45 protein-coding genes and 1 pseudogene (2 of these 46 running past the window's edge) are annotated in these 57,671 nt (G+C 46.6%); 9 read left to right on the top strand and 37 right to left on the bottom strand.

Annotation, left to right across the window (positions count from 1 at the left end; translation table 11 throughout):
- The 6 genes from HP552_RS19305 to HP552_RS19330 form a co-directional block, all read right to left on the bottom strand.
- Positions 1-1,172, bottom strand: the 5' portion of a protein-coding gene (locus HP552_RS19305) for a WXG100 family type VII secretion target (protein ID WP_175397014.1). It extends 94 nt beyond the left edge of the window; 1,172 of the gene's 1,266 nt are visible here — the first part of the coding sequence; it begins with the start codon at positions 1,170-1,172; the stop codon falls past the left edge of the window.
- Positions 1,173-1,450: 278 nt separating this feature from the next.
- Complete coding sequence (locus tag HP552_RS19310; RefSeq protein ID WP_175397015.1) at positions 1,451-3,148, bottom strand: GGDEF domain-containing protein; 1,698 nt, start codon at positions 3,146-3,148, stop codon at positions 1,451-1,453.
- Positions 3,149-3,444: 296 nt separating this feature from the next.
- On the bottom strand, positions 3,445-4,209 hold the full coding sequence (locus HP552_RS19315; protein WP_175397016.1) for an AAC(3) family N-acetyltransferase: 765 nt from the start codon (positions 4,207-4,209) through the stop codon (positions 3,445-3,447).
- 204 nt (positions 4,210-4,413) lie between these two features.
- On the bottom strand, positions 4,414-5,832 hold the full coding sequence (araA, locus tag HP552_RS19320; protein WP_175397017.1) for an L-arabinose isomerase: 1,419 nt from the start codon (positions 5,830-5,832) through the stop codon (positions 4,414-4,416).
- Between the two features lie 260 nt (positions 5,833-6,092).
- A complete protein-coding gene (locus HP552_RS19325; protein ID WP_036611813.1) occupies positions 6,093-6,788 on the bottom strand; it encodes an L-ribulose-5-phosphate 4-epimerase in 696 nt (231 codons plus the stop codon).
- Between the two features lies 1 nt (position 6,789).
- A complete protein-coding gene (locus HP552_RS19330; protein ID WP_175397018.1) occupies positions 6,790-8,406 on the bottom strand; it encodes a xylulokinase in 1,617 nt (538 codons plus the stop codon).
- 460 nt (positions 8,407-8,866) lie between these two features.
- On the opposite strand from HP552_RS19330, the gene HP552_RS19335 reads away from it, so the two are divergent.
- On the top strand, positions 8,867-9,958 hold the full coding sequence (locus HP552_RS19335) for a GntR family transcriptional regulator (protein ID WP_175397019.1): 1,092 nt from the start codon (positions 8,867-8,869) through the stop codon (positions 9,956-9,958).
- A 151-nt stretch (positions 9,959-10,109) separates the two neighbouring features.
- Here the strand turns inward: HP552_RS19335 and HP552_RS19340 are convergent, their stop codons facing one another.
- Positions 10,110-10,871 carry a leucine-rich repeat domain-containing protein gene (locus HP552_RS19340; RefSeq protein ID WP_175397020.1) on the bottom strand — a complete coding sequence of 254 codons (762 nt, stop codon included), beginning with the start codon at positions 10,869-10,871 and terminating at the stop codon, positions 10,110-10,112.
- A gap of 395 nt (positions 10,872-11,266) precedes the next feature.
- Positions 11,267-12,406, bottom strand: a complete 1,140-nt coding sequence (locus HP552_RS19345) for a 5-methyltetrahydropteroyltriglutamate--homocysteine S-methyltransferase (RefSeq protein WP_175397021.1) — start codon at positions 12,404-12,406, stop codon at positions 11,267-11,269.
- Between the two features lie 258 nt (positions 12,407-12,664).
- Between HP552_RS19345 and HP552_RS19350 the strand changes: the two genes are divergently transcribed.
- Positions 12,665-13,057: a MerR family transcriptional regulator gene (locus HP552_RS19350; protein WP_175397022.1), complete on the top strand. Its 393-nt coding sequence runs from the start codon at positions 12,665-12,667 to the stop codon at positions 13,055-13,057.
- Position 13,058: 1 nt separating this feature from the next.
- On the top strand, positions 13,059-13,820 hold the full coding sequence (locus tag HP552_RS19355) for an SDR family oxidoreductase (protein ID WP_175397023.1): 762 nt from the start codon (positions 13,059-13,061) through the stop codon (positions 13,818-13,820).
- 123 nt (positions 13,821-13,943) lie between these two features.
- Here HP552_RS19355 and HP552_RS19360 read toward each other — a convergent pair whose 3' ends face one another.
- The 4 genes from HP552_RS19360 to HP552_RS19375 all read right to left on the bottom strand — a co-directional run bounded on the left by HP552_RS19360 (position 13,944) and on the right by HP552_RS19375 (position 25,081).
- Positions 13,944-15,263 carry an SMI1/KNR4 family protein gene (locus HP552_RS19360; RefSeq protein ID WP_246310957.1) on the bottom strand — a complete coding sequence of 440 codons (1,320 nt, stop codon included), beginning with the start codon at positions 15,261-15,263 and terminating at the stop codon, positions 13,944-13,946.
- Positions 15,264-15,593: 330 nt separating this feature from the next.
- Positions 15,594-16,370 carry a class B sortase gene (gene srtB, locus HP552_RS19365; RefSeq protein ID WP_175397024.1) on the bottom strand — a complete coding sequence of 259 codons (777 nt, stop codon included), beginning with the start codon at positions 16,368-16,370 and terminating at the stop codon, positions 15,594-15,596.
- A 19-nt stretch (positions 16,371-16,389) separates the two neighbouring features.
- Complete coding sequence (locus tag HP552_RS35435) at positions 16,390-22,386, bottom strand: DUF7601 domain-containing protein (protein WP_175397025.1); 5,997 nt, start codon at positions 22,384-22,386, stop codon at positions 16,390-16,392.
- A 571-nt stretch (positions 22,387-22,957) separates the two neighbouring features.
- A complete protein-coding gene (locus HP552_RS19375; RefSeq protein WP_175397026.1) occupies positions 22,958-25,081 on the bottom strand; it encodes a bifunctional metallophosphatase/5'-nucleotidase in 2,124 nt (707 codons plus the stop codon).
- 612 nt (positions 25,082-25,693) lie between these two features.
- Between HP552_RS19375 and HP552_RS19380 the strand changes: the two genes are divergently transcribed.
- Both HP552_RS19380 and HP552_RS19385 read left to right on the top strand, forming a co-directional pair.
- Complete coding sequence (locus tag HP552_RS19380) at positions 25,694-26,665, top strand: YndJ family transporter (RefSeq protein ID WP_175397027.1); 972 nt, start codon at positions 25,694-25,696, stop codon at positions 26,663-26,665.
- 125 nt (positions 26,666-26,790) lie between these two features.
- A complete protein-coding gene (locus HP552_RS19385) occupies positions 26,791-27,243 on the top strand; it encodes a HEAT repeat domain-containing protein (RefSeq protein WP_175397028.1) in 453 nt (150 codons plus the stop codon).
- Between the two features lie 115 nt (positions 27,244-27,358).
- On the opposite strand, the pseudogene HP552_RS19390 reads toward HP552_RS19385, so the two are convergent.
- Positions 27,359-27,451, bottom strand: a pseudogene (locus HP552_RS19390) (aldehyde dehydrogenase family protein); the annotation flags it as partial.
- 167 nt (positions 27,452-27,618) lie between these two features.
- Entirely contained in the window at positions 27,619-28,356 is a 738-nt protein-coding gene (pyrH, locus tag HP552_RS19395; RefSeq protein WP_175397029.1) for a UMP kinase, read from the bottom strand.
- 352 nt (positions 28,357-28,708) lie between these two features.
- Here pyrH and HP552_RS19400 point away from each other — a divergent pair, with 352 nt between their 5' ends.
- The 3 genes from HP552_RS19400 to HP552_RS19410 all read left to right on the top strand — a co-directional run bounded on the left by HP552_RS19400 (position 28,709) and on the right by HP552_RS19410 (position 31,068).
- Entirely contained in the window at positions 28,709-28,933 is a 225-nt protein-coding gene (locus HP552_RS19400; protein ID WP_175397030.1) for a recombinase family protein, read from the top strand.
- 302 nt (positions 28,934-29,235) lie between these two features.
- Positions 29,236-30,099, top strand: coding sequence for a helix-turn-helix transcriptional regulator (locus tag HP552_RS19405; protein WP_312884314.1), 864 nt, complete (start codon positions 29,236-29,238; stop codon positions 30,097-30,099).
- A 96-nt stretch (positions 30,100-30,195) separates the two neighbouring features.
- Positions 30,196-31,068, top strand: a complete 873-nt coding sequence (locus HP552_RS19410) for an SDR family oxidoreductase (protein WP_175397032.1) — start codon at positions 30,196-30,198, stop codon at positions 31,066-31,068.
- Between the two features lie 385 nt (positions 31,069-31,453).
- Here HP552_RS19410 and HP552_RS19415 read toward each other — a convergent pair whose 3' ends face one another.
- The 6 genes from HP552_RS19415 to HP552_RS19435 form a co-directional block, all read right to left on the bottom strand.
- Positions 31,454-32,671 (bottom strand): Abi family protein, encoded by a 1,218-nt coding sequence (locus HP552_RS19415; RefSeq protein ID WP_175397033.1) that lies wholly within the window; start codon positions 32,669-32,671, stop codon positions 31,454-31,456.
- 79 nt (positions 32,672-32,750) lie between these two features.
- Positions 32,751-33,230 (bottom strand): 23S rRNA (pseudouridine(1915)-N(3))-methyltransferase RlmH, encoded by a 480-nt coding sequence (rlmH, locus tag HP552_RS19420; protein WP_095362209.1) that lies wholly within the window; start codon positions 33,228-33,230, stop codon positions 32,751-32,753.
- Between the two features lie 317 nt (positions 33,231-33,547).
- Complete coding sequence (locus HP552_RS35440) at positions 33,548-33,676, bottom strand: hypothetical protein (RefSeq protein WP_281366111.1); 129 nt, start codon at positions 33,674-33,676, stop codon at positions 33,548-33,550.
- A 36-nt stretch (positions 33,677-33,712) separates the two neighbouring features.
- A complete protein-coding gene (locus HP552_RS19425; RefSeq protein ID WP_063870633.1) occupies positions 33,713-33,880 on the bottom strand; it encodes a CxxH/CxxC protein in 168 nt (55 codons plus the stop codon).
- Positions 33,881-34,161: 281 nt separating this feature from the next.
- Positions 34,162-34,683, bottom strand: coding sequence for a hypothetical protein (locus HP552_RS34700; RefSeq protein ID WP_217506479.1), 522 nt, complete (start codon positions 34,681-34,683; stop codon positions 34,162-34,164).
- Positions 34,684-34,957: 274 nt separating this feature from the next.
- The gene (locus HP552_RS19435) at positions 34,958-36,229 is read right to left on the bottom strand and encodes a S1C family serine protease (protein WP_175397034.1); all 1,272 of its coding nucleotides are present in this window, start codon (positions 36,227-36,229) and stop codon (positions 34,958-34,960) included.
- Positions 36,230-36,993: 764 nt separating this feature from the next.
- Between HP552_RS19435 and HP552_RS19440 the strand changes: the two genes are divergently transcribed.
- A complete protein-coding gene (locus tag HP552_RS19440; protein ID WP_095290595.1) occupies positions 36,994-37,206 on the top strand; it encodes a hypothetical protein in 213 nt (70 codons plus the stop codon).
- Here the strand turns inward: HP552_RS19440 and HP552_RS19445 are convergent.
- The 17 genes from HP552_RS19445 to HP552_RS19525 form a co-directional block, all read right to left on the bottom strand.
- On the bottom strand, positions 37,175-37,981 hold the full coding sequence (locus HP552_RS19445; RefSeq protein ID WP_175397035.1) for an MBL fold metallo-hydrolase: 807 nt from the start codon (positions 37,979-37,981) through the stop codon (positions 37,175-37,177). The two genes, HP552_RS19440 and HP552_RS19445, sit on opposite strands and share 32 nt — an antisense overlap.
- Positions 37,982-37,987: 6 nt before the next feature.
- A complete protein-coding gene (gene yycI, locus HP552_RS19450) occupies positions 37,988-38,731 on the bottom strand; it encodes a two-component system regulatory protein YycI (RefSeq protein WP_175397036.1) in 744 nt (247 codons plus the stop codon).
- Positions 38,732-39,135: 404 nt separating this feature from the next.
- The gene (locus tag HP552_RS19455) at positions 39,136-40,416 is read right to left on the bottom strand and encodes a YycH family regulatory protein (RefSeq protein ID WP_175397037.1); all 1,281 of its coding nucleotides are present in this window, start codon (positions 40,414-40,416) and stop codon (positions 39,136-39,138) included.
- Positions 40,400-42,250 (bottom strand): cell wall metabolism sensor histidine kinase WalK, encoded by a 1,851-nt coding sequence (gene walK / locus HP552_RS19460; protein ID WP_175397038.1) that lies wholly within the window; start codon positions 42,248-42,250, stop codon positions 40,400-40,402. Before walK ends, HP552_RS19455 begins: the two co-directional genes overlap by 17 nt.
- Positions 42,250-42,972 (bottom strand): response regulator YycF, encoded by a 723-nt coding sequence (gene yycF, locus HP552_RS19465; protein ID WP_175397039.1) that lies wholly within the window; start codon positions 42,970-42,972, stop codon positions 42,250-42,252. The genes walK and yycF overlap by 1 nt, the downstream gene beginning before the upstream one ends.
- 247 nt (positions 42,973-43,219) lie before the next feature.
- Positions 43,220-44,752, bottom strand: a complete 1,533-nt coding sequence (locus tag HP552_RS19470; RefSeq protein WP_175397040.1) for a peptidoglycan DD-metalloendopeptidase family protein — start codon at positions 44,750-44,752, stop codon at positions 43,220-43,222.
- Positions 44,753-45,268: 516 nt separating this feature from the next.
- The gene (locus HP552_RS19475) at positions 45,269-46,030 is read right to left on the bottom strand and encodes a hypothetical protein (RefSeq protein ID WP_175397041.1); all 762 of its coding nucleotides are present in this window, start codon (positions 46,028-46,030) and stop codon (positions 45,269-45,271) included.
- A gap of 170 nt (positions 46,031-46,200) precedes the next feature.
- The gene (locus tag HP552_RS19480; protein ID WP_175397042.1) at positions 46,201-47,487 is read right to left on the bottom strand and encodes an adenylosuccinate synthase; all 1,287 of its coding nucleotides are present in this window, start codon (positions 47,485-47,487) and stop codon (positions 46,201-46,203) included.
- Between the two features lie 442 nt (positions 47,488-47,929).
- Positions 47,930-49,291: a replicative DNA helicase gene (gene dnaB, locus HP552_RS19485; RefSeq protein ID WP_175397043.1), complete on the bottom strand. Its 1,362-nt coding sequence runs from the start codon at positions 49,289-49,291 to the stop codon at positions 47,930-47,932.
- Between the two features lies 1 nt (position 49,292).
- Complete coding sequence (gene rplI, locus HP552_RS19490) at positions 49,293-49,736, bottom strand: 50S ribosomal protein L9 (RefSeq protein ID WP_175397044.1); 444 nt, start codon at positions 49,734-49,736, stop codon at positions 49,293-49,295.
- Positions 49,733-51,721, bottom strand: coding sequence for a DHH family phosphoesterase (locus HP552_RS19495; RefSeq protein ID WP_175397045.1), 1,989 nt, complete (start codon positions 51,719-51,721; stop codon positions 49,733-49,735). Before HP552_RS19495 ends, rplI begins: the two co-directional genes overlap by 4 nt.
- Positions 51,722-51,733: 12 nt before the next feature.
- Positions 51,734-52,645 carry a DUF2232 domain-containing protein gene (locus HP552_RS19500; RefSeq protein ID WP_175397046.1) on the bottom strand — a complete coding sequence of 304 codons (912 nt, stop codon included), beginning with the start codon at positions 52,643-52,645 and terminating at the stop codon, positions 51,734-51,736.
- Between the two features lie 5 nt (positions 52,646-52,650).
- Positions 52,651-52,953: a MazG-like family protein gene (locus tag HP552_RS19505; RefSeq protein ID WP_175397097.1), complete on the bottom strand. Its 303-nt coding sequence runs from the start codon at positions 52,951-52,953 to the stop codon at positions 52,651-52,653.
- A gap of 185 nt (positions 52,954-53,138) precedes the next feature.
- Positions 53,139-53,564: a CBS domain-containing protein gene (locus HP552_RS19510; RefSeq protein ID WP_153980486.1), complete on the bottom strand. Its 426-nt coding sequence runs from the start codon at positions 53,562-53,564 to the stop codon at positions 53,139-53,141.
- Positions 53,565-53,744: 180 nt separating this feature from the next.
- Positions 53,745-54,779 (bottom strand): LCP family protein, encoded by a 1,035-nt coding sequence (locus HP552_RS19515; protein ID WP_175397047.1) that lies wholly within the window; start codon positions 54,777-54,779, stop codon positions 53,745-53,747.
- A gap of 256 nt (positions 54,780-55,035) precedes the next feature.
- Positions 55,036-56,628, bottom strand: a complete 1,593-nt coding sequence (locus HP552_RS19520) for an MFS transporter (RefSeq protein WP_175397048.1) — start codon at positions 56,626-56,628, stop codon at positions 55,036-55,038.
- Positions 56,629-56,891: 263 nt separating this feature from the next.
- Positions 56,892-57,671 carry the end of a S9 family peptidase gene (locus tag HP552_RS19525; RefSeq protein ID WP_175397049.1) on the bottom strand. The gene runs 1,650 nt beyond the window's last position, so only the last 780 of its 2,430 coding nucleotides appear in the window; its start codon lies off the right edge, out of view; its stop codon occupies positions 56,892-56,894.

The raw sequence follows: 57,671 nt of genomic DNA on the forward strand, positions 1-57,671 counted from the left end.
AAGATTTTTTGACTCACTTCTGCTACTCTTGCATCTGTGAAACCATCTAAATTTAAGATAACCCTGTCTGCCTGATCTTTAGTCTTACGCTTAATCTCTTCAGCTATTCCATTGGCGCTTTTAGTATTAATAGGTGCATAATGGTCAAATACTTTCCCTTCAATTAAGAAGTCAGGATTACTTCCTTCCTTAATGCCGTACCCATTTCCTCCATCAATTTCATCGAGCATTTTAATATGGTAGCCCTCTTTAGCGAAGGTATTTGCTGACTCATTCTGTTTAGTCCAGCCTCTATCTTTCCCCACAGCATAATTACCTTCAGGTGAAGCACCTTTTGCTAAAGATGGTTCAGTCCGAATATTCCCCTCATTGATTCTAGGTTTATTATTTTCACCTAGAACTCCAACTTCTGTATTATCTTTCTTAGCCTTAGAAGCCTCAATGTTCTTCTTAATTTTGGCCACAGCTGGGCGGGATGATGGCAACCGGAATGGCCCTTTCCCACCCGGCATGCTCCCTTTAACCATCGAAACAGCCATAAACACCTGACTGAGTTTAAGCGAAGTAACCATCGTTTGAGCATATTTATCTGAGACAGGCTCACCTGTAAACGGATGTATTCCATTCTCGAAAGCCTTGATCTGGAGTGCAAAGATATCTTCCCCTGGCCGCTCCATGTTCATAGGGCCTTGCATTCCTTTTACATCCAAATTCCCTTTATCCTTCTCATAAGCCTGTAAAGCAGCCTGATCCGTTACACCTTTCTCATTCACAGGAAGCCATACCCCAAAAGCTGAGTTATATGCCATCCGATAACCCTTATCACCTGAATCTGCATTACCCGTCAATCTTGTCGTCATAGCCATCGCACCAACGGCTCCAGTTGCACCTGCCAGACTTACCTGCCCAGCATCTACTTCCTGGAAGCGGGTAGCGATATCCTTCAAATCCTTGGATGTGTTAACCATACTCTCTAGTGCTTTCTCTAGTATAGGCTTGGATCGCTCAAACTCATAGTAAAAATGCTCCTGCGTTGCACCCATCCACATCGCCTGGATGAACATAATCTGCCTGGTCAGATCGCCCCGGATATTCTCTAACTGTTGTCTGGCCTGATCAACCTGACTGGATACGTGATGAAGCTGCTCAGGTGTAACTTTGATTGTACTCATATGTTTCTCCGCTCGTTTATAATAGGATTAACCTATGTTAGCAGAAGTTTAGCACATAATATATCCGGCTAACATCCTGATTTTACCTAATTAATAACAGTGGTTGTTCTGAGCATCGGTGCTATGGTCCTATAATGCATATACCCACTTTAAATCACTTACCATCCAACTGGCATACGTAATGCAATAGATTCCTGAATGGTTTAGAGAAAAATTAAATGGCACCAATCAGCTTGGCGCCATTTGAAAGCTATACTACAGAGGTGATTCTCAACTCATCAAGAAACTCCCCGCTCCAGCTCCGCAAACTCAATCCGATTACGCCCATTCTGCTTCGCCTGGTACAGAGCCTTATCTACCGTAGCGAACAGCTGAGTCAAATACCCCTCGGGATTATCCGGTACATGCTCAACTTCAAAATCCTCAATGGAGAGTATCCCAATACTGATCGTAATGGCCACCTGCCCAATCTCATGATTCACCATCATGTGGTTGGACTCTACAGATAACCTCACGCGTTCCGCTATTTTCTGAGCTAACTGGCGTTCGGTGTGCGGCAGATAGATCATGAATTCCTCTCCACCATAGCGGGTTAGAATATCGGTACCCCGAATGGATTGTTTAATTGCCTGAGCCGTACGGTACAGCACTTCATCCCCAATGACATGACCATAGCGGTCATTAATCGCTTTGAAGTAATCGATATCCAGGAGCAGGAGTGAAAACGGGGTCTTATAATGAACATTCGTAATCACCTCGTGCGTCAACTGCTGTGTCAGATAACGGCGATTGTAACAGTCGGTCAAACTGTCCGTAAGGGCCAGCTCCTCCAGTTTACGATTGGCCTCGGATAACTCCTGCCGAATGCGATCCAGGGCATGGTTGCGTTCCTGAAGCATTTCATTCTGCCGGTTCATTTCCTTTACATAGTAGCGCTCTTGCGAGACATCCTGAAGCGTAAGGATATAACCAATAGGCAGCTGGAACGTATCAACGATTGGAGACGTTTGGAGTATGAAATGACGCTCGATGTCACGCTCCACGATAACTTCTATCTGAGACAACTTATTTTCTTTTTTCTTATACTGATCCAGAAACGGCTGGCTGCTGCCGCCCTCTACGCGAACAGACCCCAGAAACGCCTCCATATCAAAACAATCCCCGACATGCAAATCCATAACGGATTTTGAGGCCTTGTTAGCTTCAATAATGGTATCATTCTCATCCAATACAAGGATGCCATATGGAATCGTATTAATTACATCCTCATGGGCGATAGAAACCAGATCGAAGACATTGTACCGCTTAATGACATAGACAAAAAATAAATCCGACAGAAAAATCCCCAGCGAAGTCAGTCCGGGAATAATGAATGGTATCCATGCTCTCAAAACCACATTTAAAAGGGCATCGATTGCCGCGAAAATAGCCAGCACGAATATGCCCCACAGCGTAATTTTCACCTGTTTTTTAATCGTTGGAGATTTATCGGAGGCACGAAGTGCCCCGAACAAAATAAAGAGGGAAGCCACAAAATAGCTTACGAGAACAATCATTACAAACCAGAACCATGGTCCATATGCCCGTTCGACATAACCTCCCTCCAAAGGAGTTACAAACCAATTGAGCGGGTTTATCATCACTCCTACGGCTGCAACAATTGCTGGAGTAAACAGCAGGAAGGATCTTTTTTTACCTAATAGATCAGCATATCCTGTGATAAAGATGGTCAACAGAAGCCAACCACTCCCAAGCAGTGAGACGGCGACGAAAGATAGGGTCACATAAAATAACTGCCAACCTGGATTATCCGACAACACGATGGCAAATTGACAGAAGGGCCAGAGCATCATCAAACCATGAAATAAAAAGTAAACCTTATGTAAATTCGTAATTCTAGCAGTAGCAAAAACATAAACGTATACACCAAACAACAGGACGAATAAAAAAAGATCATACCATACCAATGGGCTCACAAATCTTCTCCTTCTTGGTTGCGACTACTACGATATCAATGAGCTAGGCCGTTGCGTAACCCCTAGGTGATGCTTCATTAAACTATAACTGCTATTCCTCTACAAAAACTTCTGGTTAAATTAACCATATCTTATCACACAGCTAAAAGGGTGAGTAGGCCATACACTGGAAATACAGCCAAGCACTGATTTATTTCTGCAACTATTTTTGCTGAATTGTGAATGGTTTTGAAAGTTTAGCATAGAAAAACACAAGGCAATCTCCCCGCCCGTTACCGAGCGGCATTGAGTTGTGCCTAAGCTTGCGCCAGCGGCAGGTTATCCGAGAATAAATCCGGATTCTCCTTAAGCATCTCTGTGATAATCTCTGCCACCTTGGCCGCGTCACACACTCTTACGACTGCATCACCAAGCTTTCCTTGGCGCATCGCCCCCTTACGCTCCAGCACTTCATCTACTTTCCAAAAATGTTCTGACCACGATAACCCACAATGCCTGCGGGAAGGCACCGAAATCTCTGTTCCATCAGGCAGTATGGTAACTAACTGCTCATGCTCATCCGTTAAACGTCCCGGAATATCCATCCATTCCTCAACGCCATGGATAAACGTGTTTCGTTTCAGGTCAACGCCGACCAGGAGAATGGTCGCTTTACGATCGAGCAGCTTCCCCCAGGCGGATCCTCTCGCACAGGGTGTGTCATATAGGTGATCGTCCTTCGTGAAGTTCTCTGCATCAGAGCCCTTTGCTGCTACTGAATGTGTAGGGTGCCATGAACGTACCACACCTGGCCGTTTACGGAAAAGCTCGGGTAAGATCCCAACACAGCACGGCGAGGATTCCACGTGGAACATCGGATTACTCGCATTGATGGTGGACCATGTATGCGTTGGCAGCACCAGCAGTCCATCCTTCATATAGTCAGTAAAGGCATCCAACACGGTGTCTGCTCCACCTTCGACCTCACCCAAACTTTTCATCGAAGAGTGCACGAGCAGCGTGCCTTGTCCGTCAATGCCAAGCTCGTGCAGTTGATCAAGCAAGCTTTCTTGAGTATGCATGGTTAATGGATAACCTCCTTTGGGCTATTATAGCAAAATGAAGCGAGCTCTCCGGTACGGAGTGTCCCCCTCCTGAGATTGACACTAACACGGATTGCAGTTTGCCACACCTTCTGCCTCACTGCATGACAAAGGGCCGAGGGAAATCCCCCGGCCGCTATGAAATAATGGATATGAGTCCAATTATAATAATTCATTTCACGCTTATTTAATAATAACGTACTCCAGATTCACCAGCTTCGCATACGTCACGATCTGATCTGTCGTCAGGTTCAAGGATACAACCGTATGGTGACCGCCACCATTTTCGATCCATGCTTTTACCCCGTCCTGGAAGTTCGGCTTCACGCTCCACAATACACGCGCTACCGGCAGGTTAGGCGCTGGAACGGTTGGCTCAAATGCAGATACTTCGTTGATCAGCAGTTTGTAGTGTGTACCGAAGTCTGCCATGGATACCACGACACCTTCGCCTGCTTTACCATCGAATACGAGACGTGCCGGATCTTCACGATCGCCAATACCCAGTGGGGACACGATGATTCTTGGTTTGGTGCTGGCAAGTGTCGGATCTACTTCAAGCATGTGAGATTGCAGGATAGCTTCCTGTCCAGCGGCCATCTCGTATGTGTAGTCTTCCATGAAGCCTGTGTTCTCGTTATGGGCCATGATTTTCAGCAAGCGATCCAGCGCAGCTGTTTTCCAGTCACCCTCACCGGCAAATCCGTACCCTTGAGCCATCAGGCGTTGCACAGCCAGACCCGGAAGTTGTTTCATGCCATGCAGATCTTCGAAGTTTGTAGTGAAGGCACTGTATCCACCTTCGTCCAGGAAACGTTTGATCGCAATTTCATAACTCGCTTGTACACGTACGCTGGCTTCCCAAGCTTCCTTGCTGTTCGTGCCATAATCGAATTCGTAGAGGTCTCCATACTGAGCGATCAAATCATCGATTTCCTGCTCTGTTACAGCGTTCACGTATTGAACGAGGTCGCCAATGCCGAAGTAATCAACGGTCCATCCGAATTGGATCTGTGCTTCCACTTTATCACCTTCGGTTACGCCCACGTTGCGCATGTTATCACCGAAGCGAGCTACTTTGATGTTAAAGCTTTCATTATAAGCTACCGCTACGTCCATCCAGTCTGCAACCTGCTGTTGCACTTCTGGGCGCTCCCAGTAGCCAACAACGATTTTATTTTGTTTTCTCAGACGGGCATTAATGAAACCATATTCGCGGTCACCATGTGCCGCTTGGTTCAAGTTCATGAAGTCCATATCGATGGTTGCCCAAGGAATGCTTTCGTTGAATTGGGTTGCCAAGTGCAGCAAAGGTTTTTGCAGCAATTTCGTACCACGAATCCACATTTTCGCCGGGGAGAATGTATGCATCCATGTGATGACACCTGCTACTTCATCGCGATAGTTGACTTCTTTCATGATACTCGTGATTTTATCTGCGCTTACGGCCAGATCCTGCAATACGAGTGGGTATGGAAGAACGCCGCTTGCATTCAGAGCATCCGTGATTTTCTGTGCGTTGGCTTTTACTTCACCCAGTGCTTCTTCTCCGTACAAGTGCTGTGAACCGACCACAAACCAGAATTCTTTTGCTGCTGACATATAATCATCCTCATTTCATTATTTTATAGTTGAACATTTGGGTTTACACTAGAACACTGCGATTGCAGTACCATCTTCCGATCGCTGGTTATCCCCGGATTTTTTTGATTCCCTTTTTTAAAGGGAAAATCCTGTGATAAACGCGAACGCTTCGCTTCTCCAGACTGGTTCTGCACTCTCCGTTATCGTGTAAATCTTAAATCCTAATATAGATCACTCAGTAACCAGAACAATCTTCAAATCGCTGTTTTCTGCTCGTATTATTTCTGTCCGTAATACGCATCTTTTCCGTGTTTTCGCAGATAGTGTTTATCCAAAATGCCTTGTGGCAGTTCTTTTGCAAAGTTATTCAATTGCCGCGCGTACAGGTTCATTTTGCACACTTCCTCCAGCACGACACTGTTCACCACCGCAGACTTGGCATCTTTCCCCCACGTAAACGGTGCATGACCATGGAGTAATACTGCTGGAACTGCCATAACATCAATCCCACGCTGCTCAAACGTTTCAATAATGACGCGTCCTGTCTCCGCTTCGTATCCGCGATCCACCTCGTCCTGGTTCAGGAAACGTGCACAAGGCACCGCCCCATAGAACGTGTCCGCATGTGTTGTTCCCATCACAGGTACATCCAGTCCGGCTTGCGCCCAGATGGTCGCCCATGTGGAGTGTGTGTGCACAATGCCGCCAATCTCCGAGTAATGCTTATATAGTACGGCATGTGTTGCGGTATCCGAGGAAGGTCTCATCTCACCCTCCACCACGTTACCGTCCAGATCGACCACAACCATGTCGCTTGCTTTCATCGTATCGTAGCTGACGCCACTTGGTTTGATTACGAACAGACCGCTTTCCCGATCGATTGCACTGACGTTACCCCACGTGAATTTTACAAGTCCATGCTTTGGCAGTTCCAGATTTGCCTGGAATACCTCTTCTTTCAATTGTTCTAACATGTTATTCCCTCCCGTTCTCTACCAAATGGTCGACAGCCGCCTGCTCAATGGCCAAGCCCCTCCGGTAGCGTTCGATAAATGCTTCAAACCCTTTGACATCTGATGGATCGGGGGCAACCTCTTCCCCAGCAACTTCGCTAAAGACTTTCTGCTCCAGGAATACATCCAGACTCTCCTGCTCATCCTTGTTGATCATGTACGAAGCGAGAAGCGCCATGCCCCAGGCTCCGCCTTCACCAGCGGTAGACATTACCGACACGGGTACGTTCATCGCAGCGGCTACGATTCGCTGTCCGACGACTGGCGTTTTGAACAATCCACCATGGGCCAAAATGCTGTCGATGGCAACATGCTCGTTCTTCGTCAAAATATCCATCCCGATCTTCAGCGCGCCGAATGCAGTAAATAGATGCGTGCGCATAAAGTTCGCCAGGTTGAAGCGGCTTTCCGGTGAGCGGACGAACAATGGACGGCCTTTGTCGATCCCCGTAATGTTCTCGCCGGAGTAATATCCGTAGCTCAGAAGGCCACCACCATCCGGGTCTGCTTCAAGCGCTTTGTTAAACAGGACACTGAACAGCTTGCCGTTGTCAGCTTCGTATCCCATTGCTTCAGAGAATTCACGGAACAATCCGATCCAGGCGTTGATGTCGCTGGAGCAGTTGTTGGCATGCACCATGCCCACCGGACTGCCATCTGGCGTCGTGACCATGTCGATCTCGGGATATACTTTGGACAGCTCATTCTCCAGCACAATCATGGCAAAAACTGACGTGCCAACTGATATATTGCCTGTGCGTTTTCTGACGCTGTTCGTTGCGACCATACCTGTCCCGGCATCGCCTTCCGGCGGACATAGCGGAATGCCTGCTTGCAGGTCTCCTGCAGGGTCGAGCAGCTTCGCTCCTGCCTCCGTTAATGCACCTGCTTGCACGCCAGCGAGATGTACCTTCGGAAGAAGGTCCTCTACTTTCCATGGATAACCTTTATTTGCGATCAACTCATCGAACTGCCCAATCATGGATGGGTGATAGTTATGTGTAGATTCGTCAATTGGGAAAATGCCCGAAGCGTCACCAATCCCGATCGCTTTATTGCCGGTCAACAACCAGTGAATATATCCTGCCAGAGTGGTCAGGTGATCGATGTGAGGCACATGCTCCTCTTCGTTTAAAATCGCTTGGTACAAGTGCGCAATACTCCAGCGTTCCGGAATGTTGAATTGAAGGAGATCCGTTAGTTCCCTGGCAGCAACCCCCGTGGTTGCGTTACGCCACGTCCGGAACGGTACCAGCAGTTCACCCTTGCGATCCAATGCAACATATCCGTGCATCATGGCTGAAAATCCGATTGAACCGATAGTTTGCAGCGTGATGCCGTATTTCTGTTCCACATCCTGCTTCATCTCGCGATATGCCGTTTGCATGCCTGCAATAATATCCTCTTGGTTGTATGTCCAATATCCGTCTTTCAGGAGATTCTCCCACTCATAACTCCCGGATGCGATCGTGTCGAATCGTTCGTTAATCAATACCGCTTTGATCCGTGTCGATCCGAATTCGATGCCAAGTGAAGTGGTTCCCTTCGCAATCGCCTCTTTTGTCTCCTCATGACTCATAACCATGGTTGTCCCCTCTCTGATCGCAGTTTTATGTCCGAAGGCTGATCGTTATGTTGAAGCTCCAAAACTGCAGTGACTTTATGATGAATTCATGAATTCGTATAAAAATGTTTCCTGCTGTTACGTCCCTCATGTGAGAGAAAAGTAACAATCCTATTTAAGAAGGCGCTTTCCTCTTCTGACAGCCTTAGTATATTTTTTGTACGTACATTTGTCAATAATATATAATAGTTATACTTACAATAAACACGATATTGCTATTACTGTGCTAATCATCACTTGATTATAGGTATGCTGTAGGGTACATTTTCATGTAATCAGTCCGGAATTGTACGGTTCTTTTCGAAAAATATGCAGTTTCATTTTCATTGGAACAGAATCATGATAAAATATGTACGTACAACTATTTGAACAATACCGTTTCTATAGATGAGTAATGATGAAAGAAGTGGATTACGTGAAGCCAAAATACCAGGTCATTATTGACGATATAAAGAGCCATATCCTTTCGGGGACATATAATGTAGGCGAACAGATTCCGACGGAGTCCGCTCTACAGGAGAGTTACAACGTGAGCCGCCAGACGGTTCGGAAGGCCATTTTGGAGCTATCGAACGAAGGTTTTTTGAGAAGTGAAAAGGGTTCGGGCACCTATGTCAGCAATCAATACCGATCCAGATCCGGCGGAAGTACGATGAAAAAAACGATCGGTGTTATCACAACGTACATCTCCGATTACATCTTCCCCTCGATCATTCGCGGCATTGAGAGCCGATTGAATGAAGATAATTATTCGTTGCTGTTGGCCAGCACCAATAATGATGTGGCACAAGAAAAAAAGGCGCTGGAAATGATGCTCTCCTATGGCGTCGATGGCCTGATTGTGGAGCCGACCAAGAGCAATCTGTACAACCCCAACATTGCGTACTATCTGTCGTTTAAGGAGCAGGATGTCCCGTTCACCATGATCAATGCCTTTTACGAAGAGCTGGAGGTTCCCTTCTTCTGTCTGGATGACGTGCAGTCCAGTTATCTTGCCACCCGGGAACTCATTGCCAAAGGACACACCCAGATTGGGCTTATTGCAAAAATGGATGATTTACAAGGAAAGTACCGGATGAAGGGGTACATCAAAGCGTTAGGCGAAGCCAAACTACGGTTTCATCCCGAGCAGGTGCTTTCGTTCGATACAGCGTCGAAGCCGGATCTGTCCACCAATGTGGAAACGTTTCTGAACGAAAACAGGGAGGCGCTAACTGCCATTGTGTGCTATAACGACGAGGTTGGGCTGGAAGTCGTTCATGCTTGCCGGAGACTAAGCATATCCATTCCGGATGAGTTATCCATTATTGGACAGGACAATTCATACATCGCCAAGAATGCCAACATTCAACTCACGACACTAACCCATCCCCAGGAGCAAATGGGCCGCGACGCCGCCGACTGGGTCATCAAGAAGCTGCAAGGCAAAAAGGATCTGCCCACCAATACCTATTACCAGCCTGTCCTGATTGAGGGCGAAACGGTGAAGGAGGTTGAGGTGGAATAACAGAGTCGTAGATGCGCGGTATTAACGTAAATTTATTTCGCCATGCACAAAGAAGGCCGTTGATTTTATCTACGGCCTTCTTTGTCCTTTATAAAGAGCGAGGTAATTAAATAATTAAACCTTTTTCTAAATTTGTCTTCTCAAACTATATTTATTCCGACTGATCCACTTCATCATTTTCCAAACTTACAATCACACCGTTCCTCTCCAAGTTTTCCACAACCTGCTCAGCATTCTCATTCAGTGGGTTGTTGGCCAAATATACCTCAGTTAGATGAGGAATGGTTTCGAGCACTGCAATATCCTGGATAAGGTTATTTTCCAGATAAAGATGTTCTAATGTTGGATGGTTCTTTAACGGTGTCAAATCCTGAATTTTATTATGGTCCATAATAATCCATTCAAGATTTGTCTTCTGGAGAGGTCTTAGGTCCGATACTTGATTGCCGCTTGCAAGCAAACTTGTAAGATTGCGTAAATTTTTTAACGGCTCCAGACTTTTGATATGGTTATCGCTAATCAATAAACTCTCCAGTTTACTTAATCCTGAGAGTGGAGATAAATCTGTAATTTGATTCCCATCTAAAGCCAAGAAATTTATTTTTTTCAGCTTGGTGAGTGGTTTTATATTTTTGATGTTATGACCGGGCAGAACTAACTCCGCTATGTTAACCGCATATTCAAGCCCTTGGAGATTAGAAATCTTACTTTTTGCATCCATAGCGTACAAGGATTTTAATTTTTTCAAATCGCTTGCCTTTAGTTCTTTTTTAGCCGACAGCTTCAGATCTGCTCGAATGATTTTTGCCAAAACTGGATCTTTGATAACCGATGCTGCCAAAATTGTTGTTGTCGGTAATAATAAAAGAACCAAACAAAATACGATGATACTTTTTGCGAATTGATTAGGCATAGGAATCTCCTTAAAATTAGTTTCTCAAACTTCATATCTTTCGCTGATACTTGCAGATCTTCATTGCTTTGTTCATCACTAAGGTCATTACTTACTTCACTTTTTCTTAGTCCGTTTGTTTTTGGTGAACCTAATTATGTACGATTCATCGCTATCTCCTTACATGATTTAATAATAAAAATATACCATGATCTGGAATGTAATACATTAAATAAATTGCTTTTCATAATTGAAGAAATCCCTGTCTCCTTTCGATACAGCATTTCGGTATAACCAAAACTCTACTTGTTTAAGGTATTTGATCATATAACGTACCCAAAATGTAATATAGCCGTACGGTCTACTATCCCGTACGGCTATAACTCGATGTATTCTACTTTCGTAATTCAGATAGACTAGTTCCAGATCTCTTCGGCAATTTCCTTAATGAACGCCAGCTTGCGCCATTGCTGTTCCTCTGTCAGATGGTTGCCTTCCTCCGTGGAAGCAAAGCCGCATTGTGGACTCAGGCAGATTCGGTTCAGATCAACGTATTGCTTCGCTTCCTCAATCCGCTTCAGAATGTCTTCCTTGTTTTCCAGCTCACCGAATTTGGAAGAGAACAGACCCAGAACGACCTGCTGATTATCCTTCAGGAAACGAAGCGGTTTGAAATCACCTGCCCGTTCGGTATCAAACTCCAGATAAAAGCCGGAGTAGTTATCAATACTTAGAAGGGTTTGTGCAATTGGCTCGTAACCTCCACCTACACCGGCAAATGTCGAAACATAATTACCACGGCAGACATGTGTCGTTACCACGAGGTCTTCCGGCAGGCCGGATACAACGGCTTCATTCAGCTTCGCAAGCTCGTTGGCGTACTCAGCTACATTCACACCAATCTGCTCCATGAGCGCCATGAACTGCTCATCGCATAGCGCTCCCCACGTGCAGTCGTCAATTTGAATACTGCGGCAGCCCGCTTCATAGAAAGCAAGAATAGCTGCTTGGTACGCTTGGGCAATGTCTGAGAGAAGCTCTTCCCGATTTGGATAAATGGCTTGTGTGCTTTCCTTGTTTTCCGCCCGGTCCAACTCAAACAGGAACTGCGCAGCCGCAGGGATCGATTGCCGTGCAACCACATCCTCACCTGCAATACCTTTCAGGAATGCAAAATGGGATACAAAAGGATGATTACTATAACTAATTTTGCCGGTCAAACGGGCTGTTTCCGGTCTGGACTCTGCGCCGTTGAATTGATAACCTTGGTCGATAATTGCCCGCTCTACTCCATCAAGTCCCCAGAAAAAGTCGAGATGCCACCAGGAACGGCGGAATTCTCCATCAGTTACCGCTTGAAGGCCAACCTCTTTTTGTTTCTGTACGAGCTTCACAATTTCCGCATTCTCCACTTCCTTCAACTGCTCAGCGGTGATTTCACCGTTATGAAATTGTAATCTAGCCTCTTTCAATGTGCTGGGGCGAAGAAAGCTGCCAACGACATCATATCGAAATGGGGTAACCGTACGCTGCTTAGGTTCAGTTTGAATGCTCATAGGTTAATCTCCTCGTCGTAAAAGAATTGTAGGATTAATATAGCACATCCCTCCTCTTATACTGTTCTACGAATGAGTTATAGCCGGTTATAGCTATTAACTATAGCCCATTAAGTAATGAGCCAACGGAACGCTAGCTTTTCGCATTAAGAGGCTGTATCCAAACTGACCTAATTTTATATAGAGTTGACTTAAACTATGGTTTAAGTCGTATGATGTTCCTGTCGACAAAGTAAGTAACAATTTGGAGGTCTCCAGATGAAGTATTGTTCCATTAGCGAAGCTTCTGCCCGATTCAGTATTCCAGAGTCCACGCTGCGCTATTATGAAAAAAGAGGACTTCTCCCATTAATCGAGCGCGATGAAGCTGGAAGGCGATTATTCTCAGAAAACCAGATGGCACTTCTTGAAACGGTTATCTGTTTAAAAAACACACATATGTCCATTAGCAATATCAAACAATATATGGATTGGATAATTGAAGGAAGCAGCACCCTCGAAACAAGGCTCAACATGATGAGAGAACACAAGCAGGCTGTACTCGATGAAATTGCAATCATGACAAATTCCCTAGAGGGAATTGATTTTAAAATTACACGCTATACTAATCAAATTCAGGAAAACACTAAAGGTGAACAGGAGAGAACATAGAATGAAACTTACAGGCAATACTATACTCATTACAGGTGGAAGTTCTGGAATCGGATTGGCTTTTGCAGAGCGATTTATCAAAGCTGGAAATACAGTCATTGTTACGGGACGACGAGAGCAGGTACTTCAGCAGGCCCAAGAAAAACTCCCTGCACTTATCACGCGCGTAAATGATGTGAATATGGAATCCGACCGGATCGCATTGTTCGATTGGGTAACAGCTAACTATCCAGAGGTCAATGTGTTAGTGAATAATGCCGGTATTCAACAACGCTTTAATGTACTCAAAACGGATGCGAAGCATCAATGGGACTACTTCAGCAAAGAAATTACGACGAACATTGAAGCTCCTTTCCATTTATCCATGTTGTTTGCTCCCTACTTGGCAAAAAAAGATGAAGCAACGATCATTAACGTTACTTCCGGGCTCGCTTTTACACCGTTTGCAATTGCTCCAATTTATTCGGCAACCAAAGCAGCCCTCCATTCGTTTACAATCAGCCTGAGGCACCAGCTTTCAGATACATCTGTAGAGGTAATTGAAGTTGCTCCTCCAGCAGTAAGTACCGATTTAGGCGGAGCAGGACTGCATACACATGGAGAACCATTGGATGCTTTTGCAGATGGAATTTTCAAGGGATTGGAAGAGGGTAAACAGGAGATCGGATATGGCACTTCTGTCGCTCGGTTCCGCATGTCACGAGATGAAGTGGACCAGTACGTAGAAAATATGTATAACGCAACGAAAGACTCTATCGAATAACTTGCTTCTGGAGTAAAGCACTGCGTTTAATAGTGAAAACTCGCCAGTGTAATAGGCGAGTTTTCTTTCCTTTTAATAATGGTTTCCTTACATTAATTTGTTTTTGTTCCTCAGCAGTATATTTCAAAATTCGCCCTTGTCGAAATAATCATCTGGCAAATGCAATTCTCGCAAACAATGGATGAACTTCTCTCTGAAATTCGGATTGTTTTTATACTCCGGCCATATGGCCTTATAGTAAGGCAGCAACTTCTCATGCGGAATAAGACCCCAGTATAGAATTAAATTATTCAAAACCTGTTGGTCGCCTCCCAACATCATCTGTTCAATGATCTGCCAGCTTCCGATCTTGTTCTTGCAACTGCGTGCGGCATAGATGGCAGTAGTTTGCATACTCGAGTCGGCGTGACACAAGAAGGGTGCAAAGTTGTGGAGAGTAACCTCATCGCAATCTTCCAAGAGATATCCTGCATAACGAAGGGTTTCCCTGTCACTAATCCTGTCAATCCTTTGCAAAATCGCTGGATAAAACTCTTTTAAATCTGCCGTTTTACGGTGAGCGTTCAGAATCTTTAAAGCATCCGAAAAATCCTCATGCCCTTCCGATTGCAATACTCCCAAAAGATATTCCGCACCCGTATCAAAAGAAGTTTTGCAAATGAGCTGAATTGCTGTATTGCGATGTTTTACGCTTTGCTCCGCCACATTTTTCAAGAAACCAAGGGTTTCTTCAGAGACTTTTTTAAATTTAAACATTCCATCCAGTGCTTTGGTTTGAATCTCTTCGTTCGGAGCACTCTGATACATCTGGATTAAAACGTCCTCATTCCCCGGCATTAAAATGCCAAACCACGAGCCCTCATAATCCAAAATAATCTCATCCAGCCAGCGCTCATACCAGTCCAGAAAGCTGTCTTCATAAACAAAGAAAAAAGGATGATCTGGATGGAAATCAGAGGTGTACACAATCCTCCCCCTGTATTTCCCCTCAAGCACGAGATACATATCGTATTCGCAGCCTTGGGTACCTATGCACAACATGCCGCCTAGCACTTTATTACGGGCTTCATCATATTCTTCATCGGAAATATCCTCATCCTTGGTCAGAGGCTCAATCAGATGGTTCCACTCCTCTTTGGCCATCCCGGGATGCAGAATAGATTTCGCAAGGAGCACCTCTCGCTCGGTATAGGTAGTGGCCTTTTCAAGCGAATAAACTCCATAATAAGGTCCAGCGCCGCCATTGCCAACTTCCATCAAAAACTGCGCAAAAGAATCAGGTAGCGTTACCTGATTAAGACTTTCCCAGTCCGCCAGCTCTTTTGCTTTGAGCTTCTCTCTAACCCTATATTGATGGGAGGATGCTCCAAACAAGGAGAAATCCGCGTCTTTATGCATAGCTTGATTTAGCTTGCTTTTTATTCGATCCAGTTGTGTTTCCATTACCTCAGACCCCATATTTGGACTCTCCTTCAATTGTAGCCTAGTTTCCATTTTTTGCTTCTCTAGTCATTTTAGCAGATGCGGGAAGCTGTCACTAAAAATCTTGGGGTACCGTTTGATACAATTTCTGTAACAGCAAGTTTACGAATAAGGACCATCCCGCTAAAAAGACGACTCTTGAAACTCTTGAACGTCGTTCTACTCGGCGAGAGATGCAGGGCATTGTAAGGACAAGCATGTAAAGCCACAGCGTTTTGGGCAAAAAAAATCACGTCCTCCTAGGGGAGAACGCGATATGAAGCTGACTGCTTTCGTGTTTCAGCATCGTCATTAACGCTTTCGGGCGACCACCGCAAGCCTGCCGTTTTCGGTCGAGTACTCGCACGTGGACAGTACAATAAGCTTGTCGCCATACTGGGCTGTTACACCCGTGTCATAAAGAGCGAGTTTCTTGATGTTCTGAACATACGAATCGAACTCGGCGGCTGTACTTACATTCCCAATTTGATAATATTTAAAAACGTCGTCCGATTTGCGATAAACTTGTGATTGAATAACAGCAACAATCTCATACTCTTCCTTTTCGTAAAGCGTGCTGAATTGGAACGTAGCATGCTCTTTATAAAAGCTTTCGTTTTTGTACTTCATTAAATCTTTAAACATCCAGCCGCTTTTCATGTGATGTCCATGAATCAGCAAAATGTCCGAACTGTTGGCCCGGCTATGCTCGTCCAAAAAAGGGAGGCCGCCTTTGTTTTCATTTTTATCAAAGTCATGATTGAGATAGTACTCCGCATCCTGTGGGTTCTGCATGACCGGGTACTCAATGCGGGTGCCGTCAACCTTCAGCCAGCCGACGATGTCCGAATTCCTCTCGTAAAGATCCCGGAATTCGGGTAGCATGACCTGCTCATTCGCCTTATTGGACAAAAAGGAGGGGAATGCATCCCCTCCTCCTTTGTCTGACCCTTCCTCCCAAACTTTTGTCAGTTCTTCGATCTTCTGCTGCTCAGCATAATCCCGCAGGAGAGTTCTCCCAACACTGAAGAGAGAAAATACCAAAACAAGGGAGGAAACGGCGATAAGAATTTTTCTGGTTTTGCTCATTTTCTTACCGCCTTTCCGGTCATTGGATGTGCTTTTTCTTCTTGTTGCCGAGTAGACAGAATCCGATTGTCACCAAGGACATCAGTGCCAAAACCATATAGAAGAGTGGCGATACGCTGTTGTCTCCGGTTTGCGGAACATCGTCGAGCTCATTATCTCCATTACCCGCACCCTTATCGGCTAAGTCGCTGACATTACCAATTCCGTTGTCATTGTTATCAATCACGTTGTCGGTGTTGTTAGTCTCATTGTTGACGTTGCCAGGCTCGGAATTGTCAGGTTGGTCAGGTACAGGGCTGACAGGTCCTGGATTTACCGGCTCCGGTGCAGGACTGACAGGACCCGGATTCACCGGCTCTGGTGCAGGACTGACAGGACCCGGATTCACCGGCTCTGGTGCAGGACTGACAGGACCCGGATTCACCGGCTCCGGTGCAGGGCTGACAGGTCCTGGATTCACCGGCTCTGGTGCAGGATTGACAGGACCCGGTACGCCACCGGTGTTTATAGGCTTCATTGGCACATCGTATTTTACAATGTCAAAATCGACAGAAATCGTATCGCTCCTGTGCGTTTCGTATCCATCCTTCGTTACGATTAAATAGTAATCCGCTTCAGGAAATACCATGTATGCATAGAGGCCATTTGCATCGCTATCCTGCTCAGGGCTCTCGTTGTCATGCGGTGGGAAATTCGGAACTGAAGGAAGTGTTACTTTCGTATCCGGAATGCGGCCGTTATCTCTGTTCCGCTGCGTATCCGCATAATACAGTGTAACTTTGGCTCCATCAATTTTCTTCCCAGTGCTGGCATCTCCAGTCGTTTCATCATAAACCGTACCGTAAGGGTCAACCAATGCCTCGGAGATATTCAGCTCCCCGTCAGCTTTCACGTTCAGTTCTGTTACTTTGAAGAGCAATTCCTCACCGGTCTCAGCTTTATAGCGAACTTCCATTGTGTACTTCTGCTCGCTTAGCCCCTCCACGGAGAAAGTGCCGTTCGAAGCCATCGGGAACGCCTTGGGATGGCCGTTCTCCTCAACATACTTGCCGTCCTTATCCTTCAAGTAGATGTGCATCTGGCTGGTGAATGACTCGTTGAACAGTTCTGTTGTTCCATCCAGCTGCTTGAACAGAACGATCCCTACCGCTGTAATGTCCGCCGGAACCGTCTCGTCTTTCACGCTGCTATCCACATTTGCTTTTTGCGTGAACTCGACAGGGACATCCTTCCCGCCTACCTGATACCACTTTGTATATGTGATTGTGTAGTCCGTATCCGCTGTGGCTGGGATTGCATATTCACCCTTCTCATTTGTTTCCGTTTGAAGCTCCTTGCCGGTCTTCAGGTCGGTTATCGTAATGGGTGCATTTGGAATAACTTCTCCTGTGTTGTTGTTACGCAGAACACCTTCCAGATATGGGCGAGTATTGACGAAATGCGCTTCGGCCGCTTTTTTCTCTGGAATGGTGCCTGTGTGGACGAAACTTTCAGGATCGGTCATATAGCCGTCTTCCGAATAATCATCCTGGATCACCGTGTACTCGAGATACGTTGGGAGTCCTTGCACAACCAGCGTCTGGCCGTCTGTAAGCTCAAAGGTCTCTCCGTTTTGGATTGTGCCGTTGCTTCCGTCTGACTTCTCATAGACGTAAGATTCGCTTGCGCCCTCTCCTGTGAAGTTGAGGGTGTACTTGAACGATTTCTTTTTATCGTCGTCTTTGCCTTTAACTGTATTGCTGATGAACAGGCCGCCCTTCAAAACCCGAATGTTCGTGAAAGGGGCAATTTCATCCTTGCTCTCCATGATTCCGGTATAATACCGTTCCTCAGGGTTGGTCATGTAGTCATCGGCTGTGTACTCCTTCTGGGTAACCGTGTATTTCAGATCCTTAGGCAGACCCAAAATATCCAGTGTCTCTCCATCCTTGAGTGTGAAGGATTCGCCAGACTTGATCGTACCTTTGCTGCCGTCCGACTTCTCGTAAGAGTAGCTTCCATCCTTGCCTGTATCCTCAAAGATGACAGTATACTCGAATTCCTTCGTCTTGTCGCCACCGTTACCCATAACCCTATTGCTGACGGTCAGCTTGTTTACGTTACGCTCATTGACGAAGTCCGCCTTGTGATCGCCTTTATTCACGATTGTGTCAGTCAGCTCTCTCGTCTCCGGCGTGGTCGTGTAACCGTCAACGGTCGTATAATCGGCCTCAGTCACGGTATAGACCAGATCCGCAGGCAATGCAGGCAGCGTCACTGATTCGCCGTCCTTGAGGGTAATCTTGCCACCGCTTTTGATTGTGCCAAACGTATCATCCGACTTCTTATAGGTATACTCTCCGTCCTTACCTTCGCCGGTGAAAGTCACGGTGTATTCAAAATCCTTGGAAGAATCGCTGCCGTTTCCTTCCACCTTATTGGTAATGGTCAGCTTTCCTTGCGCCGGCGTAGGTACGACCAGCGGATTTTCAGAGGTTACTTTCACGCCATCTACCCAGATGGGCTTTCCAGGCGTATTGCCTACATAAACCTGATAAATTCTTGTAGTCGGCAACCATGTCGTTGTGTCGATATACGTTTCCTTCAACTCATAATACCCTGGATCGGGGAATAACAGATTGAGTTTCCCTTCGCTGTCGGTTGTTCCTTTCGCAACTTGAGTCCCGCCGTCTTTTTTATAGAGTGTAAACTCCACACCTTTTAGCGGATTGTTGTCGGGATCCACCTTCCTCAGAGGCAGAAGGGCATTGGAGCTTGAACTTCCGGCAACGTCTGAATTGTCCAGCGTGCTTTCACTTCTGGCACTGACTGTTTTCAGCTTGTCATCGCCCATCAGCTTTACTTCGTTGCCCATTTTGTCGCCAGCTTTTGCTTTGGAAGGGTCAACCTCCGTTTGGTAGACAAACTGGTAAAACTGATTAGGGTCATCCATTTTAAATGTTAGCACCGTCGTGCCGTCCGCACCTGGGACAGCTTCTACCTGAACTTCACTATTCGGGTTGCTGAGATCCAGCGCTTCTCCCTCTCGTTCCAGTGCTCCGCTGGCAGATAGCTTAGCCCGATAGACGGCCATACTTGGTGCTGTTAGCACAAGCTGCCCATTTTCTTCATAGCGCAGATCCATACCTGCACCTATGGTATCCTGCAAATATACACCCTGTGTCATGTTGAATGGAGGGGTATAGTTTACTGTCCATTCGAGTACTCCTGGAACTGGCTTCGTTACTGACTTGCTAAGGGTTTGAACTGGTACAATAACTTTGCGCTGTTCAGTGAGAACCTTTTCCACACCACCCCATGTCATATGGAGATCGGCTTTGTTATACAGTACCTGCTTGTCTATGCCGCTTGTGGTGTATTCATCCAAATACTTCTGCAGGGCAGCGTTGGAAGGTCTCGCCTTCACCAGAATGATGTATGGACTCTCCAACTTCGAGAAAGTGAACGTCCCCTCGTTTCCTTGATGTGAAAAACTGACTACATGAGCACTGGTACCTGGTTCAATACGTGTTCTGGCATCATTTCGGACACCATACTCTGTACCTGATCCATTGTCCGAAAGTCCTTTCCAAAGCTCAAAGTCCTCATCTTCAGAAAACGGAACGAATTCCCAGCCTTCGGGCAGTGTGTCCACCAGCTTGATATTGCTAATGACTCGATTACCGCCATCTTTGGCCATTACTTCCGTGTTATATCCGGGCATGTTTACCCCTAAACGGAATGTGACCGTCTTGGTTGTCCTGTCATAGGCGGAAATGGTCCATGCTTCATTGTTATCGTTTCTAATGTAGTTGCTAACATTATTTGGGCTCACATTTTCAAGTGTACCATCTGCCTTCAATGGCTTCGAGGCAAAGAGCATATCCTTGTTCAGCATGCGCAGGTGAAGATTAACAGCGTTTTCCGCCATTTTTACGGTATCACCATCTAACAGCAGAGCCCGATTCCGAATCGTTTTTCCGGAATCGATATTTTGCCTGAAGAGGATATCCGGGTTGGTCTCCAGTGTACGGAAGCTGAAAGATGCAGCCTTATCCGTATACCCAGTCACCTTGATTAAATCTGCCACCACTTTACCGTCTACGGTTAAAGGAATAGCTTTTGTCGTAAGTCCGGTTGCTGTGGTCTTCAAAGTCCCCTCATGATACTGCTTCCACAGCTGGTACGAGTTAACATTGGCCTTGATTTTTGCAATGGTTTCCTTGCTCACTTCGCCGGTTGCATCCACCGCGTTGTCCAAGACGTTTAAATCTCCGCCATGTACCAGCACATCGTATACGGCTGCATCAGGCAGGTTATACTGCGGTGTCAGATTCACGGTCCAGGTAACGCCACCCAGGCTGTAATCCTCGGTTGAAACGGCGCCTGTTTTGGTAAAAGTGTGCGCGCCGATGCTGACAATGGCCTCATCAGTCACTGCATTAGGCCTTGTACCGGTTATGACATCGTTGTTTTGTATGCCATTAAGTGTATCCAGACTCCAGTTGGCACGAGGATCTATTCTGAAGCTTGAACCGCTTGTTACCTTGCTCTTAATCACTAATTCTACTTTACCGTTGATATCCCCAAAGGAATACATACTGTTTGCATCTGGTATAATCGTCTGTACCTCAGATGCAGTGTTATCCTCCCACGCCTGCCATTCAGCTGATATAAAGTCCAGCCCAGCAGGTAATACATTTGTAATAGTAAAGTCCTTTAACCCTTTTTTGTTATATTGGTTAACTGTGACCCTCCATGTAATGGTTTCATTCGGATGGTCATATGAGGCACTGGCTTGAATCCAGTCGGGAGCAAAAGAAATCTCCTGACTTGCCTGGACCAACATATTATTGTCCTGTCTCAGTTCCACTTTGCCATTCATATCCCGGTGACCGCGACCAAGATTGCCTGGCGGATTCTTATACTCGTAATAATAAGCTTCCTTGGGAATCCATGTTTTATATTCAACCTTTGGATCCAGACCTGTCCCCTCTGGGAATAGGTAAGTCAGCGATCCGTCGGCCCCAATAACTGGAGTTGCGTCCTGCCCATTGACTTTGAACGAACCCTCCATATAGATGCCGCGGACGTTACCAAAACCCGTATTATATGTGGAGGGATTGGTATAAAATATCTTCCCGTCCAGCGGCAATTGTACTGTTTTATCAAACTGATCGAATGCAGATACGGTTGACTCCCAGGTTATTGCACCCTCTACCAATTGAGCTGGTTGAATTCCGCGGTAACCATACTGATCCCATCTAATCATTCCAGGCGAGCTTACAGTTATGCTATACGCTGCTGTAACATCCGGGTTTACTAATTCATACGCTCCCCCGAAAATTGTGATAGGCTTCGTATCACCGTAATTCATGCCTGTTATATCCGAATTGGCAGTGGTTTCGAAGCCAAAGGTAACCCCTCGTCCGACACCGTTAAAAAACCAATCATCACCATTAAACACAATTTTGATGCTATCCGGGGTGAAGTAGGCAGTACCGAGCTGCTTCACACCCGTATCGGTTGTTGCCATTAACGGCTTGGTAGCTGTCGGCAGCACCACTTCGTTGAAGTAGGCATCCCGTTTTAACTCGATTGAGTCGCCCTTCTGAATGTACTTGGTCGTGTCATTCTCATCTGGCGTGTTTGCATAATCCCCTTTTACCGGCACCTTGAGGCCCTCTGATTTGAGGGTAAATGCCTGTCTGCCTTGGATTGTACCGCCTGGAGCAATGTCAGTTCCCTGCGTCACCTTCAGCGGAAAGGTTGAATTAGCATCCATGAACACTGCCGTTTTTTCCGTCGGAACTGCCGCCATCACTATGGAATCGTTCGGCACATCGTACACTGCGTCAGTCACTGGTACCGGTTCATCTGTGCCCGGCAAATCAGTTTCGCTAATGACCGCTGCCCCAGCATCGCTTGGCTCGCTATCCGCATATGCAGTGACAGAGAACGCCACCGTCTGTAAAACGAGCATCATTGCCAGGAAGCAAGAGAGTATTGCCTTACCCATGTTGCGTTTTCGTTTCAAAATACCTTTCTCCTCCATTTCCAAAACTACCAAAATTCATTACCAGCAGCCTGATCGTCCCGATCACACTAACCGAATGAATTTCTTCTATTTCCTTGATCCCAGTAGCCCTTTGCCTCATCGAAATCTTGCGGAGTCCCCTCCTTGTTCACCTCCTCCATAGATCGTTGGCTCGTAAAAAAAATACACTTCGGTCCGAGTTTCCACTCTTTCTTGTTTAGTTTAAAAAACGAGTCTCTACAAAATCTCAACAAACATGACTTGAATAATGACATCGAACTATCCGAGGATCTGTTTTAATAGAAAAGTGATTTTTCCTTAATATATTAGGGGGGGATGATTGATGAAGAAAATTTATGGAGTGATGGTATCCAGTGAAGTACAACCAGCCGTAGATTAGTTTTTAATCAATAAAGGAAATAAAAGCATAAAAAAACACACCCTCGTTTGGGATATAGCTACTCTCCTAGATAAACCCCTTCATAAATTGGAGGTTTATCAGTAGAAGAAAGCTATTTTCCAAAAAGGATGTGCTCTCCTGTTTTAATATATGGTCTGAATAAGTTCTATACTATGAAGCTTTTGCTGCAACAGCTTTTTGAATTAGAGCTTTTGCATCGTTAGTGGACAGGCCTTGTTTAGGCTCGAGCAAATTGCCCTCTGCTGCTCCAAGAATTCCTTTGTCAATCAGGTTAGCCAACGATTTAACCGCATAGGCAGACACGGTTTTGCCATCTTCGAAACCTGCAATGATTGCAGCAGCTTCTTTATCTGAGGCTGGATTGTTCAACAATTTAGCAAGGATGGTAGCCGCTTCTTCACGAGTGATATCACGATCAGGATTGAAGTTGCCACTGTATCCTTGAATGAATCCAGCGTGAGTCGCTTCAGCGATTGCATCCGCATATGCAGCATCAGCAGCAACATCCTTGAATGTAGGTGCTGTAGCAACTTCGTTTAGTTTCAACATGTCTACCAGAGCACTTACAAAGTCAGCACGGGAGATGAATTCTGTTGTTACCGGCGTCTCTGGTTGTTCTGTAGGCGCAGCTACATTCGTAATACGTGCTTCTGTTTCAGCTTGAATAGCGCCGCCTTTATACGTATCTACAATGTACTCATAGAAAACATCCAAATCGATAGGACCTGCCAAGGATGATTTGGCATCCACCAGCACTTTATAGTTGTCTCCACCTGCAGCCATAAAGTTGTTAACTACAGCCGTGTATGTTTTTGCAGGATCAATAGGTGTGCCATCTTCAAGACTAAGACTCGTCACACGTTCTGCAACTGGCTTATTGAAATCTGCCGTATATTTCAGGCCAGAGATTTGTAGTGTTTTGGTGTTTGGTGTACCGTCCGCATTGGTTCCCCATTGCTGCTCCAACAAGGTTTGAATTTGTTCACCAGTCAGCTCAAGTTTCACTAACGTATTTCCAAAAGGTTGGATTTTGGCAAGATCAGCAAAGGTCACATCACCTTCTGGCAGATCGGCACGAATACCACCTGGGTTCATAAATGCAAAGTCAGCATCGCTTGCGTTATCACCAAAGTCTGCTTGACGCATTGCATCTGCAATGAGGTTTCCTAGAGCTGCTTCGTTATTGTAAGCATCTGTGCGAGTGACAGAACCATCTGTTGTACCTACTGGCTTGGTTAGCTCAGGATGCTTGTCCAATGATTTTTTAATAATAGCCAAAGATTCAGGGTCTTCTTTTACACCCTCTTGGAAAGTCGTTGTAACTGTAGCTGATTTTTCGGTTACATCCCCAGTCGTAGGGTCAATCATCAACTTGATATCTTCAAATGCCGTACCATAAGAATACGCTTGAACGACCAATTTTCCATTCACTTCACCGTTAGCCAAAGCGTGATTGTCACCTGCAACGATAACATCAACAGGGGAATCTGCTGGCAAAGCCTTTGCCAAATCAGCTGCTTCTCCAGTGGTTACGCCTTCTTTGGTCGTTGCTGGATCATGCGCCAGGACGATGATCGTCTCCACACCTTGATCTTGCAATTCTTTTGAATATTTATTAACGGCTTCAACTTCTTCTTCTGCGCTTAGGAAGCGCACGCCTGCTGTACCCGATGGGGAAACTTTAGCCGGTGTAGATTTCGTCACCAATCCGATAAATCCAATTTTGACGCCGCCCACTTCTTTGATCACGTATGGCTTAATCAATGTTTTGCCCGTGGCAGTTTCGATCACATTTGCATTCACATAATCAAATTTTGCACCAGCATGAGTGACCTTGCCTTCTTTTGGATCAAGGCCGCCAAAAATCTGTGCTTTTAATGCAGCAATCCCTTGGTCAAATTCATGATTGCCCAGAGAACCTACATCGAAGCCCATCATATTCATCCACTCCATGGTAGGCTCATCCCGATCGAGAGACGAAACTGGAGCAGATGCACCAACAGAGTCTCCATTATGGAAGAGTAGGGAGTGTTCATATTTGGCCTGAGCTTCTTTTAGATATGTAGCGAGAATTGGAGCCGTTCCTGCCTTTTTATCACTAACCATTGATGTGGTATCGAGCTGACCGTGCAGGTCATTGATTCCGATCAAGTGTACTTCTACATCTGTGCCTGCAGCAGAGACAGGACCTACCGCACCGAATAGTTGAGAAAGTAACAGTGCAGTAGTAGCCACACGAATGGTGCTTTTACCCAGAACTTTTTTCCATGACATGAGTTATAAAACCCCTCTCCAATTTCTGATCCTGAGATATTTTACCATAGATCAAGTCAGGAAAATCGCGAAATATATCAAATGGATGTAAAAAATTTTAGGATTGATAGAGAAGGGACATACCTGTGGCAATATAGGTACTACTCTAGTTTACTCCCTACTTATGATACGGTTCTCCGTATCATTCTACAGGCGAAAGTCTTTAAAAAGTCTTCGGTGTTATCGGGCGGTGTTTGTGCAGTCCATCTCAATCGTGCTTTGGTAATACCAGAAGGCTCGCCTTTGAAGAGCGGAAGGGCTATTTTCCCATGACCCCATCAACCTGTCCTCTGTCGGCGTGGCGAAGGAGATTGCTGCCCTCGATTTTCCCGCTCTCCTTGTACGAGCGATTCGGTGAACATAGCTTTCGTTTTCTTGGGGAAAATCATAGACTGATAGGACTGTATATTCTCCCATATCGATCCTTCTCGCAGTAAGATAAGCTTATTTTCATATATTGACAATTAAATGTGTTAGACTACAAAAGGAAGAATTGCCGATCTATAATAAAGAACGCCACACAACTGGATGCAGGCAGTTATTACGATAAACGTAGGTTAGAAAGGAAACACCATGAATAGTTCCCTCAAGCAACTAATGAAATCATTATTAGCACCAGCGTTCCCAGGTGGAATCATAACCATTCTTATATTTTATCTTGATTACCTCCAATTCGAGCTTGTTGAAAAATTTCTACTGTTTGCGGCTTTCGTCATTGTTCCTCTTGTGATTTTACTTTTGAACCATGACGCAAAGAATACACATCAACGAATGATTTATGGTGCTATTAAATGGCTTCAATATCCCGCTGCGCTTCTTACCCTGGCCTCGGTAATGAGTAGTAAGATGTGGGGGTTAGAAAGTACGGCAATCCCAGGGATACTGTCCCTTGGGTGGCTATTGTTCACACTGCTGCTTGGCATCTATGGCTTGACCACTATTGTGATCTCTAAAGGAAAAGCAGCGGAGATAGCGATTGGCGCCGGGCTCGTTTATTTTTTTATAGGGGGCATTTGGTTTACCTTATATCAATATCAATTTGACCTCTTTGAAGCTAATGTGGCAACACACGCGTTAAGCTCTGTCCATTTTCATTTTTCATCTGCAATCGTTCCGATTTTTATTGGCGCACTGGGACGGATCATGACGAAAAAAAGCTGGTATCCCTGGGTTGTTGCCATCGATATCATCGGACCCATATTGATTGCTTTCGGTATGATTTTCTCCAAGCCGATCGAGTACATTGGTGTCACTTTGTTCGCCTGCAATATTGTGGTTTACACCGCTTATCTCCTTGCGTACTTGAAGAAAAACGCACTGGATATTAAGGCAGCCTTCTTGTTAGGCCTTTCTTGCCTGGCCTTTTACACGGTTGTTGTCATTTCCATCTTCTATCCGTTACTGAAAAATATGTACTCCTTGACCATACTCGATTTTATTCCCATTTATGGATCTCTGCATGCGTTTGGTTTTGTCTTATGTGGACTGATTGGTTGGGTGTATATGGTAGACTTCATTAAGAAAAAAAAGATCGTCAAGTGGTGAATGTGATTTTCAGGCAAACCAATCGGCTTTAATGAAGTAGTTTAACCAGGTTCGTGCTATAATGGTGTTTACCTGATTAACATTCATCATTCTGCCGAGATGGCGATGATTAAGGAGATTGAACTTTGACGAACAACCATGATATTGGAGCAGTGAACGAACTACCGGAAAACTTTGAAGAGCTCAAACGAGCGGCTAATCGGTCGGCAAGCTGGAGAGACAGACTGAATGCGGTGAACGAATTGGGAAACTGGGATACCGTCCCTACCATACAGTTGCTACATTATGTTTTGAAAAATGATCAAGTGTTTCAAGTGCGCGAAGCCGCATATCTCAAGCTCAAGCAGTTGGATGAAGATGTACAAATGCCTGCCAAAAACAAAGGCGATCTGTTTAAAGGTCTTAACAAAATTTTGCTACGGATTAAAAAAAGCCTTCCTGAAGGTCACACATTTGAGCAATTTAAGGAAAAACTGCAAAAGACACGTCTGGATATCTATGATACTTACGAGGGCGACAAAGCTGCTGAGTTTGACTCCTGGCTCCATGGAGTTTGGGAGACATTAGGTAGAAAATAGCCGCCGTTCACCGTATAATAGCTGAGTACAAAGCCACTCCAAAAAAATGGAGTGGCTTCTTTATTTCTTCTTCAGGGTCACCTTATTAACCGGACCTACCGTCATATTCGAATCAGCGATTCGCCGCTTCTATATATTTTTCCACAAATTCATCATAAATAGAACGGTGTACATACATACGTTTGGCGATCATATAGATCTGGCCTGACGGTTCCTCGTAATGTATCTAAGCACAAAGTACAGTTTGACCACAAGATATACATATCAGTATAAACACAACCCACTCCTTTGGCGGAGTGGGCTTGTATTTATAACTTTTCTTTTATGGAACTATCGTTCCGCTAAATCGAGGGAAAGTAGTATTTCTATCATATTTCATTCCAACTCTGAAACTGATTCGCCACTAATTATCGTACCGTTATTCTTACCTTCACAAATTTCTTTCATCGAGCCTGGTTTATCGAAGTTAAATACATGCATTGGCAGACTATAGTCTCTTGCTAAAATGAAAGCTGATTGGTCCATTACCTTTAAGTTGTGTTTTAAAACGTCGTTGTAATGAAGCGAACGAAATTTCCTCGCATCTTTATCAAACTTAGGGTCTGCATTAAGAACACCATCAACACCTTGCTTTGCAACTAATAAAGCGTCACAATTAACCTCGATGGCTCTTTGTACTGAAGGATAGTCTGTTGTAACGTAAGGTTGACCGTTCCCCCCTGCAAAAATTACAATATAGCCTTTTTCTAGATGGTGGATTGCTCTTAGACGGATGTATGGTTCTGCAACTGAAGTAATAGGTATTGCCGTCATTACTCGTACTTCCTTTTTGGTCTTGGCTTTAAGAACTCCACGAAGCATTAAACTATTTACTACAGTCGCAAGCGTCCCAATGTTATCGGCTTCTGCCCTTTCTATCCCCCAGCTTTCCGCCATATTACCTCTGAAAATGTTACCCCCACCTATAACTAACGATACTTCAACGCCTAAATTTACTACTGACATAATTTCATCCGCAATATGGTCTAACATTTCTGGCTCAAAACCAAATTCAGATGTTCCTGCTACTGCTCCACCACTTAGCTTAACGAGAACTCTTTTGTACCTTGACAATTATTACACCCCCATAAAATAAAAACACTAAAGCAATAAATGCTTTAGTGTCCTAATGGAATGGAAATATGAAATTACGCAAGTCGACTGAATGTAAGTCTTCCGCTTCCACCTCATGCTCCCACCCCTTCATGTTTTTTCCATCAAGTAATTTTACATTACGTGAAGGTAAATTTCAATTACCATAACCTACATATTTTACTTGTTATCGTATCGCTTTAAATTATATTCAAAGTCGGTCGATGGATGTGCTAACGCCATTTCTGAAAGTGCCAAGCACAAATGATGTAAACTCCCCCCCACCCTTCGACACCCCACCAGACCGCTCCAGACTCCAGAAGCCATGATGGGTATGAACGAACGCGCAAAACAAGGTAAATGGAATGGTGGTATTGTACTAGGCTACAAATCAGTAAACAAACAACTTGTTACTGACGAAAAAGAAGCCTCACTTGTACGGTATATCTCTGACCTCTACATTAATGGTAAAGGCTATAAAGCAATTGCTAACCAATTAAACAAAGAGGGGTACAAAAGCCTTCTTTGCAATTCCAACAGTACGGACAATTATTACTAATCCTTTGTATGCGGGCTTCATACGGTACAATCAAGTTGAAAATTGAAGCGAAAAGAGAAGGGGGGAGGGGGAAAAATGAAAACTTTACTCTTGTCCAAGGTGAGCATGAACCTGGTAGGAGGGGTTAACCACAGTATATCTATTCTATAAACGGGAGTAACAGTATCGGTACTCGTTATGGTTCTCTTTTGTGGCAACCGACAATTAACAGAGATTATAATGAATGTGTAGGAAGTGCTTTTGGTCCATTTGGTACTAGTAATCTGCATCTTCCCTATGAGTAAATAGATAAGTAAATAGAGGTGACCCACTTGAAAAAGAATCATTCTCCATCCGCATTGGGTGACTTCCTTAAATCGCGCAGGGAACGGTTGCAGCCTTCAGAGGCAGGGATCCAGCCGCTGCCCGGACGAAGACGCACTCCGGGACTTCGAAGAGAAGAAGTCTCTTATCTTGCCAATATAAGCGTGACTTACTATGCCTGGCTGGAGCAAGGCAAGGAGGTTAATCCTTCGCCGGAAGTGCTGCTCAGTATCGGTAAAGCACTTCAGCTTGACGATGATGAGCAGAAGCATCTGTTCGATCTGGCCAATGTAGACAAGACAAGCGTTGTCACAGTGCCAAATAGCGAAGGGCCGGATATGAGAGTTTTGCAGCAAATCATAGATCAGCTGCATTATCCTTCTTTTATCACGGATGAAGGTACGGACGTTATCGTCTGGAATCGAGCGGCAGAACTGATCGTAGCCGATTTCGGCAGTCTGCCGGACAACGAACGGAATATGATGGACATTATGTTTTTAAAGCCGGATTACCGCAACAGACTGGTGAATTGGGAAGGCGCTGCCCGTTACTCTGTAGCCGTTCTGCGGGCAGGCTTCGATCTTTACAAGAACAACCCGTTATATATGGAACGGTTTGAACGCTTGACGCGGGAAAGCGTGGAGTTCGTACATTTCTGGGAGCTATATGAAATCAAACAAAAACACGTAGCCACCGCTTTATTCCGTGTTCCTGACGCACAGGAGATGGAGTTCGAGCTCCACTCCGCGGCTGTAATCGATAATGACCCGGGACTGCACTGGTGTTTCTTTGTTCCGGTGCCCGGTTCAGGTACGGAGGAGAATTTATTACGTTTACTTGAGCAGGACAGGCAGCTACCGTAGACTGTTACTCCCGTTAATAGAATAGACATGCTGTGGCTAGCTCCCTCCAGTTGCTTGTATGATTCAGTGGAAGACAACGATTGGAGGGTGTTTAGCATGCAAACATGGTTCATTACAGGAGCATCAGGAGGCTTGGCTTCACGTATAACTCACCGGTTGCTTGATAGGGGGGACCGTGTAGCCGCAACGATACGCAAGCCGGGTGTGCTGGATGATCTGCAGGCACAGTATGGCTCCCAACTATGGCAGGCTAATTTAGATCTGACAAACTCTCAGCAAATTGCTGAAGTGGTGGAACGTGCATTTTCAGAGTTGGGTACGATCGATGTGTTTGTCAATAACGCAGCCTATGGATTGTATGGCGCAGTGGAAGAAGCAAGCGACAGGCAAATTGAGCATCAGTTTATGACCAATGTGCTTGGCTCCCTACGTGTAGCGCGTGCAGTCCTACCCTTTTTCCGTAAGCAGGGCGGCGGTCACATGGTACAGATTTCGAGTATGGCGGGTCATTATTCTATTCCGGGTATGGGACTGTATTGCTCTTCGAAATGGGCGGTCGAAGGAGCCTTTGAAGCGCTGGCTAAGGAAGTGGCTCCGTTCAATATTAAGACCACTATGGTGGAGCCCGGCGGAATCCGAACGAATTTCATTACAAGCAACGCCGTATTCGGTGAGCGGATGGACGAATACCGGGATACGGAGGCGAGCCAATTCGTTAGCCTGATGAAGGGAGAACTGCCGGGTATAGATATGAGCATGTTCAATCAAATGGTTGTCGGCGATCCGGATAAAATGGCGCAGCAGATTATCCGTCGTGTCGACCAGGGAGAGGGTCCGATACGTATGGCGTTGGGCAGTGACGCCTATGAGCAAATCCGAGCAGCCCTGCTGGACAGACTGGCCGCTCTGGAAGCACAGAAAGAGCTGGCTTACTCCACTGATTCAGATGATGTGGTAAAACCATTTTAAAGGATACCCAAGCATTCGACATTCACGACAACTGATATGCTCCTCTGAAGTAGCCGGTTTATTTATTAATCCTGCCTACTTAAAGGGGAGCTTGTTTAGGGCTTTTCGTTATTTGTGATACGGTTCACCGTATCACTTTAAAGCGAAATAGAATACGCACATACTTCCCTAAAATAAAAGTCGTTTACATTTAAATATTATTTTGAGATTTTACATAAAACCTTCGGAGAAATTCTCAACTGATTCAAAATACAAAGCCACCTTATCTCAAAGGATAAGGTGGCTAGGGACTTTTAGCAAGCTACGCAAGCTTGACACGCCGTCTTGGCTATTCGTTATTATATGTATTAATTTTAACCTATATTCGCGCTGAAGTCAATCCATTCTAGATCCATTCATTTATTTTTGAATTTCCCATCCTCTCAAACAATGCCAGAGTAATATCATCATTACCATACTTAGTTTCATTAATCCAAAAATCGTGTAAAAATAACTTTATTTCTGATAAATCAATATACATTTTTAATACTTTTAATACATCGAATAATTTAATTACATATTGTGATCTCATAGGTGATAGGTGCAAGTCAGAGATCAGATGGTTATTTACTTTTAAACTTTGGGACGTTCTGAACCGATTAACCAGTTCAAAATGCGCACAGGAGTTTCGTAGCTCTCTAATTATCTCTAAAGAGTTTAAGAACTTCTCCTTCTCGTAGGGCTTCAAATGAAAGTCTCTTAAGACCGCATCAAGTGTACGTTTTTTTAATCCATACATTAAGACAATCAAATCGTTTAACATTAAAGTTTTAATAACAACCCAGAACGGTGGATTATTATATTCATTAATATATGAAAATTTCAACTTACAATCGTCAATATAGTTTAAACCTTGTATTGTTTCTTCTCTTTGTATATTTAAATTGAGGGATACAGTTGACCCAGAGGTTGTACTTACTGTATGCAGTGCAGCTAAAAGTGTTCTTTGGTTTGAATTATAGAACATACAGTTGCCCGCTTTTACTTCTCTTATCGAAGAAGATCCAAAGCGACCAGTAAAGACTCCTTTTAATATAGTCTTCGAAGGTAGATACGTTACAATTCCATTAAATGTACCTCTAAATTTCCCTCTATACTTATAATTACTTCTAAATAATTTATGAGTTTTATCTTGGTTATTGGAATCGTAAAAATAATTCACATATTGTTTTGGTCCATCAGTTGATCCCGGTATATTATAATAATTTATATCTATATAATTATTATTTTCTGCTAAAGTTGAGCAATGATTCTTACAAAAGTGATATGAGATTGTTGTTTTTAATTTTGTTTCAAACTCTGATATTTTCTTTAATATTAAACTTGAGAATTGTTTGTCAAAATCATATAATCTTAAAAAATTATCAAATGACTTTTTAGTATATTTCTTAGGCAAATGTTTCGAGTCATCAAGTAATAATGTCTCATGACCATTTATAAGATCAAAATAATTCTTTTCTTTAAGATGTTCTTTAGCAGAACCAAAATTATTAATCTGCAAACCTCTATTTTTTAATAATCGAATCTGATCAAAGATAGTATTAAATGCTTTGTCACTTGGCACCAAATCCCCCCCTTCTACCTATTTTACAAAACTTTATTGTCTATTAATAGACAATATAAGTTTAACAATAATTTTCGCCCTACTTATGGTACGGTTCATTCCGATTTATCTTCACCGCACGATAAATCTGCTCCACCAGCACCAGCCGCATCAACTGGTGCGGCAGGGTCATGCGCCCGAAGCTCAAGCGCTGCTTCGCGCGGCGCAGTACCTCATCGGAGAGCCCATGGCTTCCTCCGATGACAAACACGACATGGCTCGTCCCATACGTGCCGAGCTTGTCGATCTCTGCTGCCAGCTCCTCGGAACTCCAGAGCTGGCCGTCCAATGCGAGCGCAACGACATGCGCCTCGCTTTTCACATGCGCGAGGATGCGTTCACCCTCGCGCTCCTTCACCGCCCGCACCTCAGCTTCGCTCAGGGTGTCGGGCGCCTTCTCATCTGCGACCTCGATCATCTGAAACTTGATGTACGGGGCAAGTCGCTTGGCATATTCCTGAATGCCGAGCGTCAGATATTTTTCCTTCAATTTGCCTACGCCAATAATCTGAATGAACATAAAACCATTTCCTCCTCATGATCCAATCCTGTATGTATCTATTTATGAACGGTGCTTCCCCGCACCTATGATCTCAATGATGAAACCCGCATCCACTACCGAACCTCTCACACCTTATACAGCCTCATGTACATGTTTTGTCCAGCTAGCAAACCTCACGCACCTTAATACGAGGAAGTAAGGGCTCTATACAGTTCATTTCTGGCAAATAGCGTGTATACGGTTCGTTAACCCCGCATATTGGCCCAAATCAACCCATTTAAAATGTCTCAGGTTCCTTACATTACGCTTCAAAGAATGACTCTCCCTACCCGACTTCACCCACAGACAGCAGATACCGCCATCTCCTCATTCTCCGACAAACACAAAAAGAGCGCTCCGACACGCTCTCCCTGCTTCTTGCCTTTGATGTTCATACCGGATGGCAGGCGAGCGAGTGCGTCCATAAGGGACGCCTCTGCTGCGGATGCCTACACAGTACGCTAGACGACGAGATACTCGGCCTTTTGTTCGCACTCGGCGCACTTCGCAGGCGGGTCCCAATCGGCAAATTCCGTCTCCTTCAGATCAACAATATCCGGAGCGTCCTCATACTCATCGACAAACATGTCGATGGCAATGTCCACGTGTTCTTTGCATACAACGTACATCCGTTCAAGCATCCTTTCTGTAACCAGCTATGCTCCCGATTCACAACCGCTTATCCTTACAGGATAGCCACTTCTCTGTTCTATCACACCTGCGGTGGAAAAGAAACCCCTAACCCTCATTTATCGAGTTTAACCCCCAATAATCTTCCCCAACCGACAGAAATAAAACCAAAAAGCGTTTCTTAATGCCACCGATCCGGTGCACCCAAGAAACGCTCCTATACTTTCAAACAAGGAACCCCATTAAGGTTTCATTGCGTTCGTTCTCCAGTCCAAGTTCCTTACTTCAATCCCGATTGTGCCTTGGTCAGCAGCTTGCCGCTATGGAACGCCAGAACTGCGTTGGCGCCCAAATCACCAGAACCCTTATAATTATAAACCACTGAATTTTCCGCCTCACTCAGGGCCTCACCTTCACCGCCAACGATCTCTTTCACTTCATCATACGACATACCCACCTCAATCTTTTCGTATTGGGCAAACGTAATAAGCACGCCATCTCCCTTCCCTGCAGATCCGTTGTCTCCTGCAAGAGCAGACTCAGTTCCACCCGCATCATTTACCGCTGTCACCGTGCTGTTCAGCTCGTCCAGCTTCTTCTCCAGCTCTGCAATCTTCTCATCCTGTTCTACGCTCTTCTCACCTTGTGAGGCAAGCTGCTTCTCCAGACCTGCAACTCGTCCCTCCAAACCGCTGTTATCCGCAGATCCGGATGAAGACACCTCAGACCCACACGCAGACAGTACGGACAATGACAGCAGTAATGCCGCTCCTCCGAGCGATTTTTTCACCAAATGTTTCATCGAAATAAGCTCCCCTCTTCCAAACTGGTCATTCCAATCCAGCCACGACAAATGCATGTTACTCGCATAATCGAACAACTTGGCACGTATTGAAATAGTCTATCATAGCCTTCACCTGCTGTAACTGAGACTTTGGCTCTGGTTCAATCCGCTTATGGATAGGAAAATAAAAAAAATCCCCGATTCATGTCAGAAGGTTCTACCATTCCAATGAATGATGTGCCGCTTCTTCCACAAGCAGAGGACTTCTTAGCAAATCTATTTCCGATTACCTTTACTCCGGTTTATCCGTCAGCTTCACCGACACCTTCTCGGCATTGCCGTCCCGGTAAAAGGTCACTTCAATGGTATCGCCGATCTTCTTCTCATCGTACAGATATTTCCGCAGATCGAGCGTAGAGGTAATTTTTTGCCCGTCAAATTCCGTAATGACGTCATTGAGCTTCAAGCCCGCTTCAGATGCCGGACCAGATGCTTCAAGCACCACCACACCGCTGTCGACGTGAGATGGCAGCTTCAGATCTTTGCGCTGCTCGTCATCCAGTGGAGCATATGGATTGCTGAGATCGACGGTGTACACGCCCAGGTATGGACGGGATACTTTGCCGTTCAGCAGCAGCGAATCCACGGTTTTCATCACTTCGTTCATCGGAATCGCGAAGCCCAGGCCCTCAACACCTGTGTCCGAGATTTTCATCGTGTTGATGCCGACCACTTTCCCGTTCAGATCGACCAGCGCACCTCCGCTGTTTCCTTCGTTGATCGCTGCATCGGTCTGGATCACATTCTGCTCCCAGTCATATACACCATCCTGATTAATGGATACCGGCAGAATGCGGTCGGTATAACTGACAATACCGGATGTCAGCGTGCCGCCCAGACCAAGCGGATTCCCGATCGCGAGTACTGTCTGACCACGCTGAAGCTTGCTGGAATCACCAATCTCCGCTACTGGTCCAATGCCTTTGGCGTCTTCTACCGACATAACTGCAATGTCACTTACGCGGTCTTTGCCGACCAGTTTCGCCTTGTGCGTTTCGCCTTCGACGGTCACGATCTCCAAATCACTTGCCCCTTCGACTACGTGATGGTTGGTCATAATATAGGCCTTGCCATCTTCCTTCTTGAAAATGACACCTGACCCGAGCGCCGAGTCTTCCATGGACAGGCTGCCACCTGTCTTATGGTTCACAATGCTCACCACCGAAGGACGTACCTCAGCTGCCGCCTGAATAATCCGGTCATATGGGTCAGCGGTCTGCGCCGCCTGCACATTACTCCCGTTTCCACCATTGCCTGTCGCGTTAGCAAGAGGGATGGATGCAGGCTGCATAATGAAGCTGAACAGCGTAACGGTCACGATGGAACTGATTACCGAACTAATCACTGCTACCTTCACGGTGGAGCTGATGCCTGAGCGCGATCTGCGCGGATTTTGCCAGCGGTCCCGCCCACCGGGACGGATAATCTGAAGTTTGCCTTTCTGTACAGGCTCGGCGCGTCTTGATACTTTGGTTGAATAAAAATCGTCTCCGAACAATCCCATCGTGATCCTCTCCCCTTCGTTGTCACGCATCCAGATCCTGACTGCCGCCTGAACATTCTGGCATGGCCAACGATGGTGTTCTCACATAGCCTACTCCGCCGACAGATGAACCTTTCGAGCGCTGTTACTCAAATTTCCTTATTCCAAGTTGAAAATTTGTTCACAGCCGTATGCTCCCGAACCAGCTTTCTTTCAGAAAACTTTCAGGCGAACACTTCGTTTCTCCAGGTTCCTTCTGTCGTCTCCGTTACGTGAAGACCCCAACGGTTTTCCATGCTTTCTAGCATTTTTCAAGGTTGTTTTGCATATCGCTGCATCCCCGCTATCCCGAAATGAAGCGTCTATGTACAACAGAACGGGCACTCCCATCCTGTCCGTGACTCTATCAGCAACGTTCTCGTATTCTACGACATGCCAACTTCCCGAACAAACAAGCCTATTTCCAAGGCTCCATATATACTAAACACGCCAAATTCAAAAAAGTTGCATATTTACGAAGATTGACGCAAATTTCTGCTAAAACGGACTTACCAATAACGGACCTACAATAAAACGTCCATAGTAACTATCACCACAAAATCCGGTTCGCTAAGCGCACTTTTACCAATTTCCTAAGAACTTTTTCAGTTCATGAAGCTACAGATTTCAGCATACACGCCTAGCAATTCAAATTATAGCGGCAAAAAGAGGAATGTTTTCCATCCAGCCTGACTACAATAATAGTAAAAGACCAATTCGAAGGTTCATAGAAGGAGGTTTTACTTATGGAACGCACACGTACCCTCACAGCCATGGATGAGGTTCATATGGCGGCCAAGCTGGCCGATCTCAAAGAAGAACATTACCGTAACACTCTAGCGCTAAGCACCATCATCGAGCTGTTGATTGACAAAGGCATTCTGACCCGCGAGGAAGTGGAACGCAAAGCCGCCGAGCTCGACAGCTTTATGGCTCACCCACCCTATCCCATGGCGTAGGACGGTCATAATACGTATCACAGAGTTTGAATTCATGATCCTTATAAAAACAACCCCGGCTCTCCATGGCTTCACGCACGGTCATTTTCGCCAAATCCATCATATTGTGATCCCGGCTGAGATGTGCCAGATACGTGCGCTTGATGCGTCCGTTCATCAGCTCACTGAGCGCTGCCCCTGCCGCTTCGTTCGACAAATGCCCGATGTCGCTCAGAATGCGGCGCTTGGTGTTCCATGGATACCGCCCCATGCGCAGCAATTCGACATCATGATTCGCCTCCAGCACCAGCACATCGGAATCTGCGATCGCATCGCGAACCTTGTCGCTCATATATCCGAGGTCTGTTGCAACGGATAGCTTTTCACTCCCATCATCGAACGTGTACCCCACCGGTTCCGCTGCATCATGGGAGATGCCGAAAGACTCCACGCGCAGAGAGCCAAAATCATGCTGCTCCCCCGTCTCAAACACCCTCCGGTTTTCCTCTGGAATCGCCCCAACCGACTTCTCCAGCGCCGCCCACGTATTCGTATTCGCATAGATTGGTAAATTATATTTCCGAGACATCGCGCCTAGTCCTTTAATGTGATCGGAATGTTCATGTGTAACCAGAATCCCGTCCAACTCCGTTCCTGAAATCTCCCGTTCCAGAAACAATGCCTCTAGCCGCTTCGCACTAAGGCCCGCGTCAATCATGAGTGATGTTCCCCCATGCTGTATGACCGTGGCGTTCCCTGTCGAACCGCTGGATAACACCGTAAAATATATCCCCATAACGCATTACTCCCCTGATTTGTCTGTCTTGGGACTGAATACATCCCCACTGATGCCCTGCACGTACAACACTTCGCCACTTTCCAGCACGAACCGCCATGCCGGCATCGCTACCTGCATATCTGAATTAAACAACTGGCCGTAATAGCCCAGCTGAATGTCTTTGACAATCGCATCGTTTGGCAAAAAGTTCTCGATCAGCGTTCCCAGCGCCTTGGGCGCCGGAAGCACCTGCTGATCGCTCTCCTCCGCGGTTGTAATCCGCACCGGAGTCTGACGGTAACCCGTAATTTTCTGATCGCTGTAGAACAGCTCCAGACTGACATTGAAGAGCGGCCATTTTCCATCGACAAGCGGATGAAGCACAAAGGCCCCATCCTCTGTCATCAGCTGATCCAGCCGATATGTGCCGATCTGCGGAATTTCGCTCGCCAGCACGTCCTCCAGCTCCCTCTGCGAGAAGATCAGCTTACTGTCCACCGGCTGCTCAAGCTCGACCTGAATCCCTGTCTTGTCCTCTTCTACAAACTCATAGGACAGCTTCGGCAGCTTCGGCGTTTCGTTCGGAATGGGAGCCAGCACCTGGATGCCCTTCTCTTCCATCGCCTGCTGCGTATTATCTGCCAGCGAGGTGAAGTCCAGATTGGCTCCGGCCGTCTCCCGCGCATCCATCCAGATCTGATAACCCAATACCAGATTCAGCAGCAGGAAGGCATAGATCAACACATTTTTCGCCCGTCCCCAATCCAAAACGTTCACCTCCCTAAGTCAGATATCTGAAATACTTTTTAAATTGGCCTACACTTTCACCGGATTTGGCCCGTTCATAGCCTTTGCACTTTGAAGTTACAGGATCTAGCGAATCTAGCGCATGCTATTAGATCCCATTTTCACAGATCTGTGGTTTAACGAATTACAGAGGTGTTATTTCGTATATCTGCAGATTTTAACGCTGTTTTCTACCGTATAACGCCACTAAGATTCGTTAAACTTTGCATTCCGTAATAATCGGCCTTTTAAGGTGCTGTCGATTCGTTAACGCTTGATCCGAGGAAATGTTACTTCCAAAGCAGCCTTGTAACAGCGATCGGAAGGTTGTTCTGACCGCGTAGTCGCCCAGTGTAGCAAACTTGATGTTTAATGGCTATAACCTATCAAGATACGGTGGTCTCCTCTCCATTGCTGAAGCGGATAACCCATACCGGGATCAGCTTCAGCCCACCCTCAATGGTGGATGGGCGATACGCCGGGTACACATCTACTACCTGGCGGCTCTCACCAGCTACCTTCTGGATCAGTGCCTTCAGCTTGTCTCCACCAGGCAGCTTCACGGACTTCTTCGTCTCGGCGCCTTCATTCAGGTATTCCAGCGAGCGTTCATAGCTGGACACTGTTTCTTGCTGCATCTCCATACTGATCGTGCCGAAGCGGAACTGCACCGAATCCATGATCGGGAAGCTGCCGTAATATTGCTGGAACTGAAGCTGCGTCTTGTTGTCCGCAGTGTCCAGCATCATGCGCGAACGGCCCTTCCAGCCGCCATGCTGATTTACAAAATCCACGGCAGACAATGCGTCCTTCGCCGCATCAATCTGTCCTGCAGGCGGAGCCGCCGGATCAGTATAGCTGATCCAGCGCTGATCCTGCTTCACTTGCAGACTTCGTTTACTGTCCGTATAAATCTCCGATCCATCCTTTTCCCGAATATTCCGGGTCATGCTGGGATCGAAGAACAGGCTGCGCTGCATCTGCTCCACGGTGAACTGTCCTGTCGGCACATCTGCCTCAACCGCATCCAGCGCTTCCGCCGGAATGTAATATCCACCGTCCATCAACGTATATGGCGTCCAGTTCGTACCGAAGTCGACATGCTGCTGTACGTCCTGTACCGTCAGGTCGGCCTGAGTTGCTTCGTAGACTACATCACCTTTGGCGCTGAAGAACAGCGCATGGGCTTTCGTTTCATTTTTAGCCGTATAGATCGAGATCCGATTAATCGTTTCCCCTTGGAACAGGGAGTCCGTACCAAGCCGCATCACGCGCTGCAACAGGGCAACCGGAATGCCTTCCTTGAACGACAGCTCAATGCCGGGGTTGTCCTTGCGGATTTGATCCCAGTTTACAGACTGTACGGTACGCCGCTGAAAATCATCGAACGTCCGACCTTGCAGACGTGAATAGATCAGCTGATAGAAGGTATTCCCTGGGTAAAACACGGTATGTTTGTCCTCTCCGAGATGAATCATCATCTGATCGGGGAAGATCAGCTCTTCAATATCGCGTTCCTGACCCATGTTCTCGGTCTTCACATAGTTCGTCTCTGACGTCACAATTGAATCCCCGCCACCAGGCAAACGATAGATCAGGAAGTAACTCTGCACCAGACTGGCAGCAACGAGAGAAGCGAGCACCAGGGATTTAATCCGTTCCTTCAAGGTGCTCACCTCCTTCTTCACGCATTGGCAGTGTGAATGTTACGGTTGTACCCACATCCACCTCAGACTCCAGAGAAATGGTCCCATCATGAGCCCTGACAATTTCCCGGGCAATGGATAGCCCTAATCCTGTACCACCCATACTGCGGGAGCGAGCCTTGTCCACCCGATAAAACCGTTCAAAAATACGATCCAAATCCCGCTGCGGGATTCCCATTCCCGTATCCGATACCGAGATGGCAAGTGTATGTGCATCGCTGCGTCTGGCAGCAATCGTAATCGTTCCGCCCTCCAGCGTATACTTCAGCGCATTGGACACGACATTATCCAGAACCTGATCAATCTGGTCCCGATCGAGCGGCACTTCAGGAATGCCATTCTCCACCGATAACACGGGTTGAATATCCTTCTGATGCATCTGGAACGAGAATCGGTCTGTTACCTCCTCCAGCATGTCCATAATGTCTGTTGGCTGTTTGCGCAGCAGGGCTTCCTTGGAGTCCAGCCGGGACAGATGCAGCAGATCGGTAACCAGCCGTATCATACGCTCCGTCTCATTCTGAATCACACCAACGAATCTCCCCGCCAGCTGCGGATCTTCAAGTGCTCCATCATCGAGCGCTTCTGCATAACTCTTAATCGTCGTCAGCGGGGTACGCAATTCATGCGATACATTCGCAACAAACTCGCGCCGGGATGCCTCCAGCTCTTCCTGCTCGGTGACATCCTGAAGCACGGCAATCGTTCCGGTAATGCCCAGCTCACGACGATGAACCGGCGTAAACGTCATGCGAATGACGACAGGATCCTCCTGTCCGGCTGGTGCGATTTGCAGCAGCGTTGAACCCGTAAAACCACTCGCAAGTGCTTCCGCGTCTTCCGGATCTATGCCGAGCAGGACAGCAAAATGCCTTCCTTCAATATCCGCAGGGCGCATACCCAGAATGCTGCTGGCGCGGCGGTTGACCAGAATGACTTTGCCATACTCGTCGGTTGCAACCACACCATCGCTCATGTTCGTCAAAATGGACGTCAGCTTCTCCTTCTCCTCTTCATTCTGAGAGAGAGCGTCCCGCAAGCGACTGGTCATGTAGTTGAACGCCCGACTCAGCTGACCAATCTCATCCGTGCCGAATACAGGTGTCTGTTGATCGAAGTTGCCTTCTGCAACCGCTGTTGCCCTGCGGGTGACTTCCTTGATGGGCTGCGTGATCGTATGCGACAAAATTACGCCGAGCACCGCGGTTAACACCAGGGCGATCAGAATGCCGGAGATAAAAATTTTATTGATTCCCTCCATGGTGGAATACAGTTCATTCATGGAGGCGGCAATGTAGACCGCACCGATGATCTTGCCGCCGGACATGACCGGCTTGGCAACGACCTTTTTGCGGACATTGTCCTCATCTACAATGTATTCCTCGTTATCCCGGATGCCTTGCAGCGCACGGCTGACAACGGTCTGGGTATTTTTGCGACCCACATAATCGGAATGTGAACTCAGGGAAGTGGTTAACACTTTGCCACTGGCATCAAGCACCTGAATCTCGGCACCGTTAATGTTGAACAGATTGTTCACCAGTACGCGCAGATTTTCCGTTTTGTCCTCACCAGCCTCTGCTTCTCCGCCGGCCATGGTCTCACCCACGAGAACAGACAGCATCTCCGCTCGTGCCTGTAAATCCTCAGTGAAGTTGCTCGTCAGTGAGTTCTTCATCGCACTTACAAAATAAACGCCGATCAATTGCATCGCAATCAGAATCAGCAGTACATAGATAATAATCAGTTTCGCCTGAATCGTTCGGAAGAACGAGAATCGCGAGAATCGCCCCATTATATCCCCACGCTTTTGGGACTGCGCACGAGATAACCCAGCCCGCGGCGAGTCAGAATCGTTTCCGGTTTGCTCGGATTCTCCTCAATCTTCTCGCGCAGACGACGGATCGTGACATCCACGGTACGTACATCCCCGAAATATTCATACCCCCATACTGCCTGCAGCAGGTGCTCCCGTGTCATGACTTTGCCGGAGTTCTTCGCCATATAATAAAGAAGCTCATACTCACGGTGAGTCAGATCGAGCGGTTCTCCGCCTTTGTAAGCTGTATACATGTCCATATCAAATGCCAGATCAAACAGCCGCATGACCTGCTTCTCATCGTCCTCCGGTGCTTCGGCGGTCATCGCAGGCTTTTGCCGTCTGCGCATCTGTGCCTTTACCCGTGCGAGCAGCTCGCGCGTACTGAAAGGCTTGGTCACATAATCGTCCGCACCCAGTTCCAGCCCGAGCACTTTGTCAATCTCTCCGTCCTTTGCCGTCAGCATAATAATCGGCATCTCCAGATGAGTTCGTACCTCGCGGCACACATCCATGCCGTCTTTACCTGGCAGCATCAAGTCCAGCAGCATCAGATCCGGTTTCTCGGATAACGCCAGTTCAACTGCACGAATGCCATCAAAAGCGCAGATGACCTCGTACCCCTCTTTTTCCAAATTAAACTTCAGAATGTCCGCAATGGGCTGTTCATCGTCCACCACCAAAATCTTCCCCTGCATCGGCTGTATTCACCCCTATATCCTGCTTGATCCGCCCTGGCGGTCTTTATCTCTTTTTGAACTTATCTTATATAGAATATGACTCTAACTATTTTATCTGTAATGATACCTTTACTGTATAGTTTAACATACCTGAAGGACACTCACATCCCGATCCGTCGATCCAAATGCTACAAATTGAAAATATTTTACAGCATGAAAAAACAAGGCCGGCATCTCAGCCAACCTTGCTTCTGATTACTTGTATTTAATTGAGGTAAGTCATCGGATTCTCTGGCGTTCCGTTCTTGATGATCTCGAAATGCAGATGCGTTCCGGTCGAACGACCCGTGTTGCCCATAACGCCGATGCTCTCCCCTTTTTCAACCACTTGTCCAACCTTCACGCCAATGCTGTCGAGGTGGCCATACAGTGTTTCATATCCGTTACGATGGTTAATGATAATGACATTGCCATACCCGCTCTTCTGTCCTGCAAAAGTAACCACGCCTTCATCGGCCGATTTTACATCCCGGTTACCTACCAGATCGACACCTTTGTGCTGACGACCCCAGCGTTGTCCGAAGCTGCTGCTCATGGTTGCGTTCGATACCGGCCAGGCAAATTCGCCTGTACCCTCACCGACCACTTTGGTTCCGCTCAGCACCACTTCCGTAACAGCTGCCTTGATCACTTCCTGGCCCAGCCATTCTTCCTTGATGACTTCACCATTTTCCTTGGTTACACGATATTGCATGCTTTTTAATCCGCTTTGTCCAGGACGTACCACTTTCGTTGTGCCCGCTTTTAACTCAGCGCTCTTCCGCACTTCGACCTGTGGTTTAATCTCGATTTGCTCCACAACCTGCTCTACCGATTTAACCGTAACTGCAGGTTTAGGCACGGTCAGCGTAAGCTCGTCCCCGATTTGCAGCGACGTTTCCTTGATGCCCGGATTGTTTGCGCGAATCTCGCTTTGTGTAATCTCATACTTTGCCGCGATGGAAGAGATCGTATCTCCTTCACGCACGACATAAGTTACGGGCGCATCTTTACCAACGGTTAAAGCTTTAACCGCCTCGGATACATCCCATATTTTGTTTGGATCCGCTTTGACTGCCTCTGTCGCCACATCTTCCTTGATGTCCACCGACTTCAGCGTAGTGCTTGGCCCTTCCGCTTTGCTGGATGAGTTTGCCGATACCGACTTCGTCTTGAGCGAACTGCGCACAGCCGATGCCGATATGTATTTGTTCTGCACCTGTTCAAGAATAGCATCTGCTGTTGCCTGGTCTTTCACAATGCCAATAACTTCGCCATCCACCTTGAGTTCCACACCTTTTGCATATGCAGTCAGCATGTCATCCAGTTTGTCCAGCGTCTCTTCGCTGTTCACTTCAGGTTTGTACGCTTTTACCGTTTCGGTCGTGATGCCATCTGTGTTCAGCACCATTTCCGCTTCAGGATATTTATTTTGGTATTCCTCGGTTTTGTCTGCAAATAGTTTCTGGAGCTGCGCTTCATCCGTAATGCTGCCAATCTCGTTCCCTTTGACCATTACCTTATAATAGGGAACCGTGTTTGCAGCAACGTACTGCTTACCTGCGAATCCGATCGATGCAGCGATGATCACACCGCATGCCGCTGTTATGATCCATTTACGCGAGGCCAGAACGCGCTTTTTATTCACACTGAAGTTGGACATGCTCATGTTGTTTTTGTCTTCGGCCGTCCGGTGTTCTCCGGATTGTTCGTGTACCCGGTTTTTGCCCGGTTGGCGTATGCCTCTGAAACCTTTCATGATTCTCTCCTTTTCAGCACTTCTCAGTTCGCATTTCTGTCAAGACACACCCATCCGTGTCTGTCTCATGTCTGTCGATATTTGTACTTGGGTGTCCGCAAATCAGGACTTTAGCTGCGCTCATAAAAGTGTCAAAATTTTAACCTTTTATCACACCCGTATACTTTAACACAGGTTTTACATTCATTTCAACTCTACCCGTCACACCTTAAAACCAAGCCCCGCTTGGTTTTCCTGTATTACCCATAACATGGCAGCAAAATATTCTTACCCATTATGCCTCCGATTCAGGTATACTATGTAGTTTCGATCTAGTTTTAAGACTAGGTTCTAAGACCCACAATAAGGTGAAATTATTTTCATAAAAACACAATCAAAAATCCCTCACCAGATGTTCTCCAGTAGGGATTTTGTAAACTTGAAATAGGTAGATGAACTTGATTGCTCTCTTAGTCTCTTAGCGTGAGAATGGTGGAACTATATAAACTCACTTTAATGAGTATTAGTGACGATCACTTATTCAGCTTGGAGTACTTCCATCAGGTTATCGTATTCCTCACTGGTCAGATACTTCGAAATTACTTGTTCAATGTCACGTAATTCCTGCTCGGTCAGGCCATCTTCCATGGCTCCCGAGATTTGCTGCATTTCATTTTGGGGCAGCTTGGCCATAAGCAGACTGAAGATCTTCTCCTTTTCCTCCAGTGGCAGCTTGTCTTTTGTTCCCGTAATATCATCTGGTGATACCACTATCGTATCATTGCCTGAAGAAGCAGAATCGCTGGAGCTTTCGCTTGTACCATTGCCAGCAGCTGTACTACTTCCACTATCGGTAACACCTTCTGAAGGCTTATTGGTTTTTGCATCTACGCTGTCTGTCCCCGTGCTATTGCTCTCGTTTCCCCCCGCAGAGGCAGATCCCTCTGCTTCATTTGAAGCGTCATCTGTATTAGATGCACCATTTCCGGTACCTGTACCACTACTGTCTGTTCCATTCCCCATCACCGAAATGGCGTCCTCTGGAACCTGTTCTTCTTCCGCTCCGGCCGGCTGATCGGTTGTTCCTGAGCCAGGTTTGTTCTCCTCGCTCGCTTTGCCACCCAAGGCACCCTGGAACATGGCTGTTAACCCCAGCGGCTGACCTTCCCACTCAATATTGAAACTCGCCAGCAGCGATTTTACATATGACTGTACAATTAATCCGGTCGTCAGTAAGGTCAATGAGCTAACCAGCATGACGGTAAGTACAATTTTGACAAACCATTGAAGCAACTTCATCCCTGTTCTCCTCCTCCGATTTTCCAACCTGCCTGCAGTGAGCATGCCAGGTCGTGACTATACTGTTAATCAGTATTGACGGAAATCTCGGGATTATATCAGGAAATATGCGAAAAACCCCAGTCATCGCTATTCAGTCGACAACTGGGGTTCTATGAATTCACTCTACATTACACGTAAATTGGAAGAACTTGATTCGTTTGCTCACGGTTACGACCTACGGAGAAGATGGCGATGGGAATGCCTGTCAGCTCGGAAACACGTTTCACATAGTTCTGTGTGTTCACAGGCAGATCTTCGAGTTTCTTCGCTCCAGTGATATCTTCGCTCCAGCCAGGCATCTCTTCGTATACCGCTTCACATTCAGCCAGCATTTTCAGACTAGCCGGGTAGTGTGTGATAATCTCTCCGCGGTATTTGTATCCTGTGCAAATTTTCACCGTTTCAAGACCCGTCATAACGTCCAGCGAGTTCAGGGACAATCCCGTAATTCCGCTGACACGACGAGCATGACGAACAACAACACTGTCAAACCAACCAACACGACGCGGACGTCCGGTTACCGTACCGTACTCATGTCCTGTCTCACGGATTTGGTCACCTACTGCATCATGCAGCTCGGTTGGGAATGGGCCGTCTCCTACACGTGTTGTGTAAGCTTTCGCTACCCCGATGACTTGCTGAATACGAGCAGGGCCTACGCCGGAGCCGATACATACACCACCTGCAGATGGGTTCGATGAAGTAACATATGGATACGTTCCTTGGTCCAGGTCCAACATCACACCTTGTGCACCCTCAAACAATACCTTTTTGTCCTCATCAATGTAATCGTTGAGTACAACCGAAGTATCACGTACGTAAGGACGCAGAATTTCCGCATATCCCAGGTAATCTTTCAGAATTTCCTCTACATCTACAGGCTCACCGCCATAAACTTGCTCGATGATGCGGTTCTTTTCTTTTACCAGATGACGCAGTTTCAGTTCGAACTCATCCGCATCAAGAAGGTCAACCATCCGGATGCCTGTCCGAGCCGATTTGTCCATGTAAGCCGGGCCAATGCCTTTGCCGGTTGTACCGATTTTGTTCGGACCTTTGCTCTCTTCTTCCAGTGCATCCAAAACCATGTGGTATGGCAGGATAATATGCGCACGTTCACTGATGGATAGGTTTTTCGTTGTAAAGTCATTATCATGAATATAGTTAATTTCTTCAATAAGTGCCTTCGGGTTGATAACCATACCGTTACCGATTACACAAGCTTTATCCGTGTAGAAGATACCCGATGGAATCATCGTCAGTTTGTATTTTTTGTTGTCGATCAGAATCGTGTGTCCTGCGTTATTACCACCTTGGTAACGAGCGACCACGTCGGCGCTTTCAGCCAAATAATCCGTAATCTTACCTTTACCTTCGTCTCCCCATTGCGTTCCCACTACAACTACCGTTGACATCGTACATACCTCCGTGGGTGCCTTGCGCACCTTTGTATTGGTCTGTCCGTCCTCTATCTCGGCAGGAATTTGAAGTGAAAATACCGGCGGAGAAGCGTGCTAACGGACAGTGAAAATCTCCCCCCGTGTTACATTGAAAGGAAGGTTTTCGCTGCTTTAACGCAGCAGTTCTAGTGTACCAGTCCCCTTTTTCAAAGTCAAATGAAATGGCGAACAATTGGTAATAGCCATACTCTAATGTTCGGAATTGACCCCATATTTCGGCGCAAAAAACCGGCGCAGCCATCAAATCTTGCTTGACGGCTAACCCCGGTTTGATTGCACGATTGGAGCTCAGGCTCCATATATCGTATTTCCAACCTATTTATAAGTCTATATCAACTAGTTATTGATGATAGCAAATTCTTCTCTACGATCTAACAAAAGATATTGAATCTATCTTTTACATAGCAAAGGCATCATTATGCGCCCTCTCATAGTTAACGAACTTATTGAAGTTTTTGAGGAACACCAGCTCAACCGTGCCTACCGGACCATTACGCTGTTTGGCGATAATAATCTCGATAATATTTTTCTTCTCGGTTTCCTGGTTATAGTAGTCATCCCGGTACAGGAACGCTACGATATCGGCATCTTGCTCGATCGAACCCGATTCCCGCAAGTCACTCATCATCGGACGTTTATCCTGACGCTGCTCTACACCCCGGCTCAGCTGTGACAGGGCAATAACCGGAACTTCCAGTTCCCGGCCAATCTGTTTCAGTGTACGCGAGATTTCCGATACTTCCTGCTGACGGTTCTCGCCCGCTTTGCCACGACCACTGATCAGTTGGAGGTAATCAATCAGTATCATGCCAAGGCCTTTTTCTTTCTTGAGACGACGGCATTTGGCACGGATATCCGCTACCGTAATCCCTGGCGTATCATCGATGAAAATGTTCGCTTCGTTCAGGGCCGCAATGCCCATCGTCAGCTTCTGCCAATCTTCATCCCCTTTGAAATCACCCATCCGCATGACACCCGCATCCAGATTGGCCTCTGCACAGATCATACGCTGAACAAGCTGCGCGGCTGACATCTCCAGACTGAATATCGCAACAGTCTCCTGTGCCCGAATGGCTACGTTCTGGGCGATATTCAGGGCGAAGGCAGTCTTCCCTACAGACGGACGTGCAGCTACAATGATCAAGTCACTCCGCTGGAATCCGGCCGTCATCTTGTCCAGATCGATAAACCCGGACGGAATACCCGTTGTAGTGCCCCTGTTCTGATGCAGTGTCTCCACACGATCGAATACTTCCATCAGTACATCCTGAATGGCAATAAAACCGCTACTGGAACGTCGGTTGGAGATCTCCAGAATACGACGCTCAGCTTCACCAAGCATGGCTGCAACATCTTCGCCGCCTGTATATCCTTCGCTGACGATCTGTGTAGCTGTACGGATCAAACGCCGCAGCATTGATTTCTCTTCAATAATCTGTGCGTAATAATCCACGTTGGCAGCTGTCGGTACACCATGAGCCAGCTTCGCCAAATAACTGACGCCGCCGATGTCCTCCAGCTCGCCTTTATCCTTCAGACGCGAAGTCAGCGTGACGAGGTCAATCGGCTGATTTTCCTCTCCAAGCTGAATCATCGCTTCAAAGATTAATTGATGGGGCTTATCATAGAAATCCTCGGTTTGCACCCGTTCCATCGCTGTAATCAGGGCCTCGCCCTGCAACAGGATTGCACCCAGCACTGCCTGTTCGGCTTCCAGGTTCTGTGGGGGAATCCGGTCGAATAACATTTCGCCGCCCATCTTACTCCTCCGTTACCTGTACCTTCAAGGTAGCCTTCACTTCAGGGTGAACCTTGACGGTTACTTGTGTTACGCCGAGTGTACGAATAGGCTCGTCCAGCTCAATTTTGCGTTTGTCCACTTTCAGCCCTTTTGCTGCCAGAGCCTCCGCAATTTGTTTGCTTGTGATTGCACCGAACAGTCGGCCGCCTTCGCCGGATTTTGCTTTCAGTTCAGTCACTTCTGCTTCCAGCTTTTTGCCGAGGGCTTCCGCTTCTGCTTTCTCTTCCTGCTTGCGTCTCTCTTCAGCCGCATTCTGGTTGTCCAGCGTCTTCATGTTGCCATCCGTAGCCGGACGTGCCATTCCCCGTGGCAGAAGGAAATTCTGTGCGTATCCCTCGGATACTTCCTTCACTTGTCCTTTTTTACCTTGACCTTTTACATCTTTTATAAAAATGACTTTCATTCGAACAGCCCCTCTTCCTTTTCGATTTCAGCCAGTACGTTCATCAGCCGTTTTTCTGCCTCTCCAAGCGTTCCTTCCAACTGTACGGCAGCATTGGTTAAATGTCCGCCGCCACCCAGTCGTTCCATGACGACCTGAACATTCATGCGCCCCAGCGATCTCGCGCTGATGCCAATCAGTCCATCCAGTCTCTCGCTAATGACAAACGAAGCGACAACATCCGTCATGTTCAGCAATGTGTCCGCCACCTGGGCGATCATCATCTGTGAAATCTTGCTGCCAGGGTCCGTGACCGCCAGCGCAATGTTCCCGTATACCATTTTAGCATGCTTTATGATTTCTGCCTTAGCAATATATTCTGACAAATCTTCTTTCATGAGACGCTGGATCATTATGGTGTCTGCACCACTGCGACGCAGGAATCCTGCAGCCTCAAATGTCCTCGATCCGGTATGCAGTGCAAAATGCTTCGTATCCACGGTAATCCCGGCAAGCAAAGCCGTTGCTTCAAGCGGAGTAAATTGTACCTTGTCATGAATATACTGCAGGAGCTCAGTCACAAGCTCTGCCGCAGAAGAAGCGTACGGCTCCAAATAAATCAATACTGCATCGTTAATAAATTCTTCCCCGCGGCGATGGTGATCCACCACCACAACGCGAGTCGCCGATTGCACAAGCTTTGGCTCCATGGTCATCGAGGCCTTATGGGTATCCACGACAACAAGCAACGTATGCTCGGTCATCATCTGGGTCGCCTGCTCGGGTGACACAAAGGCTTTGGATAATTTCTCATCCTTGTTCACCTGTTCCATCATTCGTTCAATGGACGGGTTGGGTCCATCAAGCACAATGCGTGCCTCTACATTGTATAAGCTGGCAGCCTTCCATACCCCGATGGAGGCTCCGATCGCGTCCATATCAGGCATCTTATGTCCCATGATAAGCACTCGATCGCTCTCCTGCATCAAATCACGCAAAGCGTGGGCGATAACCCGTGCTCTAACCCGTGTGCGTTTCTCCACGGCATTGGATTTCCCACCATAGAAGGACAGGCGCTGCCCCGACTTCACAGCAGCCTGATCGCCACCGCGTCCAAGCGCCATATCCAAACTCGACTGTGCCAGCTCTCCCATCTCACTGATGGTATCCGAGCCAAATGCGAGTCCTATACTTAGGGTCATTGGAACTTTGAGATCTGCCGTCATTTCCCGCACTTCATCCAGAATGACAAAACGGCTCTGTTCCAGCTCCTGCAGCGACTTATGATTCAGCATCATCAGATAGCGGTCCGAAGACAGACGGCGTAAATATACTTCATATCTTTTCGCCCAGGAGGTAATCTCGCTCGTTACACGCGCGATAAGCGCAGTCCGCTGCTGATCATCCATCCCTTGTGCTGCCTCGTCCAGGTTATCCAGCACAAGAATACCCAGTGCAATGCGTTCATTTTCATATTTGTCGCGCAAAATTGCGAGCTCCGTGATCTCGTAAACATATACATACCGCTCCTGCGGATTATGGATAACGCCATAGAACCGGTCATCCAACTGGAACTCGTCATGAAGCTCCTTGGCCGGTTCCTTGGTTCCATCTTTTTTTTCTTTGGGCTGAGGAAGTTTTGGGAAAAGATTCTGCAGCGGATTGCCCACCATTGTCTTTTCCTGAAACATTTCCCCGACGAAGCGGTTATGCCACTCTACCGTACGATCCTCGCTGTACAGCACAATCCCGAACGGGAGCATGCTGATCGCTTCCCCCTCCATTCGCTTGATCCGAATGGACAGGCCGTTAATGTAGTCGTTAAGCTCACGGCGGAACGCCAGCTCCGCCTTTATCATGACGATTCCCAGCGCCGAAGCCAGTATCAGACTAATCAAACCAAGCGCCCAGTTATAGATGGTTACGAACATAACAAGCAGAAGCAGCAGTATGAACGCCCATACGGTATAGTAGCCGTGCCAGCGTTTCTTCAGAAATTTAGGCATGACTGATCCACCCTATCGTTTTGGTCTCGATATTGCCTCGCGAAGCGGGAACGCCAGATCGATAATCCCGATAATCCGAAGCGGCCCAATGAAGAAGACCGCAACCGCCAGCAAATACGGTATAACCGGATTCCACTTCTTCGCATGTGCCAAAAAGAAGAAGAAGCCGATGGCTTGAATCATGAAGCCCAGATTGATCAGGGGCGACAAATTCATCGCAATCATGGTCCAGTACGTTCCGTCACTCTGTCTGGAGATGACCTCGAAGAGCAGTGCCAGGAAATAATACCAGATCAGGGCACGGGGCATACGCCATTCGCGTGCAGGCGGCAGCTTCGATACGGTTACACCCATCACATTCAGAATAGGACGAGCAATAACATGTGTAATAAGCGACATCACCATCGATGTCACAACCAAAGCAAACGGAATCATGAGCTGTGTCTGCCTAGCGACATCCTGAGTCATTTCAGGCGTCCAAACAAACCCATTGACCATTTGGTTGGACGTGTTGGAAAGTGGTTCAATTGTAAGCCTAACCACATCATCAATGTAACTCGACAGATCGAATTGGAAGATGACACTTCCGATCAGTAAGAGCAGCAGGTACTCTGCCAGCATGGCCCCGGTACCCGACAATAATGCGAACAAGGCTGATTTCCTTTTCTTATACGCATTACCCATAATGATTGCAGGCAGGGTAAACAGCAGTAACAGTAATAGATAAATCGGATGAAACACAACTAATATGACCGCTACCGGAACAAGATGCCATATAAACGATTTCACAGATAAGGAAGCATACAAAATAACGCCGGGTACCATCATGAAAAATATGGCGAGAACCGATAAAGGAGTTAACAGCGAAAGCAGCAAGAGCAGATAAACCGCGCTCCAAACGGCTGACTTAAAGCTAAATTTCAACAAATTCACCTCTTACGCATATGATCTTCTAGCGCGGATATATCCTGGTACCAGTCTTCAAGCTGGTGACCTTCCGATTTGTGCTTTTTCAACTTCTCAATTAACAATGCATCCAGATCCTTGAAGGGAATACCGAGCCTGCGGCCCAATATGTAACTACTCATCATCAGACTTGCGAGACTGTCCCCGATTCGGGAGGTACTGCCTTCCCACAATGCTTTGAACAATCGGGATACCTGGTCAAGTACTTCGGTTTTCAGCCATTCAATCACTTTAGCGCGTTTGGCTACATCCAGTTCTTTAGGCATATTGGCGAAAGTCACTCTCCCCGAAAAAGCTTTATTCTCCATTATAGCATAAAAAGGGGGTCCACAAAATCATCCCCCATGGCAGGACCTGCCCGCTCTTCTTATGCATTTCCTCATGCTTAACATGATACTGAGAGGCTCTGATTATCCGCGTTCACTCCACCTTAATTTCATTTCAAAAGGGCTTACTTGGCTTTCATGGATTCTTTGGACACAATACCTTCACAATACTCGATGATCTGACTACGCCGCACAATCCCGATAAATCGTTCCATATCATCAACTACAGGTACAAAGTTCTGAACCTTGGCCAGATTGATTAAGTCTTCCATGTTGGCATCAATGGAAACCGGTTTAATGTCGAGGCGAAGGGGTACATCTTTAAGTAAAAATTTTGAAGCGTTTTCAAATGTAATCTTTCCCTCAGCATTCTTCATATACCACAGCAGATCACCTTCGGTTACCGTTCCTATATACTTGCCTTCCTTATTCAAAATGGGTACCGCCGTAAATCGGTGATATTCCATGCGTTCCAACGTTTGCCGCAGAGTAGAATCCGACGTTACACATGTAACCTCTTGCTTAGGCAGCAAAAAAAATGCGATGTTCATACCCTTACGTATCCTCCTTGTGTATTTCTCGTTCAAGTCATGCCTCAACTTATATTATACGGATCAAAACGCAAGATGTTCCAAAAGGTTGAAATCGCCTTTCCAATGAAAAAAAACAGCAGCCCGCTCATAAACGTACTGCTGATTGCTGTCATGTACACAGTGCCTGTATGGAATTAATTATTCGATCGCTTGCCGGTCGGGAATCATGACTTCACCGGCTGGGGTCGATTGATCCATCCAGTTGTTAATCAGCTCTTTGGCATAATGGACATCTTTCTCATCCGCTTGACCGTAATAGATGCCGTCTTTCCGCATTCCCTCGCCGAGAATGGTGAAGCTCGAAATTTGTGGCTTATCCTGAGTCATGACCTGTTTGGCCAAATCGGTAATAAAAGATGGCTGCATATCCGTCTGGAAATTCTCTCCCATGATCTGAATCAATTCCGGGATCTTCGTGATCTGATTCAAACTAAGCATTTCATTCGCCATGGCGTTCAGGAAAATCTGCTGCCGTTTAGTACGGTTAAAATCACTGTCTTCGCGGTATCTTACATAATACAGGGCTTCCTGGCCGTCATAGATCGGCTTTCCGCCTTCAATCGTGAACTGCACATGATTGGGATCCTTGTTCACGATGTCCTCTTCAATCGGCAGCTTGATACCACCAAGTGCATCAACAACCTTTTTAATTCCGTCAAAATTAATCGTTGCATAGTAACCTACATCCGCATCGAGGAACTTCTCCACCGTGTTGATGGACATATTCTCCCCTCCGAAAGCGTAGGCATGCGCGAGCTTGTCATAATCATCTACGCCATCCTTGTCGGCATCACGTCCAACAATCTGTACGTAAGTGTCACGGGGAATGGATACGAGCAATACCCGCGATTCCTTTGGTCTGACGACGGCATAAATCACCGTATCCGAGCGGCCACGTGTTTTCTCGTAAGCACGTTTGTCTGAACCGAGCAGCAGTACAGAAAACGGCTCTTTACGATAAACAGTCGGATCAGGCGTTTTATTACCTTCCTGCGGAACATATGACTTCGACAACTGACCCTCTACGGAGCCTGCCAGGAACAGATCAAATGCAGCTACAGCCAGCTGCTGGCGAAACAAATACCCTCCAATCAACAAAACAACGAGAGACACGAGAGTTATATATATGCCTTTTCTTCTTTTCTTCTTCTTTTCTTTAGTTCTGCTTTTCATTCATCGATTCCTTCTTCACTGTCAAAATGAAATTCGATACTACATACCATTAAACGTCTGAAACTGCTTATGACACGGTGCTCTCTGAACTTTTCTCTATCTCGGACAGGAGCAACGCTACGCTCGTTCTATTTTAAACATTGCTGCAGGACGAAAAGTTACAATACGGTTAAATTGAAAAGAACAGCACTTCCTTTTTGGCTCGATCAAAGGCAGGCTGTTCTCTTCAGATTATACGTATATCTATTTTATCAGGTCAATTGGTGGATACTGTATTTAAATCTTTGTTTCTCTCTCTTTTACGCAAACGCCCAGTGATCAAGGCAGCTGCCAGTGTCAGCACGCTGAAAATAACGGCAGACCAGAATAGGCCGTTGTAGCCTTGCCCCGTCGTTTGATGAACGGCCTCGAGAAGCACATCCCGGATACCCGAGTCGGGAATTTGAGACACTCCTTCCGTCAGACTCGTGACATCACTTCCCGAAGCCCCGCCTGCTCCAGACGCATACTGCTGAAGCGCTTCTGGCGGTACCTGAATCCCCTGATCAGCAAGCCCTGTCTGAATATTGGAACCCAAATTGGAGAACGAGCGGGCGAGAAATCCTGCGAAGATGGTAGGCGCAATTGCCATGGCCATTTGGCGAAATAGGGAACTGGTGGCTACCGCTATTCCTTTGTTGTTCTCACCCGCCTGTTCCGTGACAAGCACGTTTACTGGTGCCCCCAGCATCATGCCAAAACCGATTCCCACAAGTATACTCGCAATGACGAACTGCCAAATATGCTCTACCCATAGCGGAAACAGCAGGAATCCGATAGCAGAAAGAATACCAGCGACGGATAACGTCCAGATGGGCCCTTTGCGATCAACCAGGTAACCACCACCACCTGCACCAATTCCTGAAGCCAGAGCAAGCGGTGTGAACCAATATCCTGAGGCTGTACTTGATACACCGAGATATTGCTCCACGAAGCCTGGAATGAAGATCACCGAGGCCAGAATGGCTCCGGAGAAAAAGGCAATCAGCAGCGTCCATCGAAAGGACGCAATGCCAAGAAGTTGAGTGGAAACGACAGGTTCACGCTGTGACCCTTCCAATCTTTTTTCCAGAAAGTAAAAGATGACCAGGATGATCACACCTGCCAGAAAGAAACCATAGAACATCGGTGAAGCGAGACTTTGCAGCATATCTACACCATCCAGATTACTGAAGCTGTACATCAGACTGAGTACACCCAGGGTGAGAACGGTAATACCGCTCCAGTCCACAGCTGCACGGTTCAACTCCTGTTCTTCATGGATGAATCGAATGCCTGCGATAAATAACAGGATGGCAATTGGCACATTTATGAGGAATAGCCAGTGCCAGTTTCCCGTAAGATCTAAAATAAAAGCGCCGATGTTCGGACCCAGAATGGCAGCAATCCCATTCATGCCTCCGAGCAGACCCAAGGCTGTGCCCTGACGTTCGGCAGGGAACTTGCTTAGCACATACGAACTGGCAATGATAAAGATCCCGCCACCGCCCAGCGCCTGAATGACACGCGCAATCAGGAAAAAGCTAAACGATGGACTCAGTGCGACAAGCAGGGAGCCTATTCCGAATAACGCAACTTCAATTAAAAATAGCTTCTTGCGTCCATAACGGTCGGACAGTTTACCTGCAATCGGTACACTCACCGCAAGGCCCAACGTATAGAGGGTGATTGTCCATGCTCCCCACGTTGGTGACACCCCAAATGAAGCATTCAGGGTCGTCAGTGATGACGTGATAATGCCATTATCGAGCGCAGCCATAAATACTCCAATTGCAAATAAAATGAGCGGCCATTTCATTTGTTTCTGCATCTCTGTTACCTCCCCGGTCCGTTCACAATTGCCCAGCTTACAGTTGGGATAATACATGTATATAAACAACTTTGAACTATAATGACTCACTGGTCATTTTAAAGCAAATGCATTCCATATGTCAATTCATTAATATGATATAACATTCCCTTTTAGCCTAAACAATTGATAAAAGGCCGTCCCCCAGTCTGTTCGAACCGGAGGACAGCCGAGCATTACAAACATAACCTAAGCTGCTTAGATAACATTGGTCTTGCCTAGTCTTACTGCATCAAATGACGATTCAGGAATTTCTCAATCGCCCGATACAAGTCAAGCTGATTCTCGACATTGGCAAAGCCATGGCCTTCGTTCGCTTTTAACATATAAGGCACATCCACACCACGTTCGCGCAGTGCTTCCACGATCTGATCGGACTCTGCCTGCTTCACCCGTGGGTCATTTGCACCCTGTACGACGAACAACGGGGCTTTCATCTGATCGATGTGGAATAGTGGTGAGGCAGCCGTCAGCAGCTCCTTGTCTTTCACTGGATCACCCATACGTTCATAGAACATGTTGCGCTCGGATTCCCAATATGGCGGAAGTGAATCCAGCAAGGTGAACAGATTGGAAGGCCCCACATAGCTGATTCCAGCAGCATACACATCTGGTGTGAACGCCAGCCCGGCCAATGCGGCATAACCACCATAAGATCCACCATAAATGGCAACACGTTCGGGATCGACTGTTCCTTCTTTAACCAACCAGTTTACGCCGTCAGTGAGATCATCCTGCATCGCTTTACCCCACTCTTTATTGCCTGCATTCAGAAACTCTTTGCCGTACCCTGTGGAGCCGCGGAAATTCACCTGCAGTACAGCATAGCCGCGGCTGGCAAGAAATTGGATTTCCGGACTAAAACCCCATGAATCCCGAGCCCATGGGCCGCCGTGTGGAACAACAACGAGTGGTAACCCGGAAGCTTCCGCCCCGTTAGGCAGTGTCAGGTAACCATGAAGCGTTAAACCGTCACGTGACGTATAGGTCACAGGTTTCATGTC

The sequence above is a fragment of the Paenibacillus xylanilyticus genome (genome assembly GCF_013359935.1).
GTDB lineage: Bacteria > Bacillota > Bacilli > Paenibacillales > Paenibacillaceae > Paenibacillus > Paenibacillus xylanilyticus.

Coding starts and splice junctions, on each gene's coding strand:
- HP552_RS19340 (WP_175397020.1), bottom strand. CDS start 10,871: ATGCCTAATCAATTCGCAAAAAGTATCATCGTATTTTGTTTGGTTCTT.
- HP552_RS19515 (WP_175397047.1), bottom strand. CDS start 54,779: ATGAAAAGCAGAACTAAAGAAAAGAAGAAGAAAAGAAGAAAAGGCATA.
- HP552_RS19445 (WP_175397035.1), bottom strand. CDS start 37,981: ATGGGGATATATTTTACGGTGTTATCCAGCGGTTCGACAGGGAACGCC.
- HP552_RS19495 (WP_175397045.1), bottom strand. CDS start 51,721: ATGCCTAAATTTCTGAAGAAACGCTGGCACGGCTACTATACCGTATGG.
- HP552_RS19315 (WP_175397016.1), bottom strand. CDS start 4,209: ATGCATACTCAAGAAAGCTTGCTTGATCAACTGCACGAGCTTGGCATT.
- dnaB (WP_175397043.1), bottom strand. CDS start 49,291: ATGGGCGGCGAAATGTTATTCGACCGGATTCCCCCACAGAACCTGGAA.
- HP552_RS19330 (WP_175397018.1), bottom strand. CDS start 8,406: ATGAGTCATGAGGAGACAAAAGAGGCGATTGCGAAGGGAACCACTTCA.
- HP552_RS19480 (WP_175397042.1), bottom strand. CDS start 47,487: ATGTCAACGGTAGTTGTAGTGGGAACGCAATGGGGAGACGAAGGTAAA.
- araA (WP_175397017.1), bottom strand. CDS start 5,832: ATGTCAGCAGCAAAAGAATTCTGGTTTGTGGTCGGTTCACAGCACTTG.
- srtB (WP_175397024.1), bottom strand. CDS start 16,370: ATGAGCAAAACCAGAAAAATTCTTATCGCCGTTTCCTCCCTTGTTTTG.
- HP552_RS19345 (WP_175397021.1), bottom strand. CDS start 12,406: ATGAGCATTCAAACTGAACCTAAGCAGCGTACGGTTACCCCATTTCGA.
- HP552_RS19360 (WP_246310957.1), bottom strand. CDS start 15,263: ATGGAAACACAACTGGATCGAATAAAAAGCAAGCTAAATCAAGCTATG.
- HP552_RS19470 (WP_175397040.1), bottom strand. CDS start 44,752: ATGAAAGGTTTCAGAGGCATACGCCAACCGGGCAAAAACCGGGTACAC.
- walK (WP_175397038.1), bottom strand. CDS start 42,250: ATGGGGCGATTCTCGCGATTCTCGTTCTTCCGAACGATTCAGGCGAAA.
- HP552_RS19505 (WP_175397097.1), bottom strand. CDS start 52,953: ATGCCTAAAGAACTGGATGTAGCCAAACGCGCTAAAGTGATTGAATGG.
- HP552_RS19435 (WP_175397034.1), bottom strand. CDS start 36,229: ATGGGATTGTTCGGAGACGATTTTTATTCAACCAAAGTATCAAGACGC.
- rplI (WP_175397044.1), bottom strand. CDS start 49,736: ATGAAAGTCATTTTTATAAAAGATGTAAAAGGTCAAGGTAAAAAAGGA.
- HP552_RS19475 (WP_175397041.1), bottom strand. CDS start 46,030: ATGAAGTTGCTTCAATGGTTTGTCAAAATTGTACTTACCGTCATGCTG.
- HP552_RS35440 (WP_281366111.1), bottom strand. CDS start 33,676: ATGGACGCACTCGCTCGCCTGCCATCCGGTATGAACATCAAAGGCAAG.
- HP552_RS19380 (WP_175397027.1), top strand. CDS start 25,694: ATGAATAGTTCCCTCAAGCAACTAATGAAATCATTATTAGCACCAGCG.
- yycF (WP_175397039.1), bottom strand. CDS start 42,972: ATGCAGGGGAAGATTTTGGTGGTGGACGATGAACAGCCCATTGCGGAC.
- HP552_RS34700 (WP_217506479.1), bottom strand. CDS start 34,683: ATGAAACATTTGGTGAAAAAATCGCTCGGAGGAGCGGCATTACTGCTG.
- rlmH (WP_095362209.1), bottom strand. CDS start 33,230: ATGTTCATTCAGATTATTGGCGTAGGCAAATTGAAGGAAAAATATCTG.
- HP552_RS19425 (WP_063870633.1), bottom strand. CDS start 33,880: ATGTACGTTGTATGCAAAGAACACGTGGACATTGCCATCGACATGTTT.
- HP552_RS19440 (WP_095290595.1), top strand. CDS start 36,994: ATGGAACGCACACGTACCCTCACAGCCATGGATGAGGTTCATATGGCG.
- HP552_RS19375 (WP_175397026.1), bottom strand. CDS start 25,081: ATGTCATGGAAAAAAGTTCTGGGTAAAAGCACCATTCGTGTGGCTACT.
- HP552_RS19510 (WP_153980486.1), bottom strand. CDS start 53,564: ATGAACATCGCATTTTTTTTGCTGCCTAAGCAAGAGGTTACATGTGTA.
- HP552_RS19355 (WP_175397023.1), top strand. CDS start 13,059: ATGAAACTTACAGGCAATACTATACTCATTACAGGTGGAAGTTCTGGA.
- HP552_RS19520 (WP_175397048.1), bottom strand. CDS start 56,628: ATGCAGAAACAAATGAAATGGCCGCTCATTTTATTTGCAATTGGAGTA.
- HP552_RS19400 (WP_175397030.1), top strand. CDS start 28,709: ATGAACGAACGCGCAAAACAAGGTAAATGGAATGGTGGTATTGTACTA.
- HP552_RS19350 (WP_175397022.1), top strand. CDS start 12,665: ATGAAGTATTGTTCCATTAGCGAAGCTTCTGCCCGATTCAGTATTCCA.
- HP552_RS19325 (WP_036611813.1), bottom strand. CDS start 6,788: ATGTTAGAACAATTGAAAGAAGAGGTATTCCAGGCAAATCTGGAACTG.
- HP552_RS19410 (WP_175397032.1), top strand. CDS start 30,196: ATGCAAACATGGTTCATTACAGGAGCATCAGGAGGCTTGGCTTCACGT.